67 protein-coding genes and 1 tRNA gene (1 of these 68 only partly in view) are annotated in these 53,610 nt (G+C 71.7%); 42 read left to right on the top strand and 26 right to left on the bottom strand.

All coding sequences use genetic code 11. The features are described 5' to 3' along the window. The 4 genes from IE317_RS39090 to IE317_RS39075 form a co-directional block, all read left to right on the top strand. The coding region annotated (locus IE317_RS39090) for a GlxA family transcriptional regulator (protein WP_191316406.1) crosses the window boundary (this coding region is incomplete at its 5' end): on the top strand, positions 1 to 208 show 208 of its 724 nt. 516 nt of the annotated region lie to the left of the window's left edge. Continuing rightward, positions 190 to 957 (top strand): enoyl-CoA hydratase-related protein, encoded by a 768-nt coding sequence (locus tag IE317_RS39085; protein ID WP_191316405.1) that lies wholly within the window; start codon positions 190 to 192, stop codon positions 955 to 957. The genes IE317_RS39090 and IE317_RS39085, both read left to right, overlap by 19 nt. A 74-nt stretch (positions 958 to 1,031) precedes the next feature. Further along, positions 1,032 to 1,532, top strand: a complete 501-nt coding sequence (locus IE317_RS39080; protein ID WP_229903151.1) for a TetR/AcrR family transcriptional regulator — start codon at positions 1,032 to 1,034, stop codon at positions 1,530 to 1,532. Beyond that, a complete protein-coding gene (locus IE317_RS39075; RefSeq protein WP_191316403.1) occupies positions 1,529 to 2,029 on the top strand; it encodes a DUF2867 domain-containing protein in 501 nt (166 codons plus the stop codon). The genes IE317_RS39080 and IE317_RS39075 overlap by 4 nt, the downstream gene beginning before the upstream one ends. Here the strand turns inward: IE317_RS39075 and IE317_RS39070 are convergent. Continuing rightward, the gene (locus tag IE317_RS39070) at positions 1,965 to 2,510 is read right to left on the bottom strand and encodes an NUDIX domain-containing protein (RefSeq protein ID WP_191316402.1); all 546 of its coding nucleotides are present in this window, start codon (positions 2,508 to 2,510) and stop codon (positions 1,965 to 1,967) included. The genes IE317_RS39075 and IE317_RS39070 overlap by 65 nt on opposite strands. A 37-nt stretch (positions 2,511 to 2,547) precedes the next feature. Here IE317_RS39070 and nucS point away from each other — a divergent pair, with 37 nt between their 5' ends. The 10 genes from nucS (at position 2,548) to IE317_RS39020 (ending at position 12,085) form a co-directional block, all read left to right on the top strand. Beyond that, positions 2,548 to 3,207, top strand: coding sequence for an endonuclease NucS (nucS, locus tag IE317_RS39065; protein WP_191316401.1), 660 nt, complete (start codon positions 2,548 to 2,550; stop codon positions 3,205 to 3,207). Between the two features lies 1 nt (position 3,208). Continuing rightward, a complete protein-coding gene (locus IE317_RS39060) occupies positions 3,209 to 3,424 on the top strand; it encodes a DUF1653 domain-containing protein (RefSeq protein WP_229903150.1) in 216 nt (71 codons plus the stop codon). 384 nt (positions 3,425 to 3,808) lie between these two features. After that, on the top strand, positions 3,809 to 4,585 hold the full coding sequence (locus IE317_RS39055) for a hypothetical protein (RefSeq protein WP_191316400.1): 777 nt from the start codon (positions 3,809 to 3,811) through the stop codon (positions 4,583 to 4,585). A 213-nt stretch (positions 4,586 to 4,798) separates the two neighbouring features. Continuing rightward, complete coding sequence (locus IE317_RS39050; protein WP_191316399.1) at positions 4,799 to 6,496, top strand: sodium:solute symporter family protein; 1,698 nt, start codon at positions 4,799 to 4,801, stop codon at positions 6,494 to 6,496. A 9-nt stretch (positions 6,497 to 6,505) separates the two neighbouring features. Beyond that, on the top strand, positions 6,506 to 6,796 hold the full coding sequence (locus tag IE317_RS39045) for a hypothetical protein (protein WP_191316398.1): 291 nt from the start codon (positions 6,506 to 6,508) through the stop codon (positions 6,794 to 6,796). A gap of 47 nt (positions 6,797 to 6,843) precedes the next feature. Further along, positions 6,844 to 7,830, top strand: coding sequence for a DUF3558 domain-containing protein (locus IE317_RS39040; RefSeq protein ID WP_229903149.1), 987 nt, complete (start codon positions 6,844 to 6,846; stop codon positions 7,828 to 7,830). A gap of 67 nt (positions 7,831 to 7,897) precedes the next feature. After that, a complete protein-coding gene (gene dhaK / locus IE317_RS39035; protein WP_191316396.1) occupies positions 7,898 to 8,899 on the top strand; it encodes a dihydroxyacetone kinase subunit DhaK in 1,002 nt (333 codons plus the stop codon). Continuing rightward, entirely contained in the window at positions 8,899 to 9,528 is a 630-nt protein-coding gene (gene dhaL / locus IE317_RS39030) for a dihydroxyacetone kinase subunit DhaL (protein WP_191316395.1), read from the top strand. Before dhaK ends, dhaL begins: the two co-directional genes overlap by 1 nt. Beyond that, positions 9,525 to 10,199: a dihydroxyacetone kinase phosphoryl donor subunit DhaM gene (gene dhaM, locus IE317_RS39025; protein WP_191316394.1), complete on the top strand. Its 675-nt coding sequence runs from the start codon at positions 9,525 to 9,527 to the stop codon at positions 10,197 to 10,199. Before dhaL ends, dhaM begins: the two co-directional genes overlap by 4 nt. 119 nt (positions 10,200 to 10,318) lie before the next feature. Next, entirely contained in the window at positions 10,319 to 12,085 is a 1,767-nt protein-coding gene (locus tag IE317_RS39020; RefSeq protein ID WP_191316393.1) for a 3-hydroxyacyl-CoA dehydrogenase family protein, read from the top strand. Here IE317_RS39020 and tsaA read toward each other — a convergent pair whose 3' ends face one another. The 3 genes from tsaA to IE317_RS39005 are packed head-to-tail and all read right to left on the bottom strand — an operon-like array spanning position 12,086 to position 13,760. Beyond that, entirely contained in the window at positions 12,086 to 12,496 is a 411-nt protein-coding gene (tsaA, locus tag IE317_RS39015) for a tRNA (N6-threonylcarbamoyladenosine(37)-N6)-methyltransferase TrmO (RefSeq protein ID WP_229903148.1), read from the bottom strand. It lies immediately after the preceding gene. Further along, complete coding sequence (locus IE317_RS39010; protein WP_191316392.1) at positions 12,493 to 12,921, bottom strand: nucleoside deaminase; 429 nt, start codon at positions 12,919 to 12,921, stop codon at positions 12,493 to 12,495. The genes tsaA and IE317_RS39010 overlap by 4 nt, the downstream gene beginning before the upstream one ends. After that, the gene (locus IE317_RS39005; RefSeq protein WP_191316391.1) at positions 12,918 to 13,760 is read right to left on the bottom strand and encodes an LLM class flavin-dependent oxidoreductase; all 843 of its coding nucleotides are present in this window, start codon (positions 13,758 to 13,760) and stop codon (positions 12,918 to 12,920) included. Before IE317_RS39005 ends, IE317_RS39010 begins: the two co-directional genes overlap by 4 nt. 93 nt (positions 13,761 to 13,853) lie before the next feature. On the opposite strand from IE317_RS39005, the gene IE317_RS39000 reads away from it, so the two are divergent. Then, the gene (locus IE317_RS39000) at positions 13,854 to 14,318 is read left to right on the top strand and encodes an Lrp/AsnC family transcriptional regulator (protein WP_191316390.1); all 465 of its coding nucleotides are present in this window, start codon (positions 13,854 to 13,856) and stop codon (positions 14,316 to 14,318) included. Then, positions 14,302 to 14,826 carry an adenylate kinase gene (locus IE317_RS38995; RefSeq protein ID WP_191316389.1) on the top strand — a complete coding sequence of 175 codons (525 nt, stop codon included), beginning with the start codon at positions 14,302 to 14,304 and terminating at the stop codon, positions 14,824 to 14,826. Before IE317_RS39000 ends, IE317_RS38995 begins: the two co-directional genes overlap by 17 nt. A 12-nt stretch (positions 14,827 to 14,838) precedes the next feature. Here IE317_RS38995 and IE317_RS38990 read toward each other — a convergent pair whose 3' ends face one another. Next, a complete protein-coding gene (locus tag IE317_RS38990; protein ID WP_086840754.1) occupies positions 14,839 to 15,315 on the bottom strand; it encodes an Lrp/AsnC family transcriptional regulator in 477 nt (158 codons plus the stop codon). Between the two features lie 58 nt (positions 15,316 to 15,373). Between IE317_RS38990 and IE317_RS38985 the strand changes: the two genes are divergently transcribed. Beyond that, the gene (locus tag IE317_RS38985; RefSeq protein WP_191316388.1) at positions 15,374 to 16,492 is read left to right on the top strand and encodes a trans-sulfuration enzyme family protein; all 1,119 of its coding nucleotides are present in this window, start codon (positions 15,374 to 15,376) and stop codon (positions 16,490 to 16,492) included. A 6-nt stretch (positions 16,493 to 16,498) separates the two neighbouring features. On the opposite strand, the gene IE317_RS38980 is transcribed toward IE317_RS38985, so the two are convergent. Continuing rightward, a complete protein-coding gene (locus IE317_RS38980; protein ID WP_020640946.1) occupies positions 16,499 to 16,711 on the bottom strand; it encodes an FmdB family zinc ribbon protein in 213 nt (70 codons plus the stop codon). 45 nt (positions 16,712 to 16,756) lie between these two features. On the opposite strand from IE317_RS38980, the gene IE317_RS38975 reads away from it, so the two are divergent. From IE317_RS38975 to IE317_RS38965, 3 genes are all read left to right on the top strand, one after another. Continuing rightward, positions 16,757 to 17,881: an alkaline phosphatase family protein gene (locus IE317_RS38975; protein WP_191316387.1), complete on the top strand. Its 1,125-nt coding sequence runs from the start codon at positions 16,757 to 16,759 to the stop codon at positions 17,879 to 17,881. A 196-nt stretch (positions 17,882 to 18,077) separates the two neighbouring features. Next, positions 18,078 to 19,178, top strand: coding sequence for an NAD/NADP-dependent octopine/nopaline dehydrogenase family protein (locus IE317_RS38970; RefSeq protein ID WP_191316386.1), 1,101 nt, complete (start codon positions 18,078 to 18,080; stop codon positions 19,176 to 19,178). A 300-nt stretch (positions 19,179 to 19,478) separates the two neighbouring features. Next, the gene (locus tag IE317_RS38965; RefSeq protein WP_191316385.1) at positions 19,479 to 19,784 is read left to right on the top strand and encodes a hypothetical protein; all 306 of its coding nucleotides are present in this window, start codon (positions 19,479 to 19,481) and stop codon (positions 19,782 to 19,784) included. 214 nt (positions 19,785 to 19,998) lie between these two features. Here IE317_RS38965 and IE317_RS38960 read toward each other — a convergent pair whose 3' ends face one another. Beyond that, complete coding sequence (locus IE317_RS38960) at positions 19,999 to 20,538, bottom strand: GNAT family N-acetyltransferase (protein ID WP_191316384.1); 540 nt, start codon at positions 20,536 to 20,538, stop codon at positions 19,999 to 20,001. Between IE317_RS38960 and IE317_RS38955 the strand changes: the two genes are divergently transcribed. Continuing rightward, the gene (locus tag IE317_RS38955) at positions 20,537 to 21,298 is read left to right on the top strand and encodes an alpha/beta fold hydrolase (RefSeq protein WP_191316383.1); all 762 of its coding nucleotides are present in this window, start codon (positions 20,537 to 20,539) and stop codon (positions 21,296 to 21,298) included. The genes IE317_RS38960 and IE317_RS38955 overlap by 2 nt on opposite strands. Here the strand turns inward: IE317_RS38955 and IE317_RS38950 are convergent. Then, positions 21,286 to 22,098 carry a phosphotransferase gene (locus IE317_RS38950; RefSeq protein ID WP_191316382.1) on the bottom strand — a complete coding sequence of 271 codons (813 nt, stop codon included), beginning with the start codon at positions 22,096 to 22,098 and terminating at the stop codon, positions 21,286 to 21,288. The genes IE317_RS38955 and IE317_RS38950 overlap by 13 nt on opposite strands. 135 nt (positions 22,099 to 22,233) lie before the next feature. Here IE317_RS38950 and ctaD point away from each other — a divergent pair, with 135 nt between their 5' ends. From ctaD to IE317_RS38930, 4 genes are all read left to right on the top strand, one after another. Beyond that, positions 22,234 to 24,021 carry an aa3-type cytochrome oxidase subunit I gene (gene ctaD, locus IE317_RS38945; RefSeq protein WP_191316381.1) on the top strand — a complete coding sequence of 596 codons (1,788 nt, stop codon included), beginning with the start codon at positions 22,234 to 22,236 and terminating at the stop codon, positions 24,019 to 24,021. A 118-nt stretch (positions 24,022 to 24,139) separates the two neighbouring features. Continuing rightward, positions 24,140 to 25,369, top strand: a complete 1,230-nt coding sequence (serB, locus tag IE317_RS38940) for a phosphoserine phosphatase SerB (RefSeq protein ID WP_191316380.1) — start codon at positions 24,140 to 24,142, stop codon at positions 25,367 to 25,369. After that, the gene (locus IE317_RS38935) at positions 25,366 to 26,145 is read left to right on the top strand and encodes a peptidyl-tRNA hydrolase (protein ID WP_191316379.1); all 780 of its coding nucleotides are present in this window, start codon (positions 25,366 to 25,368) and stop codon (positions 26,143 to 26,145) included. The genes serB and IE317_RS38935 overlap by 4 nt, the downstream gene beginning before the upstream one ends. Positions 26,146 to 26,161: 16 nt before the next feature. Then, positions 26,162 to 26,563 carry an OsmC family protein gene (locus tag IE317_RS38930; protein WP_191316378.1) on the top strand — a complete coding sequence of 134 codons (402 nt, stop codon included), beginning with the start codon at positions 26,162 to 26,164 and terminating at the stop codon, positions 26,561 to 26,563. Between the two features lie 236 nt (positions 26,564 to 26,799). Here the strand turns inward: IE317_RS38930 and IE317_RS38920 are convergent, their stop codons facing one another. The 3 genes from IE317_RS38920 to IE317_RS38910 form a co-directional block, all read right to left on the bottom strand. After that, entirely contained in the window at positions 26,800 to 27,141 is a 342-nt protein-coding gene (locus tag IE317_RS38920; RefSeq protein ID WP_013229471.1) for a hypothetical protein, read from the bottom strand. Between the two features lie 58 nt (positions 27,142 to 27,199). Continuing rightward, on the bottom strand, positions 27,200 to 29,248 hold the full coding sequence (locus tag IE317_RS38915) for an ATP-dependent DNA helicase (protein WP_308443421.1): 2,049 nt from the start codon (positions 29,246 to 29,248) through the stop codon (positions 27,200 to 27,202). Between the two features lie 126 nt (positions 29,249 to 29,374). Next, positions 29,375 to 29,962, bottom strand: a complete 588-nt coding sequence (locus IE317_RS38910; protein WP_191316375.1) for a biotin transporter BioY — start codon at positions 29,960 to 29,962, stop codon at positions 29,375 to 29,377. Positions 29,963 to 30,172: 210 nt separating this feature from the next. On the opposite strand from IE317_RS38910, the gene IE317_RS38905 reads away from it, so the two are divergent. Further along, entirely contained in the window at positions 30,173 to 30,790 is a 618-nt protein-coding gene (locus tag IE317_RS38905; RefSeq protein WP_191316412.1) for a choice-of-anchor P family protein, read from the top strand. Position 30,791: 1 nt separating this feature from the next. Here IE317_RS38905 and IE317_RS38900 read toward each other — a convergent pair whose 3' ends face one another. Genes IE317_RS38900 through IE317_RS38890 form a run of 3 tightly spaced genes read right to left on the bottom strand, consistent with a single transcriptional unit; the run spans position 30,792 to position 33,343 of the window. Beyond that, positions 30,792 to 31,436 (bottom strand): bifunctional 4-hydroxy-2-oxoglutarate aldolase/2-dehydro-3-deoxy-phosphogluconate aldolase, encoded by a 645-nt coding sequence (locus IE317_RS38900; RefSeq protein WP_191316374.1) that lies wholly within the window; start codon positions 31,434 to 31,436, stop codon positions 30,792 to 30,794. Next, positions 31,433 to 32,011: an isochorismatase family protein gene (locus tag IE317_RS38895; RefSeq protein WP_191316373.1), complete on the bottom strand. Its 579-nt coding sequence runs from the start codon at positions 32,009 to 32,011 to the stop codon at positions 31,433 to 31,435. The genes IE317_RS38900 and IE317_RS38895 overlap by 4 nt, the downstream gene beginning before the upstream one ends. A gap of 30 nt (positions 32,012 to 32,041) precedes the next feature. Then, positions 32,042 to 33,343 (bottom strand): nicotinate phosphoribosyltransferase, encoded by a 1,302-nt coding sequence (locus IE317_RS38890; RefSeq protein WP_191316372.1) that lies wholly within the window; start codon positions 33,341 to 33,343, stop codon positions 32,042 to 32,044. A 74-nt stretch (positions 33,344 to 33,417) separates the two neighbouring features. Between IE317_RS38890 and clpS the strand changes: the two genes are divergently transcribed. The 3 genes from clpS to IE317_RS38875 are packed head-to-tail and all read left to right on the top strand — an operon-like array spanning position 33,418 to position 35,260. Further along, positions 33,418 to 33,717: an ATP-dependent Clp protease adapter ClpS gene (gene clpS, locus IE317_RS38885; protein ID WP_004560461.1), complete on the top strand. Its 300-nt coding sequence runs from the start codon at positions 33,418 to 33,420 to the stop codon at positions 33,715 to 33,717. After that, complete coding sequence (locus IE317_RS38880) at positions 33,714 to 34,271, top strand: DUF2017 domain-containing protein (protein ID WP_043776746.1); 558 nt, start codon at positions 33,714 to 33,716, stop codon at positions 34,269 to 34,271. The genes clpS and IE317_RS38880 overlap by 4 nt, the downstream gene beginning before the upstream one ends. After that, the gene (locus IE317_RS38875; RefSeq protein WP_191316371.1) at positions 34,268 to 35,260 is read left to right on the top strand and encodes a P1 family peptidase; all 993 of its coding nucleotides are present in this window, start codon (positions 34,268 to 34,270) and stop codon (positions 35,258 to 35,260) included. Before IE317_RS38880 ends, IE317_RS38875 begins: the two co-directional genes overlap by 4 nt. Here IE317_RS38875 and IE317_RS38870 read toward each other — a convergent pair. Then, the gene (locus tag IE317_RS38870) at positions 35,245 to 35,625 is read right to left on the bottom strand and encodes a hypothetical protein (protein ID WP_229903146.1); all 381 of its coding nucleotides are present in this window, start codon (positions 35,623 to 35,625) and stop codon (positions 35,245 to 35,247) included. The two genes, IE317_RS38875 and IE317_RS38870, sit on opposite strands and share 16 nt — an antisense overlap. Positions 35,626 to 35,706: 81 nt before the next feature. Here IE317_RS38870 and IE317_RS38865 point away from each other — a divergent pair, with 81 nt between their 5' ends. The 4 genes from IE317_RS38865 to IE317_RS38850 all read left to right on the top strand — a co-directional run bounded on the left by IE317_RS38865 (position 35,707) and on the right by IE317_RS38850 (position 38,137). Continuing rightward, positions 35,707 to 36,114: a Mov34/MPN/PAD-1 family protein gene (locus tag IE317_RS38865; protein WP_191316370.1), complete on the top strand. Its 408-nt coding sequence runs from the start codon at positions 35,707 to 35,709 to the stop codon at positions 36,112 to 36,114. 66 nt (positions 36,115 to 36,180) lie between these two features. Next, positions 36,181 to 36,453: a MoaD/ThiS family protein gene (locus tag IE317_RS38860; protein ID WP_191316369.1), complete on the top strand. Its 273-nt coding sequence runs from the start codon at positions 36,181 to 36,183 to the stop codon at positions 36,451 to 36,453. A 3-nt stretch (positions 36,454 to 36,456) separates the two neighbouring features. Continuing rightward, entirely contained in the window at positions 36,457 to 37,407 is a 951-nt protein-coding gene (locus tag IE317_RS38855) for a PLP-dependent cysteine synthase family protein (protein ID WP_191316368.1), read from the top strand. A gap of 13 nt (positions 37,408 to 37,420) precedes the next feature. Then, positions 37,421 to 38,137 carry an aspartate/glutamate racemase family protein gene (locus tag IE317_RS38850; RefSeq protein WP_191316367.1) on the top strand — a complete coding sequence of 239 codons (717 nt, stop codon included), beginning with the start codon at positions 37,421 to 37,423 and terminating at the stop codon, positions 38,135 to 38,137. Here IE317_RS38850 and IE317_RS38845 read toward each other — a convergent pair. Beyond that, positions 38,095 to 38,955: an arylamine N-acetyltransferase family protein gene (locus IE317_RS38845; RefSeq protein ID WP_191316410.1), complete on the bottom strand. Its 861-nt coding sequence runs from the start codon at positions 38,953 to 38,955 to the stop codon at positions 38,095 to 38,097. The two genes, IE317_RS38850 and IE317_RS38845, sit on opposite strands and share 43 nt — an antisense overlap. Before the next feature lie 83 nt (positions 38,956 to 39,038). Between IE317_RS38845 and IE317_RS38840 the strand changes: the two genes are divergently transcribed. The 5 genes from IE317_RS38840 to rdgB are packed head-to-tail and all read left to right on the top strand — an operon-like array spanning position 39,039 to position 42,667. Next, positions 39,039 to 39,668 carry a rhomboid family intramembrane serine protease gene (locus IE317_RS38840; RefSeq protein ID WP_191316366.1) on the top strand — a complete coding sequence of 210 codons (630 nt, stop codon included), beginning with the start codon at positions 39,039 to 39,041 and terminating at the stop codon, positions 39,666 to 39,668. After that, entirely contained in the window at positions 39,665 to 40,471 is an 807-nt protein-coding gene (gene murI, locus IE317_RS38835; protein WP_191316365.1) for a glutamate racemase, read from the top strand. Before IE317_RS38840 ends, murI begins: the two co-directional genes overlap by 4 nt. 29 nt (positions 40,472 to 40,500) lie before the next feature. After that, positions 40,501 to 41,268 (top strand): MBL fold metallo-hydrolase, encoded by a 768-nt coding sequence (locus tag IE317_RS38830; protein WP_191316364.1) that lies wholly within the window; start codon positions 40,501 to 40,503, stop codon positions 41,266 to 41,268. A 23-nt stretch (positions 41,269 to 41,291) separates the two neighbouring features. Continuing rightward, a complete protein-coding gene (gene rph, locus IE317_RS38825; RefSeq protein WP_191316363.1) occupies positions 41,292 to 42,068 on the top strand; it encodes a ribonuclease PH in 777 nt (258 codons plus the stop codon). Beyond that, positions 42,065 to 42,667, top strand: coding sequence for an RdgB/HAM1 family non-canonical purine NTP pyrophosphatase (rdgB, locus tag IE317_RS38820; RefSeq protein ID WP_191316362.1), 603 nt, complete (start codon positions 42,065 to 42,067; stop codon positions 42,665 to 42,667). The genes rph and rdgB overlap by 4 nt, the downstream gene beginning before the upstream one ends. A gap of 26 nt (positions 42,668 to 42,693) precedes the next feature. On the opposite strand, the gene bcp is transcribed toward rdgB, so the two are convergent. The 4 genes from bcp to IE317_RS38800 all read right to left on the bottom strand — a co-directional run bounded on the left by bcp (position 42,694) and on the right by IE317_RS38800 (position 45,122). Further along, entirely contained in the window at positions 42,694 to 43,167 is a 474-nt protein-coding gene (bcp, locus tag IE317_RS38815; protein ID WP_191316361.1) for a thioredoxin-dependent thiol peroxidase, read from the bottom strand. 15 nt (positions 43,168 to 43,182) lie between these two features. Then, complete coding sequence (locus IE317_RS38810) at positions 43,183 to 43,731, bottom strand: hypothetical protein (RefSeq protein ID WP_191316360.1); 549 nt, start codon at positions 43,729 to 43,731, stop codon at positions 43,183 to 43,185. A 189-nt stretch (positions 43,732 to 43,920) separates the two neighbouring features. Further along, positions 43,921 to 44,103 (bottom strand): hypothetical protein, encoded by a 183-nt coding sequence (locus IE317_RS38805; protein ID WP_191316359.1) that lies wholly within the window; start codon positions 44,101 to 44,103, stop codon positions 43,921 to 43,923. Positions 44,104 to 44,234: 131 nt separating this feature from the next. Further along, complete coding sequence (locus IE317_RS38800) at positions 44,235 to 45,122, bottom strand: hypothetical protein (protein WP_191316358.1); 888 nt, start codon at positions 45,120 to 45,122, stop codon at positions 44,235 to 44,237. A 127-nt stretch (positions 45,123 to 45,249) separates the two neighbouring features. Between IE317_RS38800 and IE317_RS38795 the strand changes: the two genes are divergently transcribed. Further along, the gene (locus IE317_RS38795; RefSeq protein ID WP_191316357.1) at positions 45,250 to 46,209 is read left to right on the top strand and encodes a hypothetical protein; all 960 of its coding nucleotides are present in this window, start codon (positions 45,250 to 45,252) and stop codon (positions 46,207 to 46,209) included. Here the strand turns inward: IE317_RS38795 and IE317_RS38790 are convergent. Continuing rightward, entirely contained in the window at positions 46,206 to 47,123 is a 918-nt protein-coding gene (locus tag IE317_RS38790; protein WP_191316356.1) for a helix-turn-helix domain-containing protein, read from the bottom strand. The two genes, IE317_RS38795 and IE317_RS38790, sit on opposite strands and share 4 nt — an antisense overlap. 70 nt (positions 47,124 to 47,193) lie before the next feature. Here IE317_RS38790 and IE317_RS38785 point away from each other — a divergent pair, with 70 nt between their 5' ends. Then, positions 47,194 to 48,144, top strand: coding sequence for a saccharopine dehydrogenase NADP-binding domain-containing protein (locus tag IE317_RS38785; protein ID WP_191316355.1), 951 nt, complete (start codon positions 47,194 to 47,196; stop codon positions 48,142 to 48,144). A 121-nt stretch (positions 48,145 to 48,265) separates the two neighbouring features. On the opposite strand, the gene IE317_RS38780 is transcribed toward IE317_RS38785, so the two are convergent. Then, positions 48,266 to 48,339: transfer RNA gene (locus tag IE317_RS38780), tRNA-Leu, on the bottom strand. 99 nt (positions 48,340 to 48,438) lie between these two features. Between IE317_RS38780 and IE317_RS38775 the strand changes: the two genes are divergently transcribed. Beyond that, positions 48,439 to 48,660, top strand: a complete 222-nt coding sequence (locus tag IE317_RS38775) for a DUF3618 domain-containing protein (RefSeq protein WP_004559246.1) — start codon at positions 48,439 to 48,441, stop codon at positions 48,658 to 48,660. A gap of 3 nt (positions 48,661 to 48,663) precedes the next feature. Here IE317_RS38775 and IE317_RS38770 read toward each other — a convergent pair whose 3' ends face one another. Together IE317_RS38770 and IE317_RS38765 are read right to left on the bottom strand one after the other, a co-directional pair. Beyond that, the gene (locus IE317_RS38770; RefSeq protein ID WP_191316409.1) at positions 48,664 to 49,083 is read right to left on the bottom strand and encodes a hypothetical protein; all 420 of its coding nucleotides are present in this window, start codon (positions 49,081 to 49,083) and stop codon (positions 48,664 to 48,666) included. Positions 49,084 to 49,287: 204 nt separating this feature from the next. Further along, positions 49,288 to 49,845 (bottom strand): TetR/AcrR family transcriptional regulator, encoded by a 558-nt coding sequence (locus tag IE317_RS38765; RefSeq protein ID WP_191316408.1) that lies wholly within the window; start codon positions 49,843 to 49,845, stop codon positions 49,288 to 49,290. A gap of 113 nt (positions 49,846 to 49,958) precedes the next feature. Here IE317_RS38765 and IE317_RS38760 point away from each other — a divergent pair, with 113 nt between their 5' ends. Next, the gene (locus IE317_RS38760; protein WP_191316354.1) at positions 49,959 to 51,416 is read left to right on the top strand and encodes a flavin-containing monooxygenase; all 1,458 of its coding nucleotides are present in this window, start codon (positions 49,959 to 49,961) and stop codon (positions 51,414 to 51,416) included. A gap of 42 nt (positions 51,417 to 51,458) precedes the next feature. On the opposite strand, the gene IE317_RS38755 is transcribed toward IE317_RS38760, so the two are convergent. Next, complete coding sequence (locus IE317_RS38755; RefSeq protein ID WP_191316353.1) at positions 51,459 to 51,929, bottom strand: helix-turn-helix domain-containing protein; 471 nt, start codon at positions 51,927 to 51,929, stop codon at positions 51,459 to 51,461. 179 nt (positions 51,930 to 52,108) lie between these two features. Further along, on the bottom strand, positions 52,109 to 53,610 hold a 1,502-nt coding region (locus tag IE317_RS38750; protein ID WP_229903145.1), incomplete at its 5' end, for an LCP family protein.

Raw genomic sequence — 53,610 nt, 5'->3', positions numbered from 1 at the left:
GCTGCGCGTCCAGCGCGTCCGGTACGCGCAGCGGCTGCTGGAGACGACGTCGCTGCCGGTCGAGCGGGTCGCCGAGCGGTCCGGGCTGGGCACGGCGGCCAACCTGCGGCGCCGGATGCGGGCCGAAGTCGGCGTCGGCCCGGACAGCTACCGGCGCACATTCCGGTCCGGAGGGGCTACGGTCGGCGAATGTACGAACACCTGCTGATGAGCCGGGACGGCGACACCGTCACGATCACCATGAACCGGCCGGCGCGGCGCAATTCGCTGTCCGCGGACCACCTCGCCGAGCTGCTCGCCGCGTTCCGCGCGGCGGGGGCGTCCGACGCGGCCGGCATCGTGCTGGCCGGGGCGGGACCGGTGTTCTCCGCGGGGCACGACTTCGGCGACGTGGCCGCGCGCGACCTGATGGGCGTGCGCGAGCTGCTCGCGTTGTGCACGGACCTGATGACGACGATGCAGTCGATCCCGCAGGTCGTCATCGCGCGGGTGCACGGCCTGGCCACCGCGGCCGGCTGCCAGCTGGTGGCGTCGTGCGACCTGGCCGTGGCGGCCGAGTCGGCGGGGTTCGCGCTGCCGGGCGGCAAGGGCGGCTGGTTCTGCCACACCCCGGCGGTCCCGGTGGCGCGCTCCATCGGCCGGAAGCGCCTGATGGAGCTGGCGCTGACCGGCGACGTCATCGACGCGGCGACCGCGCTCGACTGGGGATTGATCAACCGGGTGGTGCCCGACGAACAGCTCGACGACGCCGTCGGGGACCTGCTGTCGCGGGCGACGCGTGGCAGCCGCGCCAGCAAGTCGATGGGCAAGGTGACCCTGTACGCCCAGCTCGACCGGCCCGAGGCCGACGCGTACGCGATCGCGCTGGAGGTCATGGCGGCGGCGTCCCAGCTGCCCGGCGCCCGCGAAGGCATGGCCGCGTTCCTGGAAAAGCGCAAGCCCTCCTGGCCCGACTGATCCCCGAAGGGCACTTTCACGGGAAAGTGCCCTTCGTCGTTGCTGCGGACCGTACCATACGGTATGGTATGGCCATGGTGAGCAAACGGGACTGGCTGGACGCGGGACTGGTGCTGCTGGCGGAGCAGGGGGCGCCGTCGGTGACCATCGAGCGGCTCACCGAACGCCTCGGCCTGTCGAAAGGCTCCTTCTACCACCACTTCAAGGGCATGGGCGGCTACCGCACCGCACTGCTGGAGCACTTCGAAGCCGAGCGCACCACCCGGTTCGTGGAGCGGGCCGAAGCGGCGGAAGGTGACCGGCTGAACGCGTTGCTGGATCTCGTGCTCGCGCCGGGAGCCGGGCCGGAGCTGGAGATCGCCGTCCGGGCGTGGGCCCTGCAGGACGCCGAAGCCAGGGCGGTCCAGGAGCGCGTGGACTCCACCCGCGTGGCCTACCTGACCGAGATCTGCGGTGACGCCGACCTCGCGCAGGCCCTCTACCTGGTCGTCGTCGGCGCGGGGCAGGTGGTGCCCCCGCTGCCCGGCCGGCAGCTCAAGAGCGCACTCGAACTCGTACTGGGGAGAAAGAAATGACCGAGCCTTTTCTCGACGGCGCCGACTACGCCGAATTCAAGGAGATCGCGAGCGAGAACAGCCTGCGCGAGTTCGTCGCGGGTGTGTTCGGCTGGTCGCCGTGGTGGGTGAAGGGACTCTTCGGCGTCCGGTACCTGCTCGCCAAGGCGCTGCGGCTCGACACGGCGTCCGTGCCGCGGACCGGCCGGCTCCGGCCGGAGGACGTCGGGTTCGCCCCCGGTGACCGGGTCGCGTTCTTCACCGTCCGCGCCGGCGATCCGGAGCAGTACCTCGTGGCGGGCGTGGACGACAGCCACCTGACCGGGTACCTGACGGCCGAAGCGGTGCCCGGCGGCTTCCGGCTGGGCACGATCGTGCACTTCCACAACCGCGTCGGCCCGGCCTACTTCGCGCTGATCAAGCCGTTCCACCACCTGGTGATCCGGGGCATGCTCAAAGCCGGTGCCGCTCGAACAGCAGCAGCCGGGCCCAGGCGGCAATGGACTGCGCGTCGGTGATCTCGCCCGCGAGGATCATCTTCTCGACGTCCGCGCGGGCGAACCACTCGCTGCGCATGTCCTGCTCCTCGTGCTCGCGCTCCGGCTCGCCCTCGGTGATGTCCGTGGCGAGGAACACCCAGCCGCGCTGGCTGCTCATGCCGGCGGCGACGTCGAGCTTGCCGAGCGCGACCATCGAGCCGGCCCGCAAGCCGGTCTCCTCGCGCAGTTCCCGCGCGGCCAGCTCGGCGGGCGGCACGTCCGCCAGGCCCGGCGCGGTGCCCTGCGGGAACTCCCAGCGCCGCTCGCCGAGCGGGTAGCGGAACTGCTCGACCAGCCGGAACCGGTCGCCGTCCTGGGCGATGACCAGCGCGTACGCCGGTTTGTCGATCACGCCGTAGATGCCCGGTGAGCCGTCGGGGCGGCGGATCTCGTCCTCCCGCACCGTCATCCAATTGTTCCGGTACACCTCGCGGGACGCGACACGCTGAATGGGGTCCACCCGCCCAGTATCACCGACCCTGTCCTACCCTCCTCGGGTGCGTCTCGTGATCGCGCGGTGCCAGGTCGACTACGCCGGCCGGCTGACCGCCCACCTGCCGATGGCCACCCGCCTGCTGCTCGTCAAGTCCGACGGCTCGGTGTCGGTGCACTCCGACGACCGTGCGTACAAGCCGTTGAACTGGATGAGCCCGCCGTGCTGGCTGATCGAGGACGGCAAGCTCTGGATCGTGGAGAACAAGCAGGGCGAGAAGCTGGTGATCTCGATCGACGAGGTCTTCCACGACCACTCCCAGGCCCTGGGCGCGGAACCGGGCCTGCAGAAGGACGGCGTCGAGGCGCACCTGCAGGAACTGCTGGCCGAGCACATCAAGACCCTCGGCGACGGCTACACGCTGGTCCGCCGCGAATTCCCGACCGCGATCGGCCCGGTCGACATCATGGCCCGCGACGCCGACGGCCGTTCGGTGGCGGTCGAGATCAAGCGCCGCGGCGAAATCGACGGCGTCGAGCAGCTCACGCGTTACCTGGAGCTGCTCAACCGCGACCCGCTCCTGGCGCCGGTGCAGGGCGTGTTCGCCGCCCAGATCATCAAGCCGCAGGCCCGCACGCTGGCCGAGGACCGCGGCATCCGCTGCTTGACCCTCGACTACGACGAGCTCCGCGGCATCGAGTCCGACGAGTTCCGGCTGTTCTGACGTGTCCGATGTGGAGCCCGGCCGGTACGTCCACCACAAGGGCGGCGAGTACGAGGTGCTGGGCGTCGCCCGGCACAGCGAGACCGAAGAGGAACTCGTGGTGTACCGGGCGCTGTACGGCGAGCGTGGGCTGTGGGTGCGGCCGAAGGTGATGTTCGCTGAGACGGTGGAAACGCCCGCCGGCCGTGTGCCCCGCTTCCGGCGGGTGGCGGACTGACCGGGTGTCGTTGAAAAATTGACCCCGACGCTGCCCGAACGGGCGGTATCCGGGCCGATACCGAATCGATGCCGTAATCGGTGTATCTGATTCGAGGATCATTCCTCCGCCAGGAAATCTTTGACCCGATAGGTCACCGCGTAGTGGAAAGAAACTTTTTCAACGCCTTTTGTGCGCTGTTCGGGTGAGTTCGGGATCCTATTCGCCGGTGTCGTGCGACACTCGATTCGAGGGGTTCCGCCGGTGCGTCCGGCGTGGCCGGAGGGTGGTGCGCTCGGCCGTCTTTCTTCGTCGTGCCAACGTTTCAGTCCGCCTTCGAGCTCGGGGTGCGCATGCCATCCGGCCGGTGTGTGCGCATTTTCGCCTGCACGCAAGGAGGAAGTCATGCGTTATCGCCCACTCGGTTCCGACCCGGCCGACCCGCGCCTGGGCCGGTTCATTCCGGACGACTGGCGGCACGTGGAAAGGTATCCGCTCGGCGCGCTGGCCGACGAAGACCGGCCCACCCGGTCGCCGGTCGTGATCGGCGTCAACTGGTACTCGGCGTTCGACCAGCCGGAACAGGACGAGACGTCCGGCGAGTTCTTCATCGCGAAGGCCGGCGTCAAGAAACTCGGCCACATCCGCGGCGGCCACTGCGTGTGCCTCGAGCCGGGCGGCACCCCGGACACCGACGCCTGGTACGCCTTCTACGACCAGGGCCACGAGGGCGCCTGCGTCGGCTTCGGCTGGTCGCGGTGCATGACGATCTTCAACGGCAGCGAGTACGCGGCCCGCTGGCTGTGGGACTCGGCCAAGAAGCGCGACGAGTGGCCCGAAACCAACCCCGGTGACGAGAACGGCACGTCGGTCCGGGCCGCGGCCGAGGTGCTCAAGGACACCGGGCACGTCCTGTGGGACGAGTCCTACGAGGGCGACGACTGGCACGCCCGCGAGAAGTACACCGCCGAGGCCAAGCAGGGCATCAAGGCGTTCCGCTGGGCGAAGTCGGTCGACGACGTGCACGCCGTGCTCGCCAACCCGCGTGCCGACGAGCTCGGCGCCGTGCCGATCCTCAACTCCTGGGGCCCGGGCTACCCGCACCGGACCTACCTGCCCGACGCGGTGCTCGCCAAGCTGATCGAGGAGGACGGCGAGATCGCGGTGCCGACCGACCGCTGAGCCCGGCCGCTCCCGCGGCGCGTGGACTGAGGGCGCGTTTCCCCTGGTGGTGACCGGGGGAGGCGCGCCCTCAGGCCATTGTGGACACGTCAGCGTGCCGACCCTGAATCCATGCAGTACTGTCCGCATCCGACGGGATGGTGGTGATTCCTGTCGGTTGTTGTCCTGTTTGACTCGTGCTGTTCTCAAGAATCATGGCCGGAGGTGGGTCGGGTGCTCGTCCTAGCCGATGCGAACCTGCGACTCGACGCAAGCGCGATCGACTACATCGAGTTGGCGTTCTACTTCGCGCTCGTGCTCGGCATCGGGTACCTGGCGCGACGGCAGGTGTCGAGCAGCCTCGACTTCTTCCTGTCCGGCCGCTCGCTGCCCGCCTGGGTCACCGGCCTGGCGTTCATCTCGGCGAACCTCGGCGCGGTCGAGGTCATGGGCATGTCGGCCAACGGCGCCCAGTACGGCCTGCCGACCGTGCACTACTTCTGGATCGGCGCCATCCCGGCGATGCTGTTCCTCGGCATCGTGATGATGCCCTTCTACTACGGCTCCAAGGTCCGCAGCGTCCCGGAGTTCATGCGGCGGCGCTTCGGCAAGCCGGCCCACCTGGTCAACGGCATCAGCTTCGCCGCCGCCCAGATCCTCATCGCCGGCGCGAACCTCTTCCTGCTGGCCAGCGTGGTGAACCTGCTGCTGGGCTGGCCGCTGTGGGTGTCGATCATCGTCGCCGCCGCGATCGTGCTCTCCTACACCGCGCTCGGCGGCCTCTCCGCCGCCATCTACAACGAGGTCCTGCAGTTCTTCGTCATCGTCATCGCGCTGGTGCCGCTGACGATCATCGGCCTGGTCAAGGTCGGCGGCTGGCAGGGCCTGGTCGACAAGGTGACCAACAGCCCGGGCGGCACCGCGCAGCTGCACTCGTGGCCCGGTGACAACCTGACCGGCTTCGGCAACAGCTTCCTGTCGGTGCTGGGCATCGTCTTCGGCCTCGGGTTCGTGCTCTCCTTCGGCTACTGGACGACGAACTTCGTCGAGGTCCAGCGCGCGATGGCGTCGAAGAGCATGTCCGCCGCGCGGCGCACGCCGATCATCGGCGCGTTCCCGAAGATGCTGGTGCCGTTCATCGTGATCATCCCCGGCATGATCGCCGCGGTCACCGTGTCCGAGTACGTCAAGGACAAGCAGGTGCTGCTCGACGGCGGCAAGGCCGAAAGCGGCGTCACCTTCAACAACGCCCTCCTGCTGCTGATGCGGGACCTGCTGCCGAACGGCATGCTCGGCATCGCCATCGCCGGTCTGCTGGCCTCGTTCATGGCCGGTATGGCCGCGAACCTCAGCTCGTTCAACACGGTCTTCACGTACGACATCTGGCAGACGTACGTGAAAAAGGACAAGCCGGACCACTACTACCTCAACCTCGGCCGCATCGTGACGTCGGCCGGCACGATCCTCGCGATCGGCACCGCGTTCATCGCGTCGAACTCCGGCAACATCCTGAACTACCTGCAGGACCTGTTCTCCTTCTTCAACGCGCCGCTGTTCGCCACGTTCATCCTCGGCATGTTCTGGAAGCGGATGACCCCGCACGCCGGCTGGAGCGGCCTGGTGCTCGGTACGGCCTCCGCGATCACGATCTGGGGCCTTTCGCAGGCCGGGTACATCGGGCTGGAGGGCCAGGGCACCAGCTTCGTGGCCGCCGGTGTCGCCTTCGTGGTCGACATCGTGGTGAGCGTGGTCGTCTCGCTGGCGACCAAGCCGAAGCCGGACGAAGAGCTGGTCGGCCTCGTCTACTCGCTCACCCCGAAGGAAACCCGGCAGCACGACTCGACCGGCGAGAACGCGGGCTGGTACCGCAAGCCGGGCCTGCTCGCGGGCATCGTGCTCGTCCTGACCATCGCCCTGAACGCCATCTTCTAGGAGGTCGGAATGGCTACCGAGTCGCAGCCGCGCGCACACAAGGCAGGCGCCTTCGACATCCGGCTGATCATCGCCCTGCTGATCGGCGTCTACGGCGTCATCCTCACCGTCATGGGCATCGGCTTCACCTCCGACGAGGAGATCAATAAGGCGGCCGGCGTCAACATCAACCTGTGGGCCGGGATCGGCATGCTGGTGGTCGCCGCGCTGTTCGTCACCTGGGCGCTGGTCCGGCCGCTGGTCGTGCCCGCCGAGACCACGACGGAGACCGGCGACACACCGGCGGTCGCGGGCGAATAGCCGGGTTGTCCGGACAGCGGCGCGAAGGTGCCGCTACCGTGCATCGCGTGTCCCCAGACGTTCGGCGCCGCCGTCTCCCGAAGCTGTTCCTGCTGGTCACCGCGCTCGCGCTGCCGCTGACGGCGTGCGGGCCGGACCTCGGCAAGTCCAACTTCGCCCGGACGACGGTGCCCGCGGCGGCCGGCTCCGGCCAGGTCGCCGACGGCCCGATCACCGACCCCGCCGTCGCGGCCGACGTGCTCCGCACGATCCAGCCGTGCCAGTTCCTGACCAAGGCCGCCCTCGGCCCGCTGGGGCTCGGCACGGTCGAGGACGACCCGTCGCCGTCGACCATCGCCTTCGACACCTGCCGGAACAAGGTGAAGGACCCGGGTGGCAAGGAGATCCGGCTCGAGCTCGAGATCGGCAGCACCTTGCCGCCGCGCGCCGACAAGACGACCGGAGCGGTCGGCGGGCTGCCGCTGCGCGTGAACAAGACCGGCGACACCGACTGCACGGTCGCCGTCATGACGGCTTTGAACCCGGACGTGGCCGTCGAAGTGTCGGTCACCTACGCCGCCGACCCCTGCCGTCCCGGGCAGACGTTCGCCGAGGCCGTCGTCCGGAAGCTGCACAGCTCGCCGGAGAAGTACGCCACCCCCGCGGGCACCGTGCTCACCGCCGATCCGTGCGCGATGGCCGACGCGGCGGTGGTGACCTCCGTCGTCACGGCGGCGAAGCCCGCGCTCTCGGGCCTGCACTCGTGCGAGTGGCGGGACCGGAGCCCGTCGGTGACGGTCGGGTTCCGGCCGGGCCTGCCCCCGCTCGTCGGCGACGGGAACTCCAAGGTGGACCTCGGCAACGGCGTGACCGGCTTCCAGAAGCAGGCGACCGGGGGTTCGGCCCGGTGCAGGGTCGAGTGGCAGCACCGGCCGTGGCAGGGCGACGACGTCGAACTGGCCCAGGTGGACTACCAGGGCGACGACGACGGCGATCCGTGCGGCAAGGCGGTGACCGTCGCGAAGAACGTGGTCACGAAGCTCCCCAAACCCTGATCTGGCGGCGGGCGGCGCGGAGAGGTAGGAAGGGGGCACCCCACCCGCCGATGCGCCGGAGGCTGCCGTGAAGAAGATCATCAACGATCCGGCGAACGTCGTCGCCGAGTCGCTGCGGGGGCTCGCCGCCGCGCACGCCGACATCCTCCGCGTCCAGTACGACCCGGACGTGGTGATCAGAGCCGGCGCCCCGGTCGCGGGCAAGGTCGCCGTCATCTCCGGCGGCGGGTCCGGCCACGAACCGCTGCACGGCGGCTTCGTCGGCCCGGGCATGCTCGCCGCCGCCGTGCCCGGCGCGGTGTTCACCTCGCCGACGCCGGACGCGGTGCAGGCCGCGGTCACCGCGACCACCGGCGACGCGGGCGCGCTGCTCATCGTGAAGAACTACACCGGTGACGTGCTGAACTTCGAGACGGCCGCCGAGCTGGCCGCCGCCGAGGGCCTCGAGGTGCGCAGCGTCGTGATCGACGACGACGTCGCGGTCAAGGACTCGACCTACACCGCCGGCCGCCGCGGGGTCGGCGGCACCGTGCTGCTGGAGAAGATCACCGGCGCCGCCGCCGAGCGCGGGGACTCGCTCGACGCGGTCACCGCACTGGCGCAGAAGGTGATCGGCCAGGTCCGGTCGATCGGCGTCGCGCTCACCGCGCCGACCGTGCCGCACGCCGGCACCCCCAGCTTCGACCTCGACGAGAACGAGATCGAGTTCGGCATCGGCATCCACGGCGAGCCCGGCCGCGAGCGGATCCCGGCCGAGCCGGCCGACGCGCTGGTGGCGCGGATGGTCGAAGCGGTCGTCTCGGACCTGCCGTTCGCCTCGGGCGACCGCGTGCTGCTGTTCACCAACTCGATGGGCGGCACCCCGCTCGTCGAGCTCTACCTGGCGCACGGCATCGCCGAGCGGCTGCTGGCCGACCGTGGGATCGTGGTCGAGCGCCGGCTGGTCGGCCCGTACATCACCAGCCTCGAGATGCAGGGGATGAGTCTGACGTTGCTGAAACTGGACGACGAGCTGACCGAGCTGTGGGACGCCCCGGTCAACACCGCGGCGCTGCGGTGGGGGCTCTGATGGCGTGCACGGCCGAGGGGGTCGCGACGGCCGTGCGCGCCGCCGCCGCGGTGGTCGCCGAGCACCGCGTGGAGCTGATCGACCTCGACCGCGCGATCGGCGACGGCGACCACGGCGAGAACCTCAACCGCGGCTTCGCGGCCGTCGTGGCGTCGCTCGATTCCGCCGTTCCGGACACTCCCGGCGGGGTACTCAAGCTCGTCGCGACGACGTTGATCTCCAAGGTCGGCGGGGCCGCGGGTCCGTTGTACGGCACGGCTTTCCTGCGTGCCTCGGCCAAGCTGGGCGCCGCCGGCAGCCTCGACGTCCCGGCGTTGCTGGACGCGCTGCGAGCCGGTCTCGAAGGTGTTCAGGCCCGCGGCAAGGCGGTGGGCGGCGACGCGACCATGGTCGACGCCCTGATCCCCGCGGTGGCGGCCGCGGAGAAGGCGGCCGGCGACGGCGGGGACGTCGCCGCGGTGCTGACCGCGGCGGCCGACGCGGCCGACACCGGCGCGGAGTCCACAGTGGATCTGGTCCCGCGGAAGGGCCGGGCGTCCTACCTCGGCGAGCGGGCCGTGGGACACCTGGACCCCGGCGCCCGCTCGTCGGCGCTGCTGCTGCGCGCGTTCGCGGAGGCCGCCCGGTGAGCGTGGGAATCGTGCTCGTGTCGCACAGCGCGAAGCTCGCCGAAGGCCTGGCCGAGCTCGCCGCCCAGATGGCGCCGGACGTCACCATCCTGCCGGCCGGCGGTCTCTCCGACGGCTCGATCGGCACGGACTACGACGAGGTCGTCGCCGCCACCCAGCGCGCCGACTCCGGCGACGGCGTCGTGCTGCTCTACGACCTCGGCAGCGCGCAGATGACGGCCGAACTCGCCGTCGAATCGCTGGCCGACCCCTCGGCCGCGATCGTCGCGGACGGCCCGCTGGTCGAGGGCGCGATCGCGGCGGCGGTCGCCGCGCAGGCCGGGCAGGATCGCCGGGCCGTGGCCGAAGCCGCCGCCACGGCCGGGATCCCGGAGGACTTGGCGCCGTCCGCCGAGGCCCCGGCCGACGCCGCCGAGGTCGAGCTGGAGCTGCGCAACGACGTCGGGCTGCACGCCCGGCCGGCCGCGGTGCTGGTGCGCACGCTCAGCGAGTTCGACGCCGAGGTGACCGTGCGGCTCGGCGACCAGGAGGCCGACGGCCACAGCGTCCTGGCCCTGATGTCGCTCGGCGCGCGCCAGGGCGACCGGATCCGCGTCCGGGCGCGCGGGCCGCAGGCCTCCGCCGCCCTGGAGAAGGCGAAGGAGCTGGTGGACGGCAATTTCGGCGAGTGAAGCGGCCTTCGCCGAGCGGGTGACTTGAGCCGTACTGACTCGATTCCGTCTGGGCATCCGGTGGTGCCCGTGGCACTATCGAGGCCAATTACCAGCGAGTAACATCTCTGGAGGCCTCGATGGCGCGGGACATCTCGACGGTCGGTGTGGTCGGCCTGGGCACCATGGGGGCCGGAATCGCCGAAGTGCTCGCGCGCAGCGGGCTCGACGTCGTCACGGTCGAGCTCGACGAAGCCGGCGTCGCCCGCGGCCGCGGTCACCTCGAGCACTCCACCGAACGGGCGCTCTCCGGCGGCAAGCTGGACGCGGCCGGTCGCACGGCGCTGCTGGACCGGATCACCTACAGCACATCGCTGTCTGATCTGTCCGAAGTGGACTTGGTGATCGAAGCGATTCCGGAGAGTCTCGAGTTGAAGGCCGAAGTCTTCGCCGAGCTGGACAAGATCACCCGGCCCGAAGTGGTCTTCGCGTCCAACACTTCGTCGCTGTCGATCACCGAGATCGGGGTGCACACCGCGCGTCCCGGCAAGGTCGTCGGCATGCACTTCTTCAACCCGGCGCCGGTGCTGAAGCTCGTCGAGATCGTCAAGACGGTGGTGACCGAGCCGGACGTGGTCGCCGAAGCGGTCGAGTTCGCCGAGCGGCTCGGCAAGGTGCCGGTGGTGATCGGCGACCGCGCCGGGTTCATCGCCAACGCGCTGCTGTTCGGCTACCTCAACCACGCCGTGCGGATGTACGAACAGCGCTACGCCACGCGCGAGGACCTCGACGCCGCGATGCGCTTCGGCTGCGGCTACCCGATGGGCCCGCTCGCGCTGCTCGACCTGATCGGGCTGGACACCGCGAACGAAATCCTCGACACGATGTACCACCAGTCCCGCAACCGCCTGCACGCGCCCGCGCCGCTGCTCAAGCAGATGATCACCGCGGGCCTGCTGGGCCGCAAGACCGGCCGGGGCTTCTACACCTACGACGCCCCGGACTCGCCCACCGTGGTCGCCTCCGGCACGGTGTCCACAGTGGAGAGTGTGCCGCCGCGGCCGGTGGCGCGGGTCGGCGTGGTCGGCACCGGGACGATGGCGACCGGCATCGCGGAGGTGTTCGCCAAGCGCGGCCTCGACGTCGTGCTGCGCGCCCGGAGCCTGGAAAAGGCCCAGGCGTCCGTGGCTCGCGTCAAGAAGTCGCTCGACAAGGCCGTGGTCAAGGGCAAACTGTCCGAAGAGGACGCGGCGCTTGCCTTGGCGCGCATCACCCCCGTCACCGACTTCGAGGCCTTGGCCGACGTCGACCTGGTCATCGAGGCGGTGGCCGAGGAACTGTCGGTCAAGCAGGCGGTGTTCGCGGCCCTCGACGAGGTGGTCCGCCCCGGCGCGGTCCTGGCCACGACGACGTCTTCGCTGCCGGTGATCGAGTGCGCGGCCTCGACGTCCCGGCCGTCCGACGTGGTCGGTCTCCACTTCTTCAACCCGGCCCCGGTGATGAAGCTGGTCGAGGTGGTGTCGACGATCGCGACCGCCCCGGACGTGGTGGCGACGGCGAGCGCGGTCTGCGCCGCGGTGGGCAAGCACGCCGTGCACTGCGGCGACCGCGCGGGCTTCATCGTCAACGCGTTGCTGTTCCCCTACCTCAACGACGCGGTGAAGATGCTCGAAGCCCACTACGCGGGCGCGGACGACATCGACACGGCCATGAAGGTCGGCTGCGGCCTGCCGATGGGCCCGTTCGAACTGCTGGACGTCGTCGGCCTCGACGTCTCCCTGGCCATCCAGAGGACGCTGTACAACGAGTTCCGCGAGGAAGGCTTCGCGCCGGCGCCGCTGCTGGAGCACCTCGTGACGGCCGGACGGCTGGGCCGCAAGACCGGGAAGGGCTTCAAGGACTACTGATCAGCGTTCGGCCACCTCGCCGAGGACGGGCTTGACGTCGAGCACCGGCGTGCCGTCGATGGCCTCCAGGCCCGTGACCGTCAGCGTGCCGCCGTCGACCGCCGTCACCGTGACCGTGTGGAGGCCGATCGGGTTCGGGCGGTCCGGTGAGCGCGTCGAGAACACGCCGGTGCTCGGGCGGTCCCGGTCGCCTCGCGGGTGGACAGCCTGGACCTCGCAGTCCGCTTCGTGCAGCCACGTCAGGAGGACCAGGCGGTCGCCCGGCCGGAGGTCGGCCGCCGCCGGGGCGAACTCGGGTGCGAACACCACCCGCGACGGTGGCGCGCCCTCGTCGCCCTGCTTCGGTGCCGTCGCACGGTCCGTCAAGGGCGACTCGATGCGCGCCACCGGGCGCACCTGGTAACTCGTCACGTGTAGTAACCCTCGACGGGCACGCGGGCCTCGTCGAACAGCGCCGGGCCGTCCAGCTCGGGGCCGCCCCACGTGAGCGGCGGGCGCAGCGTGAGGAACTGTTCCGTCGACAGCGCGTAGACGACGCGGCCGAGCCTCGACCGTTCGATCGCGCCGACGCACATCCCGCACGGCTGCGTGCTGGTGAACATCGTCGTGGCCGCCGCGGTTTCCGGGTCCAGGTGCTGCGCCGCCCAGCGGGCCAGCTTCAGTTCCGGGTGGGCCGTGATGTCGTTGTCGGTCAGCGACGTGTTGCGGTCCTCGGCGATGATCTTGCCGTCGGCGTCGGCCAGCAGCGAGCCGAACGGCGGGTTGCCGTGTTCCTCGCGCGCCTCGCGGGCGAGCTCGATCGCCCGCCGCAGCAGGGTTTCTTCGGTGTCCTTCACAGGTTCTCCCTCCAGGATGCGGCCACCGCCGCGAGATCACGCCACGCCACCTCCGGGCGCAGCGTTTCGGCCGGGTCCGAGTCGAACGGGTCGAGCACGACGGTGTCCGCCCCCAGCGTGCGCAACTGCGCCAGATCGTCGAGGACCTGCTCCAGCGTGCCCTCACCGGCGCGCCGGTCCGGCCCGGTCACCGGCGCCGCCGTCACCCGCAGCAGGATGCGCGGCGCGAAGGCGGGCACCGGCCGGTCGCCGGCCAGCTTTTCCAGACGTGCCAGCGTTTCCCGGAACCCGGCCATCGTCAGCCGCAGCGGGTGCCACGCGTCGCCGAGTTCGATCGCCCGGCGCAACCCGGCGTCGCTGTGCCCGCCGAGCCACAGCGGGATCGGCCCCGCGCGGTAGTCGTCGCGCTCGGCCCACGCGGCGCGGATCGCCCGCAGGTGTTCGGTGGTGAGCTTGCCGCGCTGCTCGAACGGCACGCCCAGCGCCTCGAACTCCTGCTTCGCCCAGCCGATCCCGGCGCCGAGCACGAGCCGGCCGCCGCCGCTGAGCGCGTCGAGGTTCGCCGCCATCCGCGCCACCAGCAGGGGATGCCGGTACGGCACCACGAGCACGGTGGTGCCCAGCCGGACCCGCTGCGTGATCCCCGCCAGCCACGACAACGTCGTGAACGGCTCGTAGAACGGCGCCGGGTACTGCCCGGCGACGTCCGGCGTGATGGCGACGTGGTCGGACACCATCAGCAGGTCGTAGCCGAGGCCTTCGACCGTCTGCGCCCAGGCGCGCAGGACACCCGGGTCCGTGCCGGGCCCGAAGTTGGGGACGTTCACGCCGATCTTCACCCGGAAAGGCTATCGGCGGTTTGCCCGATTCCGGAAGGGAACGATCACGGCGTTCGGCCCGTTCGGCCGTGGATCCCACGGTATGTTCGGCGGATGACCGAGAGTCTCGACCCGACGGACTGGGCCATCCTGGCCGAGCTCCAGCGCGACGCCCGGCTGCCGCTCACCGAGCTGGGCCGCCGCGTGAACCTCAGCGCGTCCGCGGCGACCGAACGGCTCCGGCGGCTGGAGGCCGCGGGCGTGATCAGCGGCTACCGCGCGGAGATCGACCTCGGCAAGGTCGGGTACCCGGTGCTCGCCGTGGTCCGGCTCAAGTACCCGGGCAGCCGTCACGAGCCGCTGCACAAGCTGCTCGCCGAGCGTTCGGAGATCCTCGAGTGCCTGCGCACCACCGGCGACGACTGCTACACGCTCAAGATCGCCGCGGCCTCCATGGCCCACCTCGAGCGCACGGTCGACGAGCTGTGCCAGTTCGGCAGCACGACCACCAACCTCGTCTACAGCCAGACCCTGCCCTACCGGGGCCCGCGGGAGCCCGCTCGTGACCTCGAGGCCTGACCGCATCGTCATCATCGGCGTGACCGGCTCGGGCAAGTCGACGCTCGCCGCCCGGATCGCCGAGCGGACCGGCCTGCCCTACCACGCGGCCGACGACCTCACCTGGCTGCCGGGCTGGGTCGGGGTGCCGGACGACGAGCAGGTCCGCCGGATCGCCGAGGTGTGCGCGGGGAAGCGCTGGGTCCTCGACGCCGTCTACAGCAGGTGGCAGGACGTCGTGCTGCCCCGCGCGCAGCTCATCGTGGGTCTGGACTACCCGCGCTGGCTTTCGCTGAGCCGCCTGGTGCGCCGGACGTTCGTGCGGGCGCTGACCCGCCGCCGGATCTGCAACGGCAACGTCGAGTCGTTCCGCCAGATGTTCTCCGCGGACTCGATCATCCGCTGGCACTTCACCTCGTTCGCGAGCAAACGGGCCCGCATCCGGGCGTGGGCCGCCGAGTCACCCGGCCCGGCCGTCGTCCGGCTGACGTCCCCGCGCGAGACCCGCCGCTGGCTCGACAGCCTCTGAGGTGCTGTGCGGTCAGGCGCCCGGTGGCAGCAGCGGGCCGCCGCTCCAGTGCTGGAAGACGAGGTTCGTGTGGACGCGGGCCACCTCGTCGCGTGCGGTCAGCTCGTCGAGCACCAGCCGCTGCAGCTCCCCGGCGGAGCTGGTCGCGACGTGCGCGAGGAAGTCGTCCGGCCCGGTCAGGTGGTAGACCGCACGCACCTCCGGCAGCGAGAGCAGGTGCTCGATGAACGGGTCCACCAACGGCCGCCGGTGCGGGCGGACCTGGACGAACAGGAACGCCTCCAGTGGCCGCCCGAGCTTGGCCGCATCGACCGACGCGTGCTGCCCGGTGATCACGCCGGTGTCCCGCAGCCGGGCGACGCGGTCCAGGCACGTCGACGGTGCGATGCCGACCGCGGCCGCCAGGTCCTTGTTGGTGATCCGGGCATCGTTCTGCAGCAGGCGCAGGATCTCGAGATCGACCGGACTCAGTTCGACGGAAGCGGACATCGCCGAATGATATCCGAGAGTGTTGCTCGCGGCCCGGGAAAAGCTCGACCATGCTGGCATGACTTCCTCGCTGCGCACGCGGGCCGTCCACGCCGGCCGTGACGATCTCACGGACCTCGGCGTGCACGCCGCTCCGCTCGACCTGTCCACGACCTACCCGTCCCGCGACAGTGCCGCCGAAGCCGCCCGGATCGACGCTTTCGCCGCCGGCGCCGAGCTCGACGGGCCGCCGATCTACGGCCGGGTGGGCAACCCGACCGTCGAACGGTTCGAGCGCGCGCTCGCCGAGCTGGAGGGTTTCGAACACGGCGTCGCGTTCGCCAGCGGCATGGCCGCCGTCTCGGCCTGCCTGCTTTCCGCGGTGGCGCAAGGGAAACGGCACGTCGTCGCCGTGCGCCCGCTCTACGGCTGCAGCGACCACCTGCTCGAGTCCGGCTTGCTCGGCACGGAGGTCACCTGGGCCACGCCCGGCGCCGTCGCTGCCGCGCTGCGGCCGGACACCGGCCTGGTGTTCGTCGAGACGCCGGCGAACCCGACCCTGGCCGAAGCGGACATCGCCGAGCTGGCTCGTGCCTGCGGCGACGTGCCGCTGGCGGTCGACAACACCTTCGCCACCCCGGTCCTGCAGCGGCCCGGCCACCACGGTGGCCGGATGGTGCTGCACAGCGCGACGAAGTTCCTCGGCGGCCACGGCGACGTGATGGGCGGAATCGTCGCCTGCGACGCGGCGGAAGCCGCCCGGCTGCGGCAAATCCGCTTCGCCACCGGCGGCGTGCTGCACCCGCTGGCCGGATACCTGTTGCTGCGCGGGCTTTCCACGCTGCCGCTGCGCGTCAACGCGGCGTCGGCGACCGCCGCGACGCTGGTGTCCCGGCTCGGCGAGCACCCGGCCGTGACCGCCGTCCACTACCCGCGGATCGGCGGACCGCTGGTGGCGTTCGAAGTCGACGGCGACCCGCACGCCCTGATCGGCGCGGTCCGGCTGATCACGCCGGCCGTCAGCCTGGGCAGCGTCGACACGCTGATCCAGCACCCGGGGTCGATCAGCCACCGGATCGTCGACGAGGGCGACCGCCACGGCGCCGGCGTGTCCGACCAGCTGATCCGGATGTCCGTCGGCCTCGAGGACGTCGAGGACCTGTGGGCCGACCTGGAGCAGGCGCTGAAGGCGCTCTGAGCCCGGTCAGCCGCAGCAGCCGCCACCACAGCAGCCACCGCCGCCGCCTGCCGGGGCCGCGGGACCGCTCGCGGCCCCGGTGAGCGCGACCGTGGTGAGCAGCTTGACGGTGTCGGCGTGGCCCTCCGGGCAGGCCGCCGGCGCGCCGGATTCGCTCATCGGGCGCAGGAGCTCGAACGTCTCGGTGCACTCGCGGCAGCGGTAGGCGTAGGTCGGCATGCCGCGATTATCGCCGGAGGCGCCCGGGGATGGGAAGCTGGGCGCGTGCAGCCGCCCTCGCTCGCCGACGTCCCGCACCTCGGCCAGGTCGTCCCGTCCCTGCTCGCCGCGCTCGGGGTGCCCGGCTGCGGGAACGTCCTGACGTTGCCGGAGGCCCGCAGCGCCGGCGTGCTGCTCGTCGACGGGCTCGGCTGGGAGCTGCTCGCCGAGCACGCCGCCGACGCCCCGGTGCTGACCGAGCTTGCCCGCGAGCCGCTGCGCGTGGGTTTCCCGTCGACGACGGCCGCCGGGGTCGCCGCGATCGGCACCGGGCTCGCCTCGGGCGAGCACGGGATGGTCGGCTACACCTTCGAGATGCCCGGCACCGGCGTGCTCAACGCGTTGCGCTGGTGCAGCCACGAGGACGGCAGCGACCTGCGGGGCGCCCTCCCGCCCTCCGAGGTGCAGCCGCTGCCGACGACGTTCGAGCGCGCCGCCGCGGCGGGCGTCGAAGCGGCCGTGGTGTCGTCCGCCCAGTTCCGGGACACGGCGTTGACCCTGGCCACCCAGCGCGGGGCGCAGTACGCCGGTGTCCACGCGCTGGGCGACCTCGCCGCGCGGACGTTGTCGGTGCTCGGCGGACGCGCGTTCTGCTACGCCTACCACAGCGAACTCGACCTGCTGGGGCACGTCCACGGCCCCGGTTCCCCCGCCTGGCGCATGCAGCTGCGGCAGGTCGACCGGCTCGTCGAGTCCCTTGTGGACGGTCTGCCGCCCGGCGCGCTGCTCGCGGTGGTGGCCGACCACGGGATGGTGACCGTCGACGACAAGCTCGACCTCGAGGAAACCCCGGAGCTGCTCGCCGGCGTCCGCACGTTCGGCGGCGAGGTCCGCGCGCGGCACGTCTACACCGAGCCGGGCGCGGCCGCGGACGTCCTCGCGGCCTGGCGGGAGGTGCTGGGCGAGCGGGCCTGGGTGCGCTCGCGCGAGGAGGCGGTCGCGGAGGGCTGGTTCGGGCACACGGTGAGCGACCGGGTGCTGCCCCGCATCGGCGACGTCGTCGCCGCGGCCCGCGACCGGTTCGGGATGGTGCGCGGGCTCGCGGAAGCCGTGGAGTCGTCGCTGATCGGGCAGCACGGGTCGCTCACCAGCGCGGAGCAGCTGGTGCCGCTGGCGCTGGCCCAGGGATAGCCGACCCTCCAGGTACGCGAGCCGACCGTCCAGGTACGTGAGTCGCCCGCCCGAGTACGCGTGCCGGAGGGTCCGCTCGGGTGATTGCGGGGTCGACACGGGCGTCCCCGGCTTCCGCGAACGTGCTCTCGCGGGAACTTTCCCCGTCCCGGTGCCGACCTGTCCACTGCGTGCCGGACTGACGGGAGTGGGCGGAATGAGCGTGCTGGACGGGATCGGGATCGTCGGTGCGGGCGGCGAGGGGCGGGCCGTGGCCGCGTACCTCGCCGCGCGGGAGCTGCCCGTGCACCTCTACACGCGGGATCTCGAGGCCGCCGGGGAGATCGCGCGCTGCCGGGAGATCGTCGCGCGCGGGGTGCTCGACGGGCGGTTCCGGCTCCGGGAGGTGACCGCGGACCCGGCCGAGTTGGGGGCGCGGGCCGTCGTACTGGTCGCCACCGTGACCACCGCCTACCCGGAGGTCGCCGCCCGGCTCGCTCCGCACCTGTGTCCGGGGCAGGTGGTGGTGCTGTTCTCCGGCAAGCTGTGCGGGAGCGTCGAGTTCGCCCACGCGCTCGCCGCCGCCGGAGCGCCGGACGTCGACGTCGTGGAGACCGACGCGCTGTTCGCCGCGCGGCCGTCCGGGACCGATGGCGTCACCGTGCTCGGCGTCAAGGGGTGGAACCTGATCTCCGGGAGCACCTCGGCCGCCGTCGCCCGGCGCGCGGGGCTGTTGCGCGAGTGGTTCCCGATGCTGGAGATCGCGCGCAACCCGGTGGAACGTGGCCTGCACGACTTCGGCGCGGTCGCGCACGTGCCGATCGCGCTCGCCAACCTCGGCGCCATCGACCGCGCGGAGGAATTGCTCTTCTACGTCGAAGGCGTCTCGGCGCGGACGATCGCCCTGCTCGAACGCACCGAGGCCGAGTTCGCCGCCGTCGCGGACGCGTACGGCGCCCGGCTGCTGCCCATGACCGAGGTCCTCGACCGCTACTACGGCTGCCCGGCCACGACGTTGCTCGACGCGCTGCGGACGGTGAAGCCGTACCGGACGATCACCGCGCCGACCAGCCTCGACCACCGTTTCCTGACCGAGGACATCCGCTCGACGCTGGTGCCGCTGCAGGCACTCGCGCGGTGCGCCGGGGTGGCCACACCGATGGTCGACGCGGCGATCACCATCATGTCCGTGCTCGGCGGCGAGGACTTCCGCCGGACCGGCCGCACCCTCCGCAGGCTCGGCTGGGACGGCCTCGCCCACGACGCGATCCTGCACCGCCTGGGCGCCGGCGGCCGGGTGGCGGGCCGGGCGGCCTGAGCGCCGGCGGCTCTTGCGGTGCTTGGGCGGGCATCACGCGTGATTGAAGGGGGATTTCGCGTGACTGGGCGGGCATCACGCGTGATTGGCGGGGCATCTCGCGCACTTGGGCGGACGGCTCGTGTGCCTAGACGGACGGCTCGCGTACCTGGGCGGTCGGCTTGCGTACCTGGAGGGTCGGCTCGCGTACCCGGGCGGACGGCTCGCGTGATTTGAGGGTCGGCTTGCGTGCCGGAAGGGTCGGGTTGCGTACTTGGAGGGTCGGTCGGGATGGGTGGGGGTGGCGGTTACCGTTTGGGCGTGCCACGACGCAACCGTCCCGGCCGCCGCTCGGACGGTGGGCCGCCCGAGCGGGACCTCGGTGCGGCGACCGGGTGGGCGCGGGCCGAGTCGGGGGCCGACGGGGACTGGCTCGTGCGGACCGTGCCCGGGAGCCAGGCCACGAAGATCTACCGGTGCCCCGGGTGCGACCACGAGATCCGGCCGGGGACGCCGCACCTCGTGGTCTGGCCCGCCGACGAGACCGGATCCGTCGCCGACCGGCGGCACTGGCACCGGGCCTGCTGGGAAGCGCGGGCCCGGCGGCGGCCACATCGCCGCTGGTAGCCCCCCACCAGACCTCGCCCAGGGCCGCGCCGGTGCTGATAGCCCGCGCCGGGCCTCGACCGGGAGCGCGCCGAGGCTGGTGCTCGCGGACCGGCCCAAGGCTGCATTGCCGCTGGTAGCTCGCGCCGGACCTCGGCCTACGACCGCGCCGGCGCGGGGTTTCGGCGGAGCGTCGGTGGGATTCGCTTTGGAGTTGTCAAGCTTCGGCTGGTGCTCAGCGCCGGTAGTGGCGGGACATCTCGCCCTCGTAGACCTCCTCCGTGTACTCCGTGAAGCCGAGGCGCTCGGCGACCCGCAGCGACGGCTTGTTCGCCGTGCTCACGCTCGCCAGCACCGGCACGGACGGCAGCTCACGGGCGCACCACTCCAAGACCGCTCGCCCCGCCTCCACCGCGTACCCCTTCCCCCACGCCGACGGCCGGAACCGGTAGGCGAGGTTCAGCACCTGCTCGCCGTGGAACTCGCGCAGCCGGACGCCGCACGTGCCCAGTACCTCGGTGCCGCCGCGTTCGAGGACCGCGGGGTAGCCGAAGCCGTGCTCGGCCCAGTGCGCCAGCCACGCCGAGAACATCTCCGACGCGCGCCGGACGTCGGGTGGGTCGGGGTGGAAGCGGTTGGTCCGCGGGTCGGTGTGGATGTCGACCATCGCCTGCCGGTCCGCCTCGCGGAGCGGGCGCAGCAGCAGCCGGTCGGTTTCGATGTCGGTGAACACATCGGCGAAGCTAGCGAGGGGGTCCGACAAAATGACGCGCATGACCGAACTGCCGCTGGTCCTCCTCCACGCCTTCCCCCTGGATTCCCGCATGTGGAACGCGGTGCGCGAACCCCTCGCTTCACACCTTCGGGTGATCACCCCGGACCAGCGCGGGCTCGGCCGCTCGCCGCTGCCGGAGACCGACCGCGAACCGAGCCTCGAGGACGCCGCGCGGGACGTCGTCGCCCTGCTCGACCGGCTGGATCTCGACCGCGTCGTGCTCGGTGGCTGCTCGATGGGCGGCTACCTCGCGATGGCCGTGCTGCGGCTCGCGCCGGAGCGGGTCGGCGGCCTCGTGCTCATCGACACCAAGGCCACGCCCGACACGCCCGAGGCCGCGCAGACCCGGCTGGACGTCGCGGCCCGCGTCGAGCGCGAAGGCACCAAAACCTGGCTGGCCGAGGCCAACCTGCCCAACCTGCTGGCGGAATCGACGCGCGAACAGCATCCCGAGATCGTCGAGTCGGTCCGGGAGATCATCGAGTCCCAGCCACCCGCCGGGATCTCCTGGACGGCGCTGGCGCTGCGCACCCGGCCCGATTCGCTGGACCTGCTGCGGGACGCCGAGGTCCCGGCGCTGGTCATCGTCGGCGAAGAGGACCAGATCACCCCGGTGGCGGCGGCGAGCGAAATGGCCGAGGCCCTGGACGGCGCGACGCTCGTCGTGCTGCCCGACGCCGGCCACCTGACCCCGCTCGAAGACCCCGCGGGCGTGGTCGAGGCGATCCTCTCGTGGTACCCCGCGACTCACGCGAAATAGGCGGTGAGCGCCGAGCGCGCGTCGGGAAGCCGGTGCGGGAACCGGATGGCGATGACGAACCGCCACACAACCGAGTACAGCTCGCGTAGCCGCGTACACACGCGAAGTGCCTCTTCGTCCACTTCGCCCGGGTAGGCGGCCAGGAACTCCGGGCCGCCCTGGCGGGCGAGGATGCCCAGGTCCCAGGCGAGCGGTCCGCGCCAGGTGTCCTCGAAGTCGAGCCAGCACGGCCCCGCGGGCGTGGCGATCAGGTTCCCGGGGTGGGCGTCGCCGTGCAGCGGCTGCACGGCGGCCTCCGGCAGCGTCGCGGCGAGGCGGGCCGCCTCCGCGCGCAACCGGGGGTCCAGGCCGTGGCGGTCGAAGACGTGGCCGAGGTCGTCCAGCGGGCCGCGCCGGGGCAGTTCGCCGGGGTACGCCCGCAGCGCCGCGTGCACCTCGGCGAGGGACCGCGCGACGACGTCCGGGGCGTACCGGCGGCCCGGATCGTGCGGCGTGTGGTGCCAGAGCGTGACCGGAAGCCCCTCGGCGAAATGGGGTCCGGCCGGGGGATCCGTGGTGGGTGAGACGACGAGCACACCACGTTCGGTGAGGAACTCCGACACCGCCACGTCCCGCTCCTGCCAGGCCGGCCCGGTCCGCGCCAGGCGGGTGGTCGCGGGCACCCTGGCCACCAGCGGACCCAGTCTCACCAGCACGTTCGACCGTTCGTGGAGCACTTCGGGCTCGTGGCCGGGCAGCCCCAGCCGGGCGGTCACGGCGCGGGCCGCGCGCACCGCCGCGCGGGTGTAGTCGTCGGCCACGCGCCGATCTTGCCAGCCGGTGCGCGCGACTGTCGGTAGCGAGGGCTACGATCCCCCTAAGCCGCCGGATCGGGTCTTCCCGGGCCCCGGTGGCGCGACGATGACCACCACAAGGTTTCAGTGTTGGAGGCAGGAGTGACGGCCGTAGCCCCCAAGCCGATCGCCACGCGCCCGTACCCCGCGCGCGAGTCGGTTAAGGGTTCGTACCTGCTGCGGTTGTTCCGCACGACGGACCACAAGCAGATCGGGATCATGTACCTGGTCACGTCGTTCGCCTTCTTCATGGCGGGCGGCGCGATGGCCATGCTGATCCGCACCGAGCTGGCGCGGCCCGGGCAGCAGTTCCTGTCGCAGGAGCAGTACAACCAGCTCTTCACCATGCACGGCACGGTGATGCTGCTGCTGTACGCGACCCCGATCCTCTTCGGCTTCGCGAACTTCGTCCTGCCGCTGCAGATCGGCTCGCCGGACGTCGCCTTCCCGCGGCTGAACGCGTTCTCGTACTGGCTGTACCTCTTCGGCGGCCTGATCGTGATCTCGGGCTTCCTGACCCCGGGTGGCGCCGCCGACTTCGGCTGGTTCGCCTACACCCCGCTGTCGGACGCCATCCACTCGCCGGGCGTCGGCGCCGACCTCTGGATCTCCGGCCTGGTGATCGGTGGTCTCGGCACCATCCTCGGCGCGGTCAACATGATCACCACCGTGGTCTGCCTGCGCGCGCCGGGCATGACGATGTACCGGATGCCGATCTTCACCTGGAACATCCTGGTCACCAGCATCCTGATCCTGCTCGCCTTCCCGATCCTGACCGCGGCCCTGATGGGCCTGCTGGCGGACCGGCACCTCGGGGCGCACGTGTTCGACCCCGAAAACGGCGGCGTGATCCTCTGGCAGCACCTGTTCTGGTTCTTCGGCCATCCCGAGGTGTACATCGTCGCGCTGCCGTTCTTCGGCATCGTGTCGGAGATCTTCCCGGTGTTCAGCCGCAAGCCGCTGTTCGGCTACAAGAGCCTGGTCTGGGCGACGCTGGCCATCGCGGCGCTGTCGGTCGCGGTGTGGGCACACCACATGTACGCCACCGGCGCCGTGCTGCTGCCGTTCTTCTCCTTCATGACGTTCCTGATCGCCGTCCCGACCGGCATCAAGTTCTTCAACTGGATCGGCACGATGTGGAAGGGCCAGCTGTCCTTCGAGACGCCGATGATCTTCTCGATGGGCTTCATCGTCACGTTCCTCTTCGGCGGCCTGACCGGCATCATGCTGGCCGCGCCGGCGATCGACTTCCACGTGTCGGACAGCTACTTCGTCGTCGCGCACTTCCACTACGTGCTCTACGGCACGATCGTGTTCGCCACCTTCGCCGGCATCTACTTCTGGTTCCCGAAGATCACCGGCCGGATGATGGACGAGAAGCTCGGCAAGTGGCACTTCTGGACCACGTTCATCGGCTTCCACGGCACGTTCCTCGTCCAGCACTGGCTGGGCGCCGAGGGCATGCCGCGCCGGTACGCGGACTACCTGACCACCGACGGTTTCACCACGCTGAACACGATCTCCACGATCGGCGCGTACATCCTCGGTGCTTCGACGCTGCCGTTCATCTGGAACGTCTTCAAGAGCTACCGGTACGGCGAGATCGTCACGGTGGACGACCCGTGGGGCTACGGCAACTCGCTCGAGTGGGCGACCTCCTGCCCGCCGCCGCGGCACAACTTCACCGAGCTGCCCCGGATCCGCTCCGAGCGGCCGGCGTTCGAGCTGCACTACCCGCACATGATCGAGCGCATCCACAACGAGGGCGAGATCGGCTTCTTCGGGAAGCAGAAGGTCAACAGCCACGCGGCGCCGTCGCAGCTGCTCACCGAAGCGGTGATCCCGGGAGACCACTCCAAGGACAACGCGAGCGAGCAGGGCGACAAGTAGCAGCACCTGATCGAGTGAGCGCGTGCCCGGCTGATGTGAAGCCGGGCACGCGCTCTACTTATGTCCGGCCCCGGACCGGCAGACTGGCCGTGCAGCGTTGCCGAACGAGGGATGACCAGTGACCCAGACCCCCGTCCTGATCACGACGACCGGCCCCGACAAGCCGGGTGTCTCGTCCGTGCTGTTCGCCGTGCTGACCCGGCACGACGTCGACGTGCTCGACGTCGAGCAGGTGGTCATCCGCGGGCAGCTCGTGCTCGGGGTGCTCGCCGGGGTCTACCGCGACCCGGAGGGCCTGCAGGAGGCGGTCGAGCAGGCGATGGCGTCCGTCGGCATGCAGGTCGACGTCAAGATCGGCAACGCGATCGGTGACGACCCGTTCGCGCTCGGCCGCCGTGACTCCTCCCACGTGCTGGTCGTCCTGGGCCGCCCGGTCACCGCGCGGGGCTTCTCGGAGGTCGCGCGCCGGCTGGCCGCCCTGGGCGCCAACATCGACGCGATCCGCAGCGTCGCCGACTACCCCGTGACCGGGCTCGAGCTGTACGTCTCGGTCGACGAGGACACCCCCGAAGCCGACGCCGCGCTGCGCTCGGAACTCGCCGACGCCGCGGTCGAGGCCGGGATCGACATCGCCGTGGAGCGCGCCGGCATCACGCGCCGGGCGAAGCGGCTCGTCGTGTTCGACGTGGACTCGACCCTGATCCAGGGCGAAGTCATCGAGATGCTGGGCGCGCACGCCGGGGTCGAGCCGGAGATCCGCGAGATCACCGAAGCGGCCATGCGCGGCGAGCTGAACTTCACCGAGTCGCTGGAACGGCGGGTCGCGCTCCTGGCGGGCCTGCCCGCGTCGGCGATCGACCAGGTCGCCGCGTCGATCGAGCTGACCCCGGGCGCCCGCACCACGATCCGGACGCTCAAGCGGATGGGCTTCCGCACCGGCGTCGTTTCGGGCGGCTTCACGCAGGTCATCGCCGGTCTGGCGGAGGAGCTCGGGCTCGACTTCGCCGTGGCGAACGAGCTCGAGATCGTGGACGGCAAGCTCACCGGGAAGGTCATCGGCGACGTCGTCGACCGCGCGGGCAAGGCGAAGGTGCTTCGCCGCTTCGCCGCCGAGTACGACATCCCGCTCGAGCAGTGCGTCGCCGTCGGGGACGGCGCGAACGACATCGACATGCTGTCGGCCGCAGGCATGGGCGTCGCGTTCAACGCGAAGCCCGCGCTGCGCGAGGTGGCCGACACCGCGCTGTCGCACCCGTACCTCGACGCCGTGCTGTTCGTGCTCGGCCTCACCCGCGGCGAGGTCGAAGCGGCCGACGCTGCCGACGGGCTCGAGCTGATGCGGCCGTGAGCAGCGTTCTCGACCCCCTGGGCGCCCGCTACGCGTTCTGGCTGGGGCTTCCGGCCGAAGACACTTCGGACACCTCCGACGAGCTCCCCGACGAAGTCCGCGCGATGCCGGTCATCCTCCGCATCGAACGCGCCGAGCCGCCGGGCCGCACGCCGCTGCTGGAGGCGGCGGCCGCGGCCGCGCTGGCGGTGTGCCTCGACGAGCGTTCGCAACCCGGCGGTGAGTGGGCCGAGCCGGTGCACGCCTGGCTCGACAACCGGATCCGCAAGGTCGCGCGGCGGGCGCGGGGCGCGCACTGGGCGGCCGTCCAGGACCTGCCGGGCATCACCGTCGAGGTCGACGGCGCCGAGGCGCGGGCGCTCGTGCCGGGGCTGGTCACCGAGACCCCCAAGGAAGTCGCGCGGCTGCAGATCTCCGGCAGCGAACTGCCGCCGGACGAGCCGGGGCCGCTCCCGGACGGCGTCCCGCTGCTGCTGCTCAACCCGCACGTGCCGATGACCGTCGGCAAGGGCGCCGCCCAGGTCGGCCACGCGACGATGATCCTCGCCGCGCTGCTGGGCGACGCCGAGCGGGCCGCCTGGGCCGCGCAGGGGTTCCGGGTCGCCGTGCGCACGGCGAGCGTGGTGCAGTGGAAGGAACTGCACCCGGGCGACGACCCGGAGGGCGCGTGGCGGCGCGACCGCGTCATCGCCGTGCGAGACGCCGGGTTCACCGAGGTCGATCCGGGCACGATCACGGTGCTCGCCCAGTGGGCGCCGGAACAAGCGGCATCCTGACCCGGTTGGAGCGGACATGACACTGGAAGTGGAACGCACGGGCGAGCACGCGTTCGTCGGGCGCAACGAACGCGGCGCGGAGGTGCGGCTGGGTCGCAAGGGCGCGGAAGGGGCCTTCTCGCCCGCCGAGCTGCTGCAGATCGCGGCCGCGGGCTGCAGCGCGGTGACGGCGGAGGAGCTGATCGTCCGGCGGATCGGTGAGGACGCGAAGTTCCGCGTCACCGTCGACGCCGACCGCCGCGAAGGTGCTTCGGAGCTGGACGCCGTCCACGTCGCTTTCGATGTCGACGTGTCCACTTTGACGGCGGATCAGCGGGACGCGCTGGCCGGTGCTGTGGATCGCGCGATCGAACGGCTCTGCACGGTGAGCCGCACGCTCAAGAAGGGGATTCCGGTGACGGAGGAGTTTCCGGTTTAGGGTCCGGTGCGACCGGGATCAGGGTGTCCCACTCTTCGGCGAGCTCGTCGCGTTGCTTCTGATCGAGGAACGGCAGCAGGGCGCCGCACGATCGGCAGACTCGGGCGTGGAGCGCCGCGAAGCTCGGACGTGACTCGAGCAGTCCGGGACGCTTGAACCGCGCGACAAGCCAGTTGGATGCGTCGAGATCGGCGAGCGGGCTCAGGCTCTCCTCGCCGCAGACCGGGCAGCGCACTTCAGTTCTGGCCGGATTCCCAGACGACGTAGGCCTGGTCGGCGTCGGTCGTCATGGCCTCGATGAACTTCTCGTTGTCGAAGCCCGGCAGGGCCTGCAGGCGCTCGATGAGCGCGTCGGCCGCCGGGTCGCCGCTCGGGACCGCGGTGCCCTTGCCGTCGGTGCCCACCAGCATGAAGAAGACGTCTTCGTTCCACGGGCCGTCGGGGATGACCCGCACCATCACCGACGACAGGCCGGCCCACGTGACAGCTTCTTCGCTGCCGTCCGCGAGCCGCCGCCGCACGCCGGTGTCGTCGACGCTGACGGTCCGGGACTGGGCGCTGGACGAATCCTGGGTCAACCGGTGCTCCCTTGTTGCTTCGGTGGCTTCACCGTACCGGGCGCGGCTGTGGACCGCGTCACGCGGGCGCGGCTGCGTCCAGCCGGCGCAGTGCCTCCCGCACCACCTTCGGGTCCATCGTCGGCCAGAACGGCGGCAGCGACGCACGCAGGAAACCGCCGTAGCGGGCGTTCGCCAGCCGCGAATCCAGCACGGCCACCACCCCGCGGTCGCTGACCGCGCGGTGCAGCCGCCCGGTGCCCTGCGCCAGCAGCAGCGCCGCGTGCGTGGCCGCCACCGTCAAGAACCCGTTGCCGCCGCGGGCTTCCACCGCGCGCTGCCGGGCCGACGACACCGGGTCGTCCGGGCGCGGGAAGGGGATCCGGTCGACCACCACGAGCTGCAGTGACGGCCCGGGCACGTCCACGCCCTGCCACAGGCTCAGCGTGCCGAACAGGCACGTGCGGACGTCCTCGGAGAACTTCTGGACCAGCAGCGATGTCGCGTCGTCGCCCTGGCAGAGGATCGGGAAGTCCAGCCGCTCCCGCATCTCCTCGGTGGCCTGCTTGGCCGCCCGCATCGAGGAGAACAGCCCGAGCGTGCGTCCGCCCGCGGCCTCGATCAACTCGGCCAGTTCGTCCATTGTGGACGGCGTGAGGCCGTCACGGCCCGGCGGCGGCAGGTGCTTGGCCAGGTACAGGATGCCGTTGCGCCGGTGGTCGAACGGCGAGCCGACGTCCAGGCCGGTCCACTTCGGGCCCGACTCGTCCGACGGCGCTTCCTTCTCCGTCGCCGCCCCCGGCGCCTGCTCCACCCGGGCCGCGCCCGGCGGGAGGCCCCACTGCCGCGCCATCGTGTCGAACGTGCCGCCCAGGGTCAGCGTCGCCGAAGTCAGGATCGTCGTGTGCTGGTTGAACACCCGCTCGCGCAGCAGGCCGGCGACACCCAGCGGCGCCACCTTCAGCGCCGGCGGCCGCGGGTTCGACGAGTACTTGTCGCCCGACAGCCAGACGACGTCGCGCTGGTGCGCCTGGTCGTCGTCGAACGCCTCCAGCAGCCGGACCGCGGTGTCGTGCACCTCGTCGAGCAGCGACCGCGCCAGCTTGCGCGCGGTGGCCCCCTCGACGTCCTCCTTGCGGTCGCTGCCCAGCGCCGTGATGCACGCGTGCGCGGCGTCGCGGACCGCCGGGATCGCGCCCTTCAGCGGCCGCGGCAGCTCGTCCATCCGCCCCGCGGGCAGGTCGTCGACGATCAGGGCCAGCCCGTCACCCGCCTCCAGCAGGCGGTCGGCGACGTCGGCGTCGATGAGCTTGCCGCAGCGGCGCGCGGCCGCCGCGCACATCGCGCTGGTCAGCTCGCCGGTGGCGACCGAGGTGACCCGGTCGACCAGGTCGTGGGCCTCGTCGATGATCACCACGTCGTGGTCCGGCAGGACCTGGTAGCCCTGCAGCGCGTCGATCGCCAGCAGCGCGTGGTTGGTGACGATGACGTCGGCGCGGCCGGCCTCGGCACGGGCCTTCTCGGCGAAGCAGTCCGTGCCGATCGGGCAGCGCGAAGCGCCGAGACATTCCTTCGCCGTCACCGAAACCTGGCGCCACGCCTGGTCGGAGACGCCGGGGACGAGCTCGTCGCGGTCGCCGGTTTCGGTGTCCGAGGCCCACTCCCGCAGCCGCGTGACCTCCTTGCCCAGCCGCGACACCGCGAACGGGTCGAAGAGCTGGGCGTCCTCCGGCTCGTCCGGCGCGCCGGAATCCAGCCGGTGCAGGCACATGTAGTTGCGGCGGCCCTTGAGGATCGCGAAGGTCGGCTCGCGGCCGAGCGGCTTCTTCAGCGCCTTCGCCAGGCGGGGGAGGTCTCGGTCGACGAGCTGGCGCTGCAGCGCGATCGTGGCCGTGGAGACCACGACCGTGGCCTCCTTCTCGACGGCGTGCCGGATCGCGGGGACGAGGTAGGCCAGTGACTTGCCGGTGCCGGTGCCGGCCTGCACGGCCAGGTGCTCACCGGTGCGGATGGCGCGGCCGACGGCGTCGGCCATCTGGACCTGCCCTGGGCGTTCGGCACCGCCGACGGACTCCACCGCGTGGGTGAGGAGTTCGAGGACGCCGGGGAAATCGGTTCGGGCGGGCACAGCGACACACATTAGCCGCCGCCACCGACAAAGATCGGTGCTCCGTCGCGAACGGGCCACTCGCGTCGCGGAGGACCCGGTCGTGAGTGGTTAGGGCGGTGAGAACCGCCCTAACCACTCACGAGGTCAGTCCTGCGTGCGGCCGGAGACCAGCTTCCAGGTCAGCGGCAGCAGACCGGCGGCCACGACGATCTTGATCGCGTCGCCGATCAGGAACGGCGTGACGCCCTTGGCGAACGCCGTCGACAGGTCGAACCCGGTCGAGGCCATCAGCCACGGCACGCCGAACGCGTAGATGACCAGGTTGCCGAGCACCATGGTGCCCGCGGTGCGCACCGGCGTCCGGTCGCCGCCGCGGCCGGCGAGCGCGCCGACCAGGGCACCGGCGAAGACGAACCCGACGATGTAGCCGGCGCTCGCGCCGGACAGGCCCGCGGTGCCGTGCTGGAACCACGGCACGCCCACCGCGCCGACCAGCAGGTACACCAGCATCGAGGCGGCACCGCGCGACATGCCGAGCGACGCGCCGACGAGCAGCGCGGCGAACGTCTGGCCGGTCATCGGCACCGGGCTGCCCGGCACGGGGATCGTCAGCTGCGCGGCGGCGCCGGTGAGCACGGCACCGCCGGCGACCAGCGCGATGTCCCGCACGAGCGAGCCGGGCACGAGGTCGGCCAGCACGGGCCGCTTGCCGGCGAAGGACAGCGAAGACACGAAACCTCCCGAAGTGAACAGGCGACGACCGAGGTTAACGCTCGTTACCGGCCCGTGGACCGCCGAGTTGCGTTCCTCACCGGCCACTCGTCCGGGTGGACCCGATCAGGGCGGACGCCGGACCGGCCGATGACGAAAGGGGACGACTGCGATCTGTCACGGGACCGAGGAGGCCGAAGCATGCGGAACGCCAGGAAGAGGACATATCGGTTGCTGGCCGTGACGACGCTGGCCCTTCCGCTCCTCGGCGCGGCCGCCCCCGTGCGGTCCACCGGATGGGCGTCGTCCGGCTCGGTGGACGTGACGATCGACAACGAGCAGATCGTCACCGGTGAATTGGCGAAATGCACCGTCGACGGCCCGTACAAGGGCTGGACGCAGGGTGGCGCCACCGGCGACATCGCCGTGTTCGGGGCCGGGGACACCGGCTGCGGGCGGTCCGGCGAGACGGCGATCGCACAGGCGGCGGGCCGCCGCTTCAAGGCGACCGTGCTGATGCGCTACGGCGGCCCGGAACTCACCGTCCGGACGTTCTCGGCGAAGTGCGCGACGACGGCCACCGGCAGCCTCGGCGAGGTGGCGGTCGGCGCCGTCGAGGGCGTCACCGTCCCGGAGGAGATCCCGCCGAACTACCGGATCGTCATCCCCGGCGGCGCGGCGGGCACGGCGTTGGCGACAGTGGTGCTCAACGAGACCGTGACGCCCCAGCCGCCGGACGGCAGCCTGGTGACGCACGCGGTGCACATCAAGCTGTTCCCGCAGGGCGGCCCGGCGAGCGGCGACATCTACCTGGGCACGGCCGCCTGCGACCCGTTCGGCAAGAAGTAGCTCAGGCCGTGGCGAAGCGGGCGGTGGCCGCGACGAACTCGCCCGCGCGGGTGGCCAGGTCCGGCAGGCTGCCGCCGGCGGACAGGGCGTCGCCCAGCAACGGCGTCGCCGCGGCGACCGCGATCGCGCCCGCGCGCAGGTAGCCCTCGACGTCGGCCAGGTGGACGCCGCCGGTCGGCACCAGCGGGACGTCCGGCAGCGGCGCCCGCACCGCCCGCAGGTACGCGACCCCGCCCACGGCCGCGACCGGGAACACCTTCACCGCGGCCGCGCCGAGCCGCCACGCCTGGTCGATCTCCGTCGGCGTCAGCGCGCCGCAGATCACCGGCGTGTCCAGGGCCGCGGCGCGCTCGAGCACCGCCGGGTTGACCGTCGGCGTGATCAGGTAGGCGGCACCCGCGTCCACCGCGATGTCCACATCGGACGGTTCGCGGACGCTGCCCGCCCCGATCAGCGCGTCTTCGCCCAGCGCCAGCCGCAGCGCGGTGATGGCCGCGGGCGCGCCCGGAGTCGTCAGCGTCGCTTCGAGCAGCCGGATGCCCGCCGCGTGCAGCACCATCGCGGCGTCGGCGAACCGGGAAGCGTCCGAAGAACGCAGGATCGCGACGAGCCGGTGTTCCGCCAGTGCCGCCTGGAGGTCCTTCACGCGGCCGGGCCGACGACGGCGGTGCCGGTGTACGCGACGCCCGCCTCGTCGAAGTCCTTCAGCGTCGCGTCGACCGTCGGCTGCGAGCCGCCGACGGTCAGGTCCAGCAGCACCCGCACGCCGAAGCCGGCCTTCTTCGCGTCGAGGGCCGTCGCGCGCACGCAGAAGTCCGTCGCGATGCCGACGACGTCGACGTCGGTCACGTCGTGCTCGCGCAGCCACGCTTCCAGGGACTTCCCGTCGCGGGCCGCGCCCTCGAAGCCGGAGTACGCGGCGCTGTACTCGCCCTTGGAGAACACCTCGCCGATCGGGACGACGTCGAGCGCGGAGTGGAACGACGCACCCGCCGTGCCGGCCACGCAGTGCACCGGCCAGCTGTCCTTCCAGTCCGGCGTCTCGCTGAAGTGGTCACCCGGGTCGATGTGGTTGTCCCGGGTGGCGACGACGTGGCTGTAGCCGCCCTCGGCGGCCTGCTTCGAGATGGCGGCGGCCGCGGCGGCGCCACCCGGCAGGCCGAGCGAGCCCCCTTCGCAGAAGTCGTTCTGCACGTCCACGACGATCAGCGCGGTACCCATCGGTCGTACTCCCTCTCAGCGCAGTGCCGGTTACAAGAACAGCGTCGGGATGGCGGGCTCGCCGTGCGAGAGCTTGAGGCCCTCCCAGGGCAGGCTGACCAGGCCGCGGCGCAGCCGCTGCCTCGCGTCGTCGAGCGTAGGCAGGTCCGGCTCCGGGCGGCCAGCGCGGATCAGGGGGATCTGCAGCGGCCGGTCGTTGGCTTCGGGCTCGGGCGCGTCGCCGGAGGTCGTCCAGACGACCTCCTCGACCGCGGTGCCGGTGCCGCGGTGGCGCCGCAGCGCGGACTTGCGCCCGCCGCGCGACTCCTTGTGCGCGCTGCGCTTGGCGACCGGCTTGCCGTCCACCTCGACCAGCTTGTAGACCATGCCGGCGGTCGGCGCGCCGGACCCGGTGACCACCGAGGTGCCGACGCCGTACGCGTCCACCGGCTCCGCGCGCAGCGCCGCGATGGCGTGCTCGTCGAGGTCGCCGGACACCACGATCCGGGTGTCCTTCGCGCCGAGGGAGTCCAGCTGCTCGCGGGCGCGGCGGGCGAGCGGGCCGACGTCACCGGAGTCGATCCGGATCGCGCCGAGCTCGGGCCCGGCGACGCGGACCGCCGTCTCGATGCCCGCGGTGATGTCGTAGGTGTCGACCAGCAGCGTGGTGTCCGCGCCCATCTTGTCCACCTGGGCGCGGAAGGCCGCCTCCTCGCTGTCGTGCAGCAGCATGAAGGCGTGCGCGACGGTGCCGCGCGTCGGGATGCCGTAGCGGCGCCCGGCTTCCAGGTTGGACGTCGTCGCGAACCCGGCCAGGTAGGCGGCACGCGCGGCCGCGACGGCGGCGTACTCGTGCGTGCGGCGGCCACCCATCTCGATGATCGGGCGGCCGTGCGCGGCGCCGGACATCCGGGCCGCCGCCGACGCGATGGCGCTGTCGTGGTTGAGGATGGACAGCACCAGCGTCTCGAGCAGCACGCATTCGCCGAACGAGCCGGTGACGGTGAGGATCGGCGAGCCCGGGAAGTACAGCTCGCCCTCGGGGTAGCCGTCGATGTCGCCCGAGAACTCGTAGTCGGCGAGCCAGGCCAGCGTCGCTTCGTCGACGACCGCGGTGGCCTCCAGCTGCGCCAGTTCGGCGTCGGTGAAGCGGAAGTCCGCGATCGCGTCGAGCACCCGCGCGGTGCCCGCGACGACGCCGTAGCGGCGCCCGTCCGGCAGCCTCCTGGCGAAGACCTCGAACACGCAGGGCCGCGCGTGCGTCCCGTCGGCGAGCGCGCTGCCCAGCATGGTCAGCTCGTAGTGGTCGGTGAGCAGCGCAGTGCTGGCCGTGACCGGCTCCGGTGAACCCATGGGGTAAGCCTATTCACCCACATGGCCGGACCTGGCGCGGCGTACCCCGTCACCCCCGTGACACCATGGGGTGCATGTCCACGCCTGTTGCATCCGAACAGACGCAGGTCGAACCGGCCGGTGCGGAAGTCGCCGAGTCGGACACCCCCTGGCGGACCGTGGTCTGGAACGACCCGGTGAACCTGATGTCGTACGTGACGTACGTCTTCCAGAAGCTGTTCGGCTACAGCCGCGACCACGCCACCAAGCTGATGCTGGACGTGCACCACAAGGGCAAGGCGATCGTGTCGTCGGGCAGCAAGGAGAAGGTGGAGACGGACGTGGCGAAACTCCACGCGGCGGGCCTCTGGGCCACCATGGAGCAGCCCTCGTGAACGGTTGGCGGCGCAAGGGCGCGGTGATCCACGCGGGGTTCGAGCAGCAGGAAGCGGCCGTGCTGCGTGGGCTGGTCAGCCAGCTCGAGGACATGCTCACCGCGCGGGCCGAAGAGGCACCCCAGGACGAGCTCGCCGAGCTCACCGGCATCCGGACCGGGCCCACCGAGTCCCCGGACGACCCGGTGCTCTCGCGGCTGCTGCCGGACTTCCACAAGCTCGACCCGGACAACCCGTCCCGTGAGGACATCGACTCGGTCGCGGCGATGCGCTCGCTGCACGAGCCGGAGCTGCTCGACATCAAGGTCGGCGTGGCCAAGATCGTGCTCGACACGCTGCCCCGCGACGGCGGCCACGTCCGGCTGACCGAGGAGCAGGCCGACGCCTGGCTGGGCGCGCTCAACGACGTCCGGCTGGCGCTGGGCACCGCGCTCGACGTCACCGAGGACATGCCCGACGAGCTGCCCGAGGACGACCCGCGGGCGCCCCACCTCGGCGTCTACCACTGGCTGACGTGGGTGCAGGAGACGCTGATCCAGGCGCTGACCGGATGATCACCGACGTGCCGGGTGTCCTGGTCGGGCACCACGAGCGGGTCGGCGACGGCTGGGCCACCGGCACGACGGTGGTGCTGGTGCCCGGGGGTGCGGTCGGCGCGGTCGACCAGCGCGGCGGCGCGCCCGGCACCCGGGAGACGAACCTCCTCGAACCGGAGAACCTGGTCCAGCGGGTCAACGCCGTGTGCCTCTCCGGCGGTTCGGCGTACGGGCTCGCCGCGGCCGACGGCGTCATGCGGTGGCTGGCGGAGCGCAACCTGGGCTTCCCCGTCGGGACGCAACCGCACGAGGTGGTGCCGATCGTGCCCGCGGCCGTGCTGTTCGACCTGCCGCGCAGCGAGTGGGGCAACCGGCCGGACGCTTCCTTCGGGTACGCGGCCTGCTCGGCCGCCTCGGACTCGTTCGCCATGGGGACGGTCGGCGCGGGCGCGGGGGCGGCGGTCGGGTCGCTGAAGGGCGGGATCGGGTCGGCCAGCGAGGTCGTGGGCGAGTTCACGGTGGGTGCACTGGCGGCGGTGAACGCGGCCGGCGAGGCCGTGGACCTGACGACCGGCCGGGCCTACGCGGCCGACCACGGCGACTTCGGCGTGACGTGGCCTTCGCGGGCCGCCGACCTGCCGTCCCGCCGGACGGACCTCAACACGACGATCGGCGTGGTCGCGGTCGACGCGGCGCTGTCGAAGGCCGAAGCGCGGCGGATCGCGGTCGCGGCGCAGGACGGGCTGGCGCGGGCGGTCCGTCCGGCCCACACGATGTTCGACGGCGACACGGTGTTCGCGCTGGCCACGGGGGCGCGCGAGCTGCCGGACGCGAGCGGCCCGTTCGGTGCGGCGGCGCGCCCGGCGGCCCTGGACGCGCTGTGCTCGGCCGCGGCGCGGGTGTTCGCGCGGGCGATGGTGCACGGCCTTCTGGCGGCGACCACCGCGGGTGGCGTGCCCGCCTACCGGGACGTCTGGCCCGAAGCGTTCGGTCAGGCGCCCGGGTAGGGGTCTTCGGGCAGGGCGTCGCCGGCGGCCTCCAGGTTCGCCGCGCGGACCGCGGCGATGTATTCCTCGTCGATCTCGAGGTCGATGCCGCCGACGGACAGGATCGGCCCGAGCGAGGGATGGATCTCGAGCGGGCCCAGTTCGGTGTCGCGCGGCAGGCGTTCCCAGATCTGCTTAGGCCGGTTCAGCGTCCAGCGGCTGCAGGCCAGCAGGGTGACGTGCCGGTCGGTCACCATGACCAGGAAACCGACCCGCAGGCGCATGCGGTTCACGTACAGCGACATGCCGGGGATCAGGTACTGGATCCGCTCGTCCGTGCCGAGGTACATCCGGCACCGGTCACGGACCTTCGACGACAGGGGCACCCGCCCAGTATCCCGGGAACCGCTGGTGAGCGGTATATCTCATCATCTGGACCGGCGTTGTCCACCACCTAAGATGTCGGTGTGCTCCGGATCCGCCGTGAACTCGTCGACGAGATCGTCGCCCACGCCCGTCGTGACCACCCCGACGAGGCGTGCGGGGTGATCGCCGGGCCCGAGGGCTCGGATTCCCCCGAACGGTTCATCCCCATGCTGAACGCGGCCCGGTCGCCGACGTTCTACGAGTTCGACAGCGGTGACCTGCTGAAGCTCTACCGCGAGATGGCCGCGAACGACGAGGTGCCGGTGGTCATCTACCACTCGCACACCGCGACCGAGGCCTACCCGTCGCGGACCGACGCGAACATCGCGGCCGAGCCGGACGCGCACTACGTCCTCGTCTCCACCCGCGACCCCGAAGTGCACGAGTTCCGGTCGTACCGGATCGTGGACGCCGAGATCACCGAGGAGCCGGTCGAGATCATCGGCTGACCCTGTCGGAATAAACCGCCGCGCCACCGGCGTCTGCGTGTAAGAACCCACCGGAGGTAAGAACCCATGGCCGTGACCGTCTCCATCCCGACGATCCTGCGCACCCACACCGGCGGCGAGAAGTCCGTCGAGGCGAAGGGCACGACCGTCCTCGAGGTCATCGACGACGTCGAGGCCCGGCACGCCGGCATCAAGGCGCGCCTGGTCAAGGAGGAGAAGCTGCACCGCTTCATCAACGTCTACGTCAACGACGAGGACGTGCGCTTCGCCGGCGGGCTCGAGGCCGAGGTCAAGGACGGCGACACCCTGACCATCCTCCCCGCCGTGGCCGGTGGCTGATCGATGGCTCGCTTCGAGTCGCTGCTCGACGCGCTCGGCGGTACCCCGCTGGTCGGGCTGCCCCGGCTCTCCCCGACGCACGACGTGCGCCTGTGGGCGAAGCTGGAGGACCGCAACCCGACCGGCTCGATCAAGGACCGGCCCGCGCTGGCCATGATCGAAGCCGCCGAGCGCGAAGGCAAGCTCCGGCGCGGCTCCACGATCCTGGAGCCGACGTCGGGCAACACCGGCATCTCGCTGGCCATGGCCGCCAAGCTCAAGGGCTACGGGCTGGTCTGCGTGATGCCGGAGAACACCTCCACCGAGCGCAAGCAGCTGCTGCAGGCCTACGGCGCGCGGATCGTCTTCTCGCCGGCCGCGGGCGGCTCGAACGAGGCCGTCCGCCGGGCGAAGGAGCTGGCCGAGGCGAACCCGGACTGGGTGATGCTCTACCAGTACGGCAACCCGGCCAACGCCGACGCGCACTACCGCGGCACCGGCCCGGAGCTGCTCAAGGACCTGCCGACGCTGACGCACTTCGTGGGCGGTCTCGGCACGACCGGGACGCTGGTCGGCGTCGGGCGCTACCTGCACGAGGCCAAGCCGGACGTCCAGATCATCGCGGCCGAGCCGCGCTACGGCGAGCTGGTGTACGGCCTGCGCAACCTCGACGAAGGGTTCGTGCCGGAGCTGTACGACCCTTCGGTGCTCAACGGCCGGTACTCCGTGGGGGCGTACGACGCTCTGCGGCGCACGCGGGAGCTGCTGGAGCACGAAGGCATCTTCGCGGGCATCTCGACGGGCGCGGTGCTCCACGCGGCGCTGGCGGTGGCCGAGAAGGCCGCGGCCCGGGGTGAGCAGGCGGACGTGGCGTTCGTCGTCGCCGATGCCGGGTGGAAGTACCTGTCCACCGGGGCGTACTCGGGGTCGCTGGACGAGGCGGCGGAGCGGCTCGACGGGCAGCTCTGGGCTTAGGCATCCTGACGGCATGAAGGTCATCGGGCTGCTCGGCGGGATGAGCTGGGAATCCTCGAGCGAGTACTACCGGCTCGTCAACGAGCGGGTGAAAGCCCGCCTCGGCGGGTTCCACTCCGCGCACACCGTGCTGTACTCCGTCGACTTCGCCGCCATCGAGCAGATGCAGGCCGACGGCCGGTGGGACGACGCCGGCGCCGAGCTGAACCGGGCCGCCAAGGCCCTCGAAGCGGCCGGAGCCGACTTCGTCGTGCTCTGCACCAACACCATGCACAAGGTCGCCGACCGGCTGGAACAAGGCCTCGGCATCCCGCTGCTGCACCTCGGCGACGCCACCGCCTCGGCCGTCAAGGCCGCCGGGATCCGCCGCGTCGGGCTGCTCGGGACCGGGTTCACCATGGGGCAGCCGTTCTACCGCGACCGCCTCGCCGCGCACGGCCTCGACGTGCTCGTGCCGAGCGCCGAAGACCGCGCCCTCGTGCACCGGATCATCTACGACGAGCTGGTGCTCGGCGTCGTCGAAGCCGCCTCGCGGGAGGCCTACCGCGGCGTGATCGCGCGGCTGGCCGACGCGGGCGCCGAGGGCGTCATCTACGGCTGCACGGAGATCGAGCTGCTGGTCGGCCCCGAGGACTCCCCGGTGCCGACCTTCCCGACGACCCGCCTGCACGCCGAAGCGGCGGTGGACTACGCGCTCGGCACCACCTCGCTGCCCTTGCCGCCGACGTGAGCCTCGTGCTGCGCGACGCACTGCCGCCACAGCCGCTCGCGCTCCGCCGCCGTGAACAGCGCCGCCGGGATGCCGAACACGTCACCGGCGGCCGCCCACCAGTCGCCGGGTGACTCGACCAGTTCCTTCGCTCCGTGGCGGTTCAGGGTCAGCGCCCGCAGCGTGTCCACGCCCGCCTCGTCCCGCCGCTGCACCACGCAGACCCGCACGAACCCGGACTCGGGTGCCGTGGACAGCCAGGCGTGCTTCTCCGCGAAGTCCGCCATCTCCGCGACGCCGGGCGCGAAGTCCATGCCGGTGAAGCTGCCCGCCGGGTCGTGCTCGAACCGCCAGCCGCCCGGAGCCACTTCCGACGGCCGCAGCCGATACGTGTGCGGGCCCTGCACGTAGGTGCCTTCCCGGAGGGGGAGCGGCTCGTGCGGGCCGTCCCCGAGCCCCGCGTCGACCAGCCACGCCGTCTCCGGGGCGTCCGGCAGCCCGGTGACGGTCAGCGCCAGGTGGTTCCGGTCGACGTTCGGCGCGTCCGCCGCACTGCCCTGCACTCCGCCCAGGTGCCGCGTGACCTGGTAGCCGAGCGCCGCCAGCAACGCCGAGAACGCCCCGTTCAGGTGGTAGCAGTACCCGCCGCGGCCCCGCAGGATCCGCGCCAGCGACGCCGCCGGGTCGAGCGGGGTCGGCCGCCCGAGCTGGATCTCCAGTGCCTCGTACGGCACGCGTTCCACGTGGGCGGCGTGCAGGCGCCGCAGCGCTGCTGCGCTCGGCGGTTCGGGATCGAGGCCGAGCCGCGCGAGATAACCGGTGACGTCCATGTCCGACAAGCTAGCGGCGACCACCGACAAACTCCCGGATCAGGGATTTCACCCGAGGTGAAGGGGTCGTGCCCGGACGTAGCCTCGAAGGCGTGAGCACCTTGAACCGCGCCCCGGAAACCGCCGCCGCCAAGCGCGTGCTGCCGCCGAAACCGGTGGCGGCCGCGATCGTCGCGCTGTCGTTCACCCTGCTGCTGTACCTGGTCGAGCTGGTCGATGTCATCCTCCCCGGTGATCTGGACCAGGGCGGCATCCACTCGCGGGCGCTGTCCGGGCTGGACGGCGTGCTGTTCGCCCCGGTCCTGCACGCCGGCTGGTCGCACCTGTTCGCGAACACGGTCCCGGTGCTGGTGTTCTCGTTCCTCGCGATGGCCGCCGGGATCGGCCGGTTCGCGCTGGTCACGGCCATCATCTGGGTGGTCTCCGGACTCGGCGTGTGGCTGGTCGGGCCGTCGGACGGCGTCACCGTCGGCGCGTCCGGGCTGGCCTTCGGCTGGCTCGCCTACCTGCTGGTCCGCGGCCTGTTCAACCGCGCGGCCGGGCAGATCCTGGTCGCCGTCGTCCTGCTCGGCGTGTGGAGCGGCATGCTGGCCGGGCTGCTGCCGGGCAACCCCGGCGTCTCGTGGCAGGGTCACGTCTTCGGCGCGCTGGCGGGCGTCCTCGCGGCCTGGCTGACCACCCGGCGCTCCCGCAAGACCGTCCCGGGTAACCTCGAAGGGTGACGTCTCCGCCCGCTGATGCCCCGATCGGCGTGTTCGATTCCGGCGTCGGCGGGCTGACGGTCGCGAGGGCGATCCTCGAGCAGCTGCCCGCCGAGCAGCTCCGCTACGTCGGCGACACGGCGCACAACCCGTACGGCCCGCTCCCGATCGCCACCGCCCGCAACTACGCCCTCGCGGCGCTCGACGAGCTGGTCGAGAGCGGCGTGAAGGCACTGGTGATCGCCTGCAACACGGCGTCGGCGGCCTGCCTGCGCGACGCTCGCGAGCGCTACGACGTGCCGGTGATCGAGGTCGTCCTGCCCGCCGCGCGCCGCGCCGTCGTGGCGACGCACACCGGCCGCGTCGGCGTGATCGGCACCGAGGGCACCGTGCGGTCGCGGGCCTACGAAGACGCCTTCGCCGCGGCCCCGGACATCACGCTCACCAGCGTCGCCTGCCCGCGGTTCGTCGACTTCGTCGAGCGCGGCATCACGACCGGGCGCCAGGTGCTCGGGCTGGCGCAGGGCTACCTCCAGCCGCTGCTCGACGCCCAGGTCGACACGCTGGTGCTCGGCTGCACGCACTACCCGCTGCTGCAGGGGGTGCTGCAGATCGTGATGGGCCAGGAGGTCACCCTGGTTTCGAGTGCCGACGAGACGGCGAAGGACCTCGTCCGCGTGCTCACCGAGCAGGACCTGCTGGCCGCGCGGGAGACCCCGCCGCGGCACGAGTTCCTCGCCACCGGGTCGGCGGAGCCGTTCACCCGGCTCGCCCAGCGGTTCATGGGGTTCGCTCCGGGTGTCCTCGCTCCCACCACCGCGTGATCGCGGCGGTGGACGCTTAGGGTGTCGTCGTGCGACTGACCATCCTCGGGTGCTCCGGCAGCATCCCCGGGCCGAACGCCGCCGCGTCCGGTTACCTGGTCGAGGCCGAGGGCTTCCTGCTCGGCCTCGAACTCGGCAACGGCACGCTCGCGCAGCTGCAGGCCGTGGCCGACCCGTTCGACCTGGACGCGCTCGTGCTCACGCACCTGCACCCCGACCACTGCGCCGACGTCAGCGCGCTGACCGTCCTGCGGCGCTACCACCCGGCGCCGCCGTACCCGGCGCGCCCGCGGCTGCTGCCGCTGTACGCCCCGCCGGACGCCCCGGTCCGGCTGGCCAACGCGTACGCGCCCAACGAGACCGAGCGGGCCGTCACGGACCTCTCGGACGTGTACGACTTCCGCCCGCTGCGGCCCGAGCCGTTCCGCATCGGGCCGTTCGAGGTCGTCGCGGTCGAGGTCGACCACCCGACCCCGGCGTACGGCCTGCGCATCTCCTACGGCGGCCGGATCCTCGCGTTCACCGGCGACACCGGCCCGTGCACGGCGCTGAACGAGCTCGCCGACGGCGTCGACCTGCTGCTCGCCGAAGCGTCCTGGACGGACTCGGCCGAACGCCCGGCCGGCGTGCACCTGTCGGGCAAGCAGGCCGGCGAGCTGGCGCGCGACGCCGGCGTCGGGCGGCTGCTGCTGACGCACATCGCGCCCTGGACCGACGCCGGGGCGGTGCTGGCCGAGGCCTCGGCCGGGTTCCCCGGGGCCGAGGTCGTCAAGCAGGGTGCCGTCTACGACGTCTGAGCGGGCGGTCATAGAGTGCACCTGTGGCTCGTAAAGATGGCAGGAACGACGACCAGCTCCGTGACATCAAGATCACCCGGGGGTTCCAGCAGTGGCCGGCCGGGTCGGTGCTGATCGAATTCGGCGGCACGCGGGTGTTGTGCGCGGCGAGCGTCACCGAAGGGGTGCCGCGCTGGCGGGCCGGCTCCGGCCTCGGCTGGGTGACGGCGGAGTACGCGATGCTGCCGTCGGCGACCAACACGCGCGGTGACCGCGAGTCGGTGAAGGGCCGGATCGGCGGCCGCACGCACGAGATCTCCCGGCTGATCGGCCGGTCCCTGCGCGCCTGCATCGACCTGGCGGCGCTGGGCGAGAACACGATCGTCATCGACTGCGACGTCATCCAGGCCGACGGCGGCACCCGCACGGCCGCGGTGACCGGCGGCTACGTCGCCCTGGCGGACGCGATCACCTGGCTGGGCGCGGCGAACCGGCTCAACGACCCGCAGCCGCTGTCGTCGTCCGTGGCGGCGGTCAGCGTCGGCGTGGTCGACGGCCGCGTCCGGCTGGACCTGCCGTACGAAGAGGACTCGCGCGCCGAGGTCGACATGAACGTGGTGGCCACGGACGCGGGCACGCTGATCGAGGTCCAGGGCACCGGCGAGGGCGCGACCTTCGCGAGGTCCACTTTGGACAGGATGCTGGACATGGCGCTGGCGGGCTGCGCGGAACTGACCCGGTTGCAGAACGAGGCGCTGGCGCTGCCGTACCCGGGCGAGCTGCCGGAGCCGCGTCCGGACAAGAAGAAGGGCTCGAAGTGACGAAGCTGCTTCTGGCCACGCGCAACGCGAAGAAGCTCGGCGAGCTGCGGCGCATCGTGGCGGCGGAGGGTCTTTCGGGTCTCGAGGTCATCGGTCTCGCCGACGTGCCTTCGTTCCCGGAGGCGCCGGAGACGGCGCCGGACTTCGAGGGCAACGCGGTGGCGAAGGCCCGTGATGCCGTTGCCGCAACGGGTTTGCCTTCGATCGCCGATGACTCCGGTATCGCCGTGGACGCGCTGAACGGGATGCCGGGAGTGTTGTCGGCCCGGTGGTCCGGACGGCACGGGGACGACGAGGCGAACCTGGACCTGGTGCTGGGGCAGCTTCGTGACGTGCCGGACGAGCGGCGTGGAGCGCAGTTCGTCTGCGCGGCGGCGTTGGTGCTGCCGTCGGGGGAGGAGACGGTGGTCCGGGGCGAGTGGCGGGGAACGCTCGTCCGGGAACGGCGTGGGACGAACGGGTTCGGGTACGACCCGATCTTCCGGCCGGACGGGGAGTCGCGGACGTCGGCGGAGATGGAACCGGCGGAGAAGGACGCGGTTTCCCACCGGGGCCTGGCTTTGCGGCTGCTGGTGCCGGCGCTGCGTGACCTGGGTTAGGTCCGCAGCACCGGCCCGTTCGGGTTTCAGGAAGCCAAACCGAGGTCCCGGATCAGCTTCGCCACGTGGCCGGTCGCCCGGACGTTGTAGAAGGCGTGGGCGATCTTGCCCTCCGCGTCGACGACGAACGTCGAGCGGATCACGCCCAGGTACGTCTTGCCGTAGTTCTTCTTCTCGCCGTACGCGCCCCACGCTTCGATGACCGTCTTCTCCGGGTCGCCCAGCAGCGGGAACGTCAGGCTCTCGTTCGCGGCGAACTTCGCGAGCTTCGCCTGCGTGTCCGGCGAAATGCCGACCACCTGGTAGCCGGCGTCGTTCAGCTCGGCGAGGTTGTCGCGGAAGTCGCAGGCCTGCTTGGTGCAGCCCGGGGTGCTCGCCGCCGGGTAGAAGTACACCACCACGTTCCTGCCGCGGAAGTCGCGCAGGGACACCTCCTTGCCCTCGCTGTCGGGCAGGGTGAAGTCCGGGGCTGCGTCACCGGGGGAAAGGCGCTCGGTCATGCGCCGAGCCTAACGTCAGGCGGGACCGCAGTAGGTGACCGCGGCGGGTTCGGTCGCGCTCGGCCGGATCTGCAGCCGCAGCTGCGTCTGCTCGCGCGGCACCGCGAACGCCAGCGTGAGGTGCACCGAGCGGCCCGGCAGCACGTCCTTGCCCGCGTCGGTGATGCCGGTGAAGCCCTGGGTGGTGTCCACGACCTGCTTGACCGCCGTGCCGCCGGAGGTGGCGGTGACGTTGAGGCCCGAGAGCTTGTACGTCGTCGAGCCGTCGTTGGTCAGCTGGACGTCGAACGCCGCGCCGCGCGGGCTCTGCGGGTACGCCGAGGGGCTGGGGCGGAACGACTGCGGGGAGCCGACGGAGATGGTGAGGCCGCTGGCGAACCGGTGGTCCACGCCGAACTTGAGGTCGTTGCCCGCCGGGGAGGCCGAAGCGCCGGCACCCGCCGGGGAGCCCGCCGCCGCGCCGAGTGCCGCGGTGCCTTCGTGAGGCGAAGGGACCCCGCACGCCACCGCCAGGCCGAGCAGTCCTGCGGCGAACATGATCTTGCGGGTGCGCGCGAGCGCCATTGCGGGTACTCCAGTCGGCGGGTCGGTGCCGTCGGCAACGGGGGATTGCCGGGCGAACCCGCTCCACTCTGGCCGTGATCGCGCGCGGTTACGAGGCGCAACCGCCGGTTGTCGCGCACCTGGTGCCACCCCGTGGCCAATCCGTGACCGGAACGGCACGGCTGGTGACAATCTCTGCCCACATGCCACTTAAACCGCGAGCGCGAACAACAGGATGAAGATCGCGACGCCGGCCACCCACGCCGTCATCAGCCAGCCGAAATCCCGGACCGGGTCGACCGCGCGGCTCTCCTCGCCGGGCACGTACACGCCGCGCTCCTCGAACCAGTCCGCCCAGCGGGCGATCCAGTGCAACGGGTTGCGCGACGACACGCTTCACCTCCGGGGGCGCGGTTCTGCACCGTCACAGTACGCGTTCGGTCACGCACACCGGAAGGCACGGGCGGCCGTCCCCGGTCGACTCGCCACGGCCGGGTGAACTTCGATTTCGCTCGTGTAGAAGTTCAGGCCAGTCCGTGACGGCGCAGAATCGTCACCGCACGCACGGTCGCGTAACCGCGCCACTCGAGGGCCGCGGCGGGCGAGAAGCTCGCGAAATCCACCCGCCAGCCCCCGTCGTCCTGTTGCGCGGCCGCGAGCCGCCGCAGCTCGGCGTCGATGACGTCGTCGGTGAACAACGCGCGCGCCGGGCGGTCCGGCAGCGGGGCGAAGTCGAGGGCGCGGAGGGTCTCGCCGTCCGAACCACCGGCCACCGGGGCCAGTCCGTCGGCCGGGACGAACGTGGCGAGGTGGTCCAGGAGCGCGGCCGCCTCCTCGTGGAGTTCGTGCGCCGCGTCCGCGAACTGCACCGCGAAGGACAACGCGATCGCGTGCGGCGGCGCGGAAAGCTCGCGGATGGCGCGGAAGCAGTACTGCGTCGCCGCGGCCAGCCACGGGTGCTCGCGCACGGCCCGGTCGTGGCGGGCGACGCGCAGGGCCACGCCGGCGGTGAACGCGGTGCTCTGCAGCGTGGCCTCCGCCGGATCGGCCTGGACCCAGAAGGGCGCGCAGCCGGCCGGGTCCGCCACCGGCACGGCGAACGGCAGGCCGCCGTCCGGACGGGACGCCGTGGCCAGCCAGTCGCAGAGCTTCGCCGCGTGCGGCGTCGTCGCCGGGGCGATCTCCTCGAACACCTCGAAGGCGTGCAGGGCGCCGCCGGGCTGGCTTTCCGGAGCCCGCAGGTCCGGCTCGAGGCCCCAGCCGTAGCCGCCGTCCGAGTTGCGGTAGCCGTCGACGGCGGCCAGCACCGCGTCGGCACCGGCGGCGCCGGCGAGCAGTTCGAAGCGGCGGCGGTCGAGGAGGCGGGCGTGCGTCGCCATGAAGGACGCCGCCGCGGGAAGGTTCACGGGCATGCCGCCAGGGTCGCACCCGCCGGTGCCGCCGGTCTTGAACGGATCGGCGGTGCGGGCCCGGCAGGTCGCACGGAGGGGCAGGTTTCTCTGCCTCGGCGGGCGGGCTCCGCTGTGTGACACTTCATGGGTGAGCGCGGGCCGCGAATTCGCACCGCCCGCTGCGCCGGCCGCCCGGGTCGCGCCGCAGCGGCGGATCAGCGCACCACCCGCGCTCGTCGAACTCCAGCGGAACGCGGGTAACCGGGCCGTCGCCGAGCTGGTCGTCCAACGTCAGCGCCGGGCGCCGAGAGCCCCGGCCCCGGCACCGTCCGGCCCGCTGCTCTACATCGTGGTCCGGGACCGAGGCCTGAACGCCGGTGGTGGCACCTACGCCGACGACCTGGCACGCGCCAAAGCGATCCTCATGAGCCGCCGCGCCGCCGGGGAGTGGACGCTGGTGCTGTCCATCCACGGCTCGGAAGATCGGCTCGGGGCGCAGGCGCCCCCGCATTGGCAGCACAACGCCCGGTTCTACGACGCTGCGGCGATCGACGCGCTCTTCGGTGGCGACCCCGCGTTCGTGCGGTGGCGGGACCAGTTCGGCCCGAACCGGCTCGTGATGAACTCCTGCCAGGTCAGTGCCGGCTTCGAGCGGACCCTGATCACCAACCTGACGCGCACCCCCGGCCCGGCGCAGGCCCGGCAGGGCGCCCAAGGGCTCGGCGAGGGCTGCCGTCCGATGACCAGGACCGAGCACCTGGTCTACGACAACCCCCGGCTCGGCTTCCGCGACGCCACGATCACGACCCGGGCGCAGTGGAACCGCATCCCCGCGGCGGACCGGGCCGATCTGGAACAGCAGCTGCGCGAGCTCAACCGCGAGTTCGGCTATTTCGGCCAGGCTCCGGTGCCGGACGCGGAAGCGGTGCAGTACTACTTCGACGTACCACCCCGAGGCGGCTGGGCCAAGATCGAAGTCGGCGTCGGCCCGCACGGAGCCGAACAGGCGACCGGGATCCCCTTCTGGAACCGGGCCACCGGCCCGCACCGGGCGGAGTTCAACCGCCTGTGCGATCGAGGCATCGGCCGGTTGCCCGCACGCCCCTAGTTCCGGAACGTCCGGCGGTAGGTGTCCGGCGGCACCCCGACCGTCCGGTTGAAATGCCGCCGCAAGGTCGTCGCCGTGCCCATGCCGACCGCCTCCGCGACCGCGTCGATGCTCGCGTCCGTGTTCTCCAGCAGTTCCTGTGCCCGGCGGATGCGCTGGTTCAGCAACCACTGCAACGGCGTCGTCCCGGTGGCCGACCGGAAGTGGCGGCCCAGGTGGCGGGAGCTCATGTTCGCGCGGCGGGCCAGGTCCGCCACCGTCAGCGGCCGGTCGAGGCGGGCCGTGATCCACGGGAGGAGCGCGGCCAGCGGGTGGTCGTCGCGGGCCGGGACCGGAGCCGGGACGAACTGGGCCTGGCCGCCCGCGCGGTGCGGCGGCACCACCAGGCGGCGGGCGATCGCGTTGGCCGCCGCCGGGCCGTGGTCGGCGCGCACCAGGTGCAGGCACAGGTCCATGGCCGCCGCCTTGCCCGCCGAGGTGAGGATCCGGCCGTTGTCGACGTAGAGCACGTCCGGGTCCACCGTCACGCGCGGGTGGCGGGCGGCGAGAACGTCCGTGTGGGCCCAGTGCGTGGTGGCCCGCAAGCCGTCCAGGAGACCCGCGGCCGCCAGCACGAACGCGCCCGTGCAGAGCGAGGCCACCCGTGCGCCGCGGGCGTGGGCCGCGCGCACGGCGTCGATCAGGTCGGCCGGCGGCGGCCGGTCGACGTCGGCCCAGCCCGGGACGAGCACCGTGTCCGCCCGCGCCAGCCGGTCGAGCCCGTGGTCCGGCTCCAGGACGAACCGGCCCACCCGCACCGGGGCCGAGCCGCAGACCGCGAAGCGGTACCGGGGGTCGTCGCCGAACACCTCGGTGGCGATCGTCAGCTCGAACGACAGCATCCCGTCGGTGGCGGCGAGGGCGACGGCGTGCATGTCCGAAAGTGTACGCACCTCGTCGTTCCGGACACTGGTGACGGCGTTCCCGGCCGATCAGGATGGCCGCATGACTTCGGTACTGGTTTACGGCGCCTACGGGCACACGGGCCGCTTCGTGGTGGCTGAGCTGCGGGAACGCGGGTTCGACGCGGTCCTCTCCGGACGTGACGCGGCGAAGCTGCCGGGCGGGCGACCGGCGTCGGCCGCTGATCCCGCCTCCCTCGACCGCGCGCTCGACGGCGTCGACGCGGTGATCAACTGCGCGGGCCCGTTCGCGGAGACGGCCCTGCCGGTCGCCGGGGCGGCCATCCGCGCCGGCGTGCCGTACGTGGACGTCGCCGCCGAAATCGAGGCGAACCTCGACACCCTCGCGCTGACGGCGGACACCGCGGTGGTGCCCGCGATGGCGTTCTTCGGCGGCCTGGCCGACCTGCTGGCCACGGCGGCGATGGGCGACTGGACGGCGGCCGACGAGGTGCACGTCGCCTACGGGCTCAGTGGCTGGCGCCCGACGGCCGGGACCCTCGCCGCGGGCCGGGTCTCCCGGGAACGCCGTGGCGGCAAGCGCATCCGCTACGCGGGCGGACGGCTGGAGTACCGCGACGACGCCCTGCCGACACGCGAGTGGCCGTTCCCCGAGCCGCTGGGCTCGCGGCCCGTCTTCGCCGAGTTCTCGATGGCCGACATCGTCACGATCCCGCGGCACCTGGAGGTCCGCGACGTCGTCAGCTACATGACGGTCGACGCGGCGCAGGGCCTCGCGGCGGCCGGAGAGCGCGACGCGGCCGAGACGTTCGTGGTGGACGTCGTGGTGCGGGCGGGGGACGACGAGCGCCGGATCGTGGCGCGCGGCGAGGACATCTACGCGGTCAGCGCGCCGCTGGCGGTGGAGGCGGTGGACCGGATCCTGACCGGGCGGACGAAGGCGAAGGGCGTCGCGACGGCGGGTGAGATGTTCGACGCGGCCGATTTCTTGAGGGCGCTCGCGCCGCACATCTCGGTCTCCGAGGGCGGGTGACCACGGACGGGGGTCCGGGGGCGGAGCCCGCCGGGCGGGGTCTGGGGGTTGCACCCCCAGAAGACACCACGAGGGGAGAGGGCGAGCGCTTTCCGCGAGCAGACCTCGCCCAACCCCCGAGTGGGCCCGGAGAGACTCGAACTCTCACTGGCACGGACCTAAACCGTGTGCCTCTGCCAATTGGGCTACGGGCCCCCGGCAGTGGGCAGCCTAGCGTGCGGCGTGGCCCGTGCGGCGGCGGCGGGGCGGTCGACTAAGTTGGGGCCCGGAAGTCCCATGCGGCGAGGAGGACACGTGGCCCGCGATCCCGAGACGATCGAGCGTGAGATCGAGCAGGCCAGGACGGCTCTGGCGGCGACGCTCGACCAGCTGACCGTCAAGGCCGACCCGAAGAAGCTCGCCGACGCGGCCAAGGACGGCGTGCGCGCCAAGCTGGACAACCCCAAGGTCAAGTTCCCGCTGATCGGTGCGGGTGTCCTGGTGCTGGTCCTGCTGGTGCGCAAGCTCCTGAAGTAGCGCTCAGGCCTGCTTGGCCGGCGCCTTGCTCTCCGCGGCGGGCGCCGGCTCGGCCGGGGCCTTGCGGTCCTCGACCGCCTTCGGGAGCTGCTTGCTCGGCGGCAGCTGGGGCTTCTTGTCCGCGGACGCCGGAGTCTGCTGCTTCGGCACGCTGCCGGGCGGCGGGACCTCGAGCGGCGGCAGCTTCGGGAGCGTCAGCCGGGCCGTCATGTACGCGCTGGTGAAGTCCAGTGCACTGCCGTTGAGCAGGTGCACCACCGTCGTCTTGGCGTCGCCCGCGAGCTCCTCGACCAGCTGGTCGGCCCGGTCGCGCGCGGCGATGATGCCGGGCTCGCGAGCGGTCAGCTCCTTGCCGCGGCCGCTGACCGTGATGGCCCAGTCGGCGTCTTCCTGCACGTACGTCGCCGTGATCGTTTCCACCATCTGCCTCACACCCCTCTCCCTCACCAGCATCCTTACACAACCGTGACTCGGTCACCGCACTTTCGTGACGTGACTCCCGAGCCCCTCCTCCGGCCGTGAAAGTCCAGCACACTTTCTACCCTGTCGTCAGAACAGTAGAGCAACTCTGTGTCACAGGACACGATAGCTGTGCGTAACCATTGCATGGCCTAGTGCACGCGCACGCTAACGGGCACGGTGCCGCAGCCCGGTCCACAGCACGTCCATGGCGTATTCGGTGGCCGTTTCGGGGCTCACTTCCTCGTGTCGCTCGCACCAGATCGCGAGCCGCTCGCACGCTCCGACCACGAATTCCGCGGCCGCTTCGGCCCTCAGGTCGTCCCCCGTGTCGAAGTGGCCGCTCATCAGCGCGGCGATGAGGTCGGTCTGCTGGCGCCGGGTCTCCTCGACCTCGTCGGCCGCCGGCGTGCCGATCAGTGCCATTTCGTGCCGCAGCAGCGACCACGCCTGGCGGCGCTCCCGGATGAAGACGAAGAAGGCCAGCAGGCCACGCCGCAGCGCGTCCTCGGCGTCGACCGCCCCGACCGTCGCCTGCTCGGTGACCTCGCGCAGCACCGCCCGCGACTCCCGGATGCAGGCCAGCAGCAGCCCTTCCTTCGAGTTGAAGTACTCGTAGAGCATCGGCTTCGAGACGCCCACCAGTTCGGCGATCTCGTCCATCGACGCCGCCGCGTACCCGCGTGCCGAAAAGACCTGCTCGGCGACCTCGATCATCTGTCGCATCCGATCGGCCCGGGGCATGCGCTTGCGCTTGGCGGTGGTCACGGGCAACACTCTACCGCTGGTAACCTACTCCCAGTAAGATGGACGACGAGTAACAGGAACCCGGAGGCGTCATGGGCAACCGCACGGAGACCGGGGTCGTCATCGTCGGGACCGGGTTCTCCGGCCTCGGCATGGCGATCCAGCTGCGCAAGGAAGGCCGCGAGGACTTCGTCATCCTCGAAAAGGCCCACGACGTCGGCGGCACCTGGCGCGACAACAGCTACCCGGGCTGCGCCTGCGACATCCCGTCGCACATGTACTCGTTCTCCTTCGAGCAGAACCCGGGCTGGTCGCGGGCCTACTCGCCGCAGCCGGAGATCTGGCGCTACCTGCGCGAGGTCGCCGACAAGCACGACCTGCGCCGGTTCGTCCGCTTCGGGCAGGAGATGACCGGCGCCCGCTGGGACGAGGAGGAGAACCGCTGGCACGTCACCACGAGGGGCGGCGACGAGTTCGCGGCGAACGCGCTGGTCGCCGGGGTCGGCGCGCTCCACCTGCCGATGATCCCCGAGCTGCCCGGGATCGAGCGGTTCGAGGGCCCGGCCTACCACTCGGCGCGGTGGCGCCACGACGTCGACCTCGCGGGCAAGAAGGTCGCCGTCATCGGCACCGGCGCCAGCGCGGTGCAGTTCGTGCCGGCGATCGCGCCCGAGGTGGCGGAGCTGACGCTGTTCCAGCGGACGCCGCCGTGGGTCATGCCGAAGGCCGACCACGAGATGTCCGGCCGGACGCGCGCGCTGTTCAAGGCGTTCCCGCCGGCCCAGCGCGCCTACCGCACCCTGCTCTACTGGCTGCTCGAAGCGCGGGCGATCGGCTTCAACGGCCAGTCGTGGGTGATGAAGCTCGGGCAGCGGATCGCCCAGCGCAACATCGACCGCGCGATCGAGGACCCGCAGCTGCGGCGCAAGGTGACGCCGGACTACACGATGGGCTGCAAGCGGGTGCTCATCTCCAACGACTACTACCCGGCGCTGGCGCGTGACAACGTCGACGTCGTGACCGAGGGCGTGCGGGAGGTCCGCGAGCGCAGCGTCGTCGACGCCGCGGGGGTCGAGCACGAAGCCGACGTCATCATCTACGGCACCGGCTTCCACGTCACCGACGCCTTCGACGACCTGGAGATCGTCGGCCGCGGCGGGCGCAACCTCGGCAAGGAGTGGGCGACCGAGGGGATGCGGACGCACCTCGGCATCACCGTCGCCGGGTTCCCGAACCTGTTCTTCCTGCTCGGCCCGAACACCGGCCTGGGGCACAACTCCGTCGTGTTCATGATCGAGGCCCAGATCGCCTACATCGCCGAAGCGCTGCGGCTGGCCCGTGGCCGGGCGATCGAACCGAAACCCGAGGTCCAGGAGCGGTTCAACGCGCGGATCCAGCGCAAGCTCGCGAAGGGCATCTGGACCCGCGGGGGCTGCAAGAGCTGGTACCTGGACGCGAAGGGCGTCAACCGGACGATCTGGCCCGGCTTCACCTGGCGGTACTGGCTGGACGCGCGGAAGGTGCGGCGCGAGGACTTCCTGGTCGGGTGAACGGGCGGGTCCCTCGTCGGAGGGTGAGGGACCCGCCCGGGATCAGCGGGAGGTGTAGCGGCGGAGGCGGCCGATCAGCTCCACCGTCGGCAGGCTGCACAGCTCGGCCATGCGCTCGAGGGCGGGCAGGTCGAGGGCGACCTCGCCGCCGCCCTGCTCGCCGGCCTGCCGCAGCCGGTCCTCGGCCCAGCGGCGCAGCGGCAGCAGGTCGGCCGGGGCGTCGGCGACGACCTTGCGCAGGTCGACGCGGACCCGGCCGGGCTCGTCGAGGAACACCCGGCGGTGCACCTTGGCCAGCAGGTCCTGGGGCAGTTCGTCCATCGCGACGCACAGCTCGACCAGGCGCACGACGGAGCACTGTCTGGTGCCCAGCTCGTAGGTGGCCAGCGTCTGCAGCGAGATCTCGCTCTGCAAGTGCTGGTTCAGCTCCTTGCGCGTCCACCCTCGGCTGCGCCGGAGCTTGCGGAGCTCGTCTCCGAGGATCCGCTGGTACTCCTCAGCGTCGATCAGCACATCAATGTCCCCTGCCGTGCGCTCCCACGGCACCGCACGAGCGTGATAATTCCCGTGCAGGTGCACCCTCACGTGTATGTAAGTGCGCTGAGGCCCGGCCCTTACGCGATTTCGGGCATGTCTTTGATACCGATTGCGCGAGTTAGGCCGATCGGGTTAACGGCGGCTCGCTCACCGGGTCAGTTGACGCAGGGAACGCCCTCGGCGGTGATCGGCTTCTCCTCGCCGGTGGCGGCCGGCGGAGGGGACGCTGCCTGCGACGTCGCCCCCGCGGCGCCGGCGCCCGAGCTCGCGTCGGTGTCCTGGTAGTCGGCGCCGAGGAACACCGTCACGTGGCCCGCCGGCACGCTCTTGTCCTCTTGGATCGTCGGGGAGCCGCCCAGCGCGTCCGCGACGGCCTGGCCCTTGTCCTTGCCGCCCTTCGGCACCCAGATCACCGTGGTCTTGCGCGCGGTCGCGTTGGCCGTCTCGCCGGAGGTGAAGCCCCTGCTCTCGAGGGTCTTGGCGACCCCTGCCGCCAGGCCGGTGCGGCCGGAGGCGTTGCGGACGTCGACCGTGGTCGCCTTGTTGGCGGGGTCGGCCTGCTGGGCGGGCGGGGCCTGCTGGCTCGACGGCGGCCCGGCGAGGCCCTGCACGAACTGCTTCACCTCGGCGGGGTCGATCTGGATGGCCGAGCCGTCTTCGGGGGTCTTGTAGTCGATGTTCTTCACCGGGATGGTGCGGAACTCCAGCTGGCCGCCGGTCAGGCCCTTCATCTGCTGGGCGAACCCGAAGATGTCCCAGTTCTGGTTGAGCACGACCGACTTCTTGATCGCCTCGATCAGGTCGTTGAGCTTGCCCGGGTTGGTCAGCGTGCCCGCCGAAAGCACCTTGCGCGCCATGCCGGCCATGAACACCTGCTGGCGCACGACGCGGTCGAGGTCGCCGTTCGGCAGGCCGTGGCGCTGCCGGACGAACTCGAGCGCCTCGACACCGGAGATCGTGTGCTGGCCCTTGGTGAAGTTCGCGCCGGAGTACTGGTCCTTGACGTTGCTGTTCAGGCAGACGTCGACGCCGCCGATGGCCTTGGTGATCTCGCTGAAGCCGAGCAGGTTCACCGCGGCGTAGTTGTCGATGGTCGACCCGGTGAGCTTCTGGACCGTGTCGATCAGCTCCTTCGCCCCGGCCTGGTTGGCCTTGACGTCGATCTCCTTCGGGTCGGTGACGCCCTGCTTCTGCAGGTCCCTGCGAGCCGACACCATCGCTCGCGCGTAAGCCGAGTTGATCTTGTGCTTGCCGTAGCCCGGGATGTCGACGTAGGTGTCGCGGGGCAGCGAGATCGCGACGGCCTTGCCGCCGTCGTTGGGGATGTGCACGAAGATCAGCGAGTCGGTGTTGAGCTCGCCGTCGGCGTCGCCGGCGCGCAGCTCGTCGAGCACCTCGCGCGGCAGGGGGTTGCCCTGGGCGTCGGTGCGGCTGTCGAGGCCGACCAGCAGGATGTCGCGGGCGCCGTCGGCGGGCTTGTCGCCACCGCCGCCGTCGCTGATCACGTTCGTGTAGTTCAGCCCGTTGACCAAGCCCTGCATGGCCGCCCACGCGTACCCGGTCAGGCCCATCACCAGCAGCGAGACGACGGCCAGCGAGATCTTCGCGCCGCGGAAGGAGGTGCGGCGGGCGCGCGGGGCCGGGCGCGGCTGCGGAC

The organism is Amycolatopsis bullii, assembly GCF_014654205.1.
GTDB classification, from domain to species: domain Bacteria; phylum Actinomycetota; class Actinomycetes; order Mycobacteriales; family Pseudonocardiaceae; genus Amycolatopsis; species Amycolatopsis plumensis.
The sequence above is the reverse complement of the archived record's forward strand: the minus strand, read 5'-3'. Positions and strand labels throughout refer to the sequence as shown.

What these genes read in the sequence shown, in the direction of transcription:
- IE317_RS39075 (WP_191316403.1), top strand. Translation starts at nt 1,529, where the DNA reads ATGACCGAGCCTTTTCTCGACGGCGCCGACTACGCCGAATTCAAGGAG.
- IE317_RS39045 (WP_191316398.1), top strand. Translation starts at nt 6,506, where the DNA reads ATGGCTACCGAGTCGCAGCCGCGCGCACACAAGGCAGGCGCCTTCGAC.
- IE317_RS38810 (WP_191316360.1), bottom strand. Translation starts at nt 43,731, where the DNA reads ATGGCGCTCGCGCGCACCCGCAAGATCATGTTCGCCGCAGGACTGCTC.
- IE317_RS38895 (WP_191316373.1), bottom strand. Translation starts at nt 32,011, where the DNA reads ATGGGTACCGCGCTGATCGTCGTGGACGTGCAGAACGACTTCTGCGAA.
- IE317_RS39000 (WP_191316390.1), top strand. Translation starts at nt 13,854, where the DNA reads ATGACCGAGAGTCTCGACCCGACGGACTGGGCCATCCTGGCCGAGCTC.
- IE317_RS38860 (WP_191316369.1), top strand. Translation starts at nt 36,181, where the DNA reads ATGGCCGTGACCGTCTCCATCCCGACGATCCTGCGCACCCACACCGGC.
- IE317_RS38855 (WP_191316368.1), top strand. Translation starts at nt 36,457, where the DNA reads ATGGCTCGCTTCGAGTCGCTGCTCGACGCGCTCGGCGGTACCCCGCTG.
- IE317_RS38960 (WP_191316384.1), bottom strand. Translation starts at nt 20,538, where the DNA reads ATGCGCGTCATTTTGTCGGACCCCCTCGCTAGCTTCGCCGATGTGTTC.
- IE317_RS38765 (WP_191316408.1), bottom strand. Translation starts at nt 49,845, where the DNA reads ATGCGACAGATGATCGAGGTCGCCGAGCAGGTCTTTTCGGCACGCGGG.
- IE317_RS38790 (WP_191316356.1), bottom strand. Translation starts at nt 47,123, where the DNA reads ATGCACGCCGTCGCCCTCGCCGCCACCGACGGGATGCTGTCGTTCGAG.
- IE317_RS38875 (WP_191316371.1), top strand. Translation starts at nt 34,268, where the DNA reads ATGATCACCGACGTGCCGGGTGTCCTGGTCGGGCACCACGAGCGGGTC.
- IE317_RS38990 (WP_086840754.1), bottom strand. Translation starts at nt 15,315, where the DNA reads ATGTCCGCTTCCGTCGAACTGAGTCCGGTCGATCTCGAGATCCTGCGC.
- IE317_RS38970 (WP_191316386.1), top strand. Translation starts at nt 18,078, where the DNA reads ATGAGCGTGCTGGACGGGATCGGGATCGTCGGTGCGGGCGGCGAGGGG.
- IE317_RS38955 (WP_191316383.1), top strand. Translation starts at nt 20,537, where the DNA reads ATGACCGAACTGCCGCTGGTCCTCCTCCACGCCTTCCCCCTGGATTCC.
- IE317_RS38785 (WP_191316355.1), top strand. Translation starts at nt 47,194, where the DNA reads ATGACTTCGGTACTGGTTTACGGCGCCTACGGGCACACGGGCCGCTTC.
- IE317_RS39085 (WP_191316405.1), top strand. Translation starts at nt 190, where the DNA reads ATGTACGAACACCTGCTGATGAGCCGGGACGGCGACACCGTCACGATC.
- IE317_RS38930 (WP_191316378.1), top strand. Translation starts at nt 26,162, where the DNA reads ATGACACTGGAAGTGGAACGCACGGGCGAGCACGCGTTCGTCGGGCGC.
- IE317_RS38850 (WP_191316367.1), top strand. Translation starts at nt 37,421, where the DNA reads ATGAAGGTCATCGGGCTGCTCGGCGGGATGAGCTGGGAATCCTCGAGC.
- IE317_RS39020 (WP_191316393.1), top strand. Translation starts at nt 10,319, where the DNA reads ATGGCGCGGGACATCTCGACGGTCGGTGTGGTCGGCCTGGGCACCATG.
- IE317_RS38890 (WP_191316372.1), bottom strand. Translation starts at nt 33,343, where the DNA reads ATGGGTTCACCGGAGCCGGTCACGGCCAGCACTGCGCTGCTCACCGAC.
- IE317_RS39055 (WP_191316400.1), top strand. Translation starts at nt 3,809, where the DNA reads ATGCGTTATCGCCCACTCGGTTCCGACCCGGCCGACCCGCGCCTGGGC.
- IE317_RS38760 (WP_191316354.1), top strand. Translation starts at nt 49,959, where the DNA reads ATGGGCAACCGCACGGAGACCGGGGTCGTCATCGTCGGGACCGGGTTC.
- bcp (WP_191316361.1), bottom strand. Translation starts at nt 43,167, where the DNA reads ATGACCGAGCGCCTTTCCCCCGGTGACGCAGCCCCGGACTTCACCCTG.
- IE317_RS38980 (WP_020640946.1), bottom strand. Translation starts at nt 16,711, where the DNA reads ATGCCGACCTACGCCTACCGCTGCCGCGAGTGCACCGAGACGTTCGAG.
- IE317_RS38770 (WP_191316409.1), bottom strand. Translation starts at nt 49,083, where the DNA reads ATGGTGGAAACGATCACGGCGACGTACGTGCAGGAAGACGCCGACTGG.
- dhaL (WP_191316395.1), top strand. Translation starts at nt 8,899, where the DNA reads ATGGCGTGCACGGCCGAGGGGGTCGCGACGGCCGTGCGCGCCGCCGCC.
- IE317_RS38985 (WP_191316388.1), top strand. Translation starts at nt 15,374, where the DNA reads ATGACTTCCTCGCTGCGCACGCGGGCCGTCCACGCCGGCCGTGACGAT.
- clpS (WP_004560461.1), top strand. Translation starts at nt 33,418, where the DNA reads ATGTCCACGCCTGTTGCATCCGAACAGACGCAGGTCGAACCGGCCGGT.
- IE317_RS39080 (WP_229903151.1), top strand. Translation starts at nt 1,032, where the DNA reads ATGGTGAGCAAACGGGACTGGCTGGACGCGGGACTGGTGCTGCTGGCG.
- IE317_RS38800 (WP_191316358.1), bottom strand. Translation starts at nt 45,122, where the DNA reads ATGCCCGTGAACCTTCCCGCGGCGGCGTCCTTCATGGCGACGCACGCC.